26 protein-coding genes and 1 riboswitch are annotated in these 42,147 nt (G+C 46.8%); of the genes, 11 read left to right on the plus strand and 15 right to left on the minus strand.

Annotated elements, in window-relative coordinates; translation table 11 throughout:
• The first annotated feature begins 515 nt into the window (after window positions 1-515).
• Genes HMPREF3027_RS01565 through HMPREF3027_RS01580 form a run of 4 tightly spaced genes read left to right on the plus strand, consistent with a single transcriptional unit; the run spans window position 516 to window position 6,570 of the window.
• The gene (locus HMPREF3027_RS01565; RefSeq protein ID WP_021903629.1) at window positions 516-3,359 is read left to right on the plus strand and encodes a carboxypeptidase regulatory-like domain-containing protein; all 2,844 of its coding nucleotides are present in this window, start codon (window positions 516-518) and stop codon (window positions 3,357-3,359) included.
• 7 nt (window positions 3,360-3,366) lie between these two features.
• Window positions 3,367-3,774 (plus strand): hypothetical protein, encoded by a 408-nt coding sequence (locus tag HMPREF3027_RS01570; protein WP_018028099.1) that lies wholly within the window; start codon window positions 3,367-3,369, stop codon window positions 3,772-3,774.
• A gap of 12 nt (window positions 3,775-3,786) precedes the next feature.
• Window positions 3,787-5,391 carry a DUF6850 family outer membrane beta-barrel protein gene (locus tag HMPREF3027_RS01575; protein ID WP_021903630.1) on the plus strand — a complete coding sequence of 535 codons (1,605 nt, stop codon included), beginning with the start codon at window positions 3,787-3,789 and terminating at the stop codon, window positions 5,389-5,391.
• A 21-nt stretch (window positions 5,392-5,412) separates the two neighbouring features.
• A complete protein-coding gene (locus tag HMPREF3027_RS01580; protein ID WP_018028101.1) occupies window positions 5,413-6,570 on the plus strand; it encodes a DUF4876 domain-containing protein in 1,158 nt (385 codons plus the stop codon).
• Between the two features lie 180 nt (window positions 6,571-6,750).
• Here HMPREF3027_RS01580 and HMPREF3027_RS01585 read toward each other — a convergent pair whose 3' ends face one another.
• The gene (locus tag HMPREF3027_RS01585; RefSeq protein WP_070706471.1) at window positions 6,751-7,677 is read right to left on the minus strand and encodes a YitT family protein; all 927 of its coding nucleotides are present in this window, start codon (window positions 7,675-7,677) and stop codon (window positions 6,751-6,753) included.
• Between the two features lie 315 nt (window positions 7,678-7,992).
• Here HMPREF3027_RS01585 and HMPREF3027_RS01595 point away from each other — a divergent pair, with 315 nt between their 5' ends.
• The 6 genes from HMPREF3027_RS01595 (at window position 7,993) to HMPREF3027_RS01620 (ending at window position 17,367) form a co-directional block, all read left to right on the plus strand.
• Window positions 7,993-10,038 (plus strand): glycogen debranching enzyme N-terminal domain-containing protein, encoded by a 2,046-nt coding sequence (locus tag HMPREF3027_RS01595; protein WP_070706473.1) that lies wholly within the window; start codon window positions 7,993-7,995, stop codon window positions 10,036-10,038.
• A gap of 10 nt (window positions 10,039-10,048) precedes the next feature.
• Window positions 10,049-11,308: a glycosyltransferase family 4 protein gene (locus tag HMPREF3027_RS01600; RefSeq protein ID WP_070706474.1), complete on the plus strand. Its 1,260-nt coding sequence runs from the start codon at window positions 10,049-10,051 to the stop codon at window positions 11,306-11,308.
• Between the two features lie 34 nt (window positions 11,309-11,342).
• The gene (locus HMPREF3027_RS01605) at window positions 11,343-12,641 is read left to right on the plus strand and encodes a glycoside hydrolase family 57 protein (RefSeq protein WP_070706475.1); all 1,299 of its coding nucleotides are present in this window, start codon (window positions 11,343-11,345) and stop codon (window positions 12,639-12,641) included.
• Window positions 12,642-12,720: 79 nt separating this feature from the next.
• The gene (locus HMPREF3027_RS01610) at window positions 12,721-13,740 is read left to right on the plus strand and encodes a branched-chain amino acid aminotransferase (protein ID WP_026161687.1); all 1,020 of its coding nucleotides are present in this window, start codon (window positions 12,721-12,723) and stop codon (window positions 13,738-13,740) included.
• A 132-nt stretch (window positions 13,741-13,872) separates the two neighbouring features.
• Window positions 13,873-16,113, plus strand: a complete 2,241-nt coding sequence (locus tag HMPREF3027_RS01615; RefSeq protein WP_070706509.1) for a GH92 family glycosyl hydrolase — start codon at window positions 13,873-13,875, stop codon at window positions 16,111-16,113.
• Between the two features lie 12 nt (window positions 16,114-16,125).
• Window positions 16,126-17,367, plus strand: a complete 1,242-nt coding sequence (locus HMPREF3027_RS01620; RefSeq protein ID WP_070706476.1) for an ABC transporter permease — start codon at window positions 16,126-16,128, stop codon at window positions 17,365-17,367.
• Here HMPREF3027_RS01620 and HMPREF3027_RS01625 read toward each other — a convergent pair.
• Window positions 17,364-19,667, minus strand: a complete 2,304-nt coding sequence (locus tag HMPREF3027_RS01625) for a translocation and assembly module lipoprotein TamL (RefSeq protein ID WP_070706477.1) — start codon at window positions 19,665-19,667, stop codon at window positions 17,364-17,366. The genes HMPREF3027_RS01620 and HMPREF3027_RS01625 overlap by 4 nt on opposite strands.
• Entirely contained in the window at window positions 19,651-24,576 is a 4,926-nt protein-coding gene (locus HMPREF3027_RS01630; protein ID WP_070706478.1) for a translocation/assembly module TamB domain-containing protein, read from the minus strand. Before HMPREF3027_RS01630 ends, HMPREF3027_RS01625 begins: the two co-directional genes overlap by 17 nt.
• Before the next feature lie 435 nt (window positions 24,577-25,011).
• On the opposite strand from HMPREF3027_RS01630, the gene HMPREF3027_RS01640 reads away from it, so the two are divergent.
• Complete coding sequence (locus HMPREF3027_RS01640; protein ID WP_070706483.1) at window positions 25,012-25,482, plus strand: PaaI family thioesterase; 471 nt, start codon at window positions 25,012-25,014, stop codon at window positions 25,480-25,482.
• Window position 25,483: 1 nt separating this feature from the next.
• Here HMPREF3027_RS01640 and HMPREF3027_RS01645 read toward each other — a convergent pair whose 3' ends face one another.
• The 12 genes from HMPREF3027_RS01645 to HMPREF3027_RS01700 all read right to left on the minus strand — a co-directional run bounded on the left by HMPREF3027_RS01645 (window position 25,484) and on the right by HMPREF3027_RS01700 (window position 41,693).
• Window positions 25,484-26,782, minus strand: coding sequence for a cobyrinic acid a,c-diamide synthase CobB (locus tag HMPREF3027_RS01645; RefSeq protein WP_070706485.1), 1,299 nt, complete (start codon window positions 26,780-26,782; stop codon window positions 25,484-25,486).
• Window positions 26,779-28,566: a cobalt-precorrin-5B (C(1))-methyltransferase CbiD gene (gene cbiD, locus HMPREF3027_RS01650; RefSeq protein ID WP_070706487.1), complete on the minus strand. Its 1,788-nt coding sequence runs from the start codon at window positions 28,564-28,566 to the stop codon at window positions 26,779-26,781. Before cbiD ends, HMPREF3027_RS01645 begins: the two co-directional genes overlap by 4 nt.
• Window positions 28,563-29,549: an ABC transporter ATP-binding protein gene (locus HMPREF3027_RS01655; RefSeq protein WP_141756206.1), complete on the minus strand. Its 987-nt coding sequence runs from the start codon at window positions 29,547-29,549 to the stop codon at window positions 28,563-28,565. The genes cbiD and HMPREF3027_RS01655 overlap by 4 nt, the downstream gene beginning before the upstream one ends.
• A complete protein-coding gene (locus HMPREF3027_RS01660; RefSeq protein ID WP_070706491.1) occupies window positions 29,549-30,589 on the minus strand; it encodes an iron ABC transporter permease in 1,041 nt (346 codons plus the stop codon). The genes HMPREF3027_RS01655 and HMPREF3027_RS01660 overlap by 1 nt, the downstream gene beginning before the upstream one ends.
• An 11-nt stretch (window positions 30,590-30,600) precedes the next feature.
• On the minus strand, window positions 30,601-31,719 hold the full coding sequence (locus HMPREF3027_RS01665) for an ABC transporter substrate-binding protein (RefSeq protein WP_070706493.1): 1,119 nt from the start codon (window positions 31,717-31,719) through the stop codon (window positions 30,601-30,603).
• A complete protein-coding gene (locus HMPREF3027_RS01670; protein WP_070706495.1) occupies window positions 31,716-32,402 on the minus strand; it encodes a precorrin-2 C(20)-methyltransferase in 687 nt (228 codons plus the stop codon). Before HMPREF3027_RS01670 ends, HMPREF3027_RS01665 begins: the two co-directional genes overlap by 4 nt.
• The gene (cobM, locus tag HMPREF3027_RS01675; protein WP_070706511.1) at window positions 32,399-34,207 is read right to left on the minus strand and encodes a precorrin-4 C(11)-methyltransferase; all 1,809 of its coding nucleotides are present in this window, start codon (window positions 34,205-34,207) and stop codon (window positions 32,399-32,401) included. Before cobM ends, HMPREF3027_RS01670 begins: the two co-directional genes overlap by 4 nt.
• Entirely contained in the window at window positions 34,207-35,391 is a 1,185-nt protein-coding gene (gene cbiE, locus HMPREF3027_RS01680) for a precorrin-6y C5,15-methyltransferase (decarboxylating) subunit CbiE (protein WP_070706497.1), read from the minus strand. The genes cobM and cbiE overlap by 1 nt, the downstream gene beginning before the upstream one ends.
• A 12-nt stretch (window positions 35,392-35,403) precedes the next feature.
• A complete protein-coding gene (cobJ, locus tag HMPREF3027_RS01685; protein ID WP_070706499.1) occupies window positions 35,404-36,804 on the minus strand; it encodes a precorrin-3B C(17)-methyltransferase in 1,401 nt (466 codons plus the stop codon).
• Between the two features lie 216 nt (window positions 36,805-37,020).
• Window positions 37,021-38,385, minus strand: a complete 1,365-nt coding sequence (locus HMPREF3027_RS01690; protein WP_070706501.1) for a hypothetical protein — start codon at window positions 38,383-38,385, stop codon at window positions 37,021-37,023.
• Window positions 38,386-38,398: 13 nt separating this feature from the next.
• Window positions 38,399-40,753, minus strand: coding sequence for a TonB-dependent receptor (locus HMPREF3027_RS01695; protein WP_070706503.1), 2,355 nt, complete (start codon window positions 40,751-40,753; stop codon window positions 38,399-38,401).
• Entirely contained in the window at window positions 40,746-41,693 is a 948-nt protein-coding gene (locus HMPREF3027_RS01700; RefSeq protein ID WP_070706505.1) for a sirohydrochlorin cobaltochelatase, read from the minus strand. The genes HMPREF3027_RS01695 and HMPREF3027_RS01700 overlap by 8 nt, the downstream gene beginning before the upstream one ends.
• A 56-nt stretch (window positions 41,694-41,749) precedes the next feature.
• Window positions 41,750-41,953, minus strand: a riboswitch (cobalamin riboswitch).
• Between the last annotated feature and the right edge of the window lie 194 nt (window positions 41,954-42,147).

Raw genomic sequence — 42,147 nt, forward strand, 5'->3', positions numbered from 1 at the left:
TCCAAATATGAGCTTTTACAGAGGATTTCTAGTACTTATCTCATAACAAATGCTCCTCTTATAGAGGCTTCTTCATTTTCTAATAATCTATTAACCGAGTCAACCTTTTTCAGGAAACCACATTGTGTAATTAAGCGTTTAGTGAATAATTCGCTCAATTATAATGGATTTCCAGTTCTCTTTCAAATTTTCAAAGAGGAAAAAGACTCCGTCGCCCATATCTTGCGGATTTCATCCCGCAAGATGATTGGTGTATACAGGCTGACGCAGTAGTCTCAAGGTGTCACAGTCGACTCTATCAAGCAGAATATCGGATGAGGCATTTTTAGCAAATGTGCGAGAATAACACTTCGTGCAACATACTCATTGAAGAGGTTTATTAAATTTAATCCCTATTTTTAGGTATGAAAATATATTTATTTTAATCAAAAATAGGTATTGAGGTGCAATATATACTTTCATAACTTTGCAAACAGAGTTACACATGAAGCAATACGTATATGAAAAGGTGAGAAATGAAGAACTTTATTACTAAAAAGTTGTACTTAACGATATCGGCAATACTCAGTGGTCTACTACTGACCGTGAGTGCGGTACAAGCACAATCTGTCGTTAAGTTATTTACAATTACTGTCACGGACAGAAGTACGCAGTCTCCTCTGCAAGGAGCACTGGCTACGCTGACCCTTGAGAATGGTAAAATATACCGCAATGTGGCAGACTCTCAGGGGAATATTTACTTCGGAAAATTGCCTGAAGGTGTCTATAGGATGCGAGTGACCTTTATTGGCTATACCCCCTTTGAGCAAAACCGTGTGAAGCTACCAGCTAAGAGCAATGGGCTGGTGGTTGGTTTGGCACCTTCGGATGAGCAACTGAGTGAGTTGGTTGTTGTGACCGCTAAGGAGACGAAGGGTATGACGAGTGGCTCGAAGATTGATCAGGAGGCAATGAAGCACATTCAGGCTTCTAGCTTTGCAGATGTTTTGGAACTGCTCCCTGGAGGTGTAGCTGTGGATCCGTATGTGATGACGCCGCAGCCTATACGCTTGAGAGAGGCTCACTTCCCATTCGACACCGGAGGGCGTATGATGCCTCGGGTGAACCAGCTCAACTATGCTACGGCCTCGCTTGGTACTGCATTTATTGTCGATGGTATGCCAATTGCTAATAATGCCAATATGATGACCCTCTCCGGTCTTGGCTCTAGTAATAATGGTGCTGTCAATAGTATCTTTAATACAGAAGGGGTTGACCTGCGTACCATAGGTACAGATGAGATTGAGAGTGTGGAAATCATCAGAGGCATTCCCTCTGTGGAGCATGCTAACCTAAGTACGGGGCTTATCAATATCAAGCGCAAGCGTACGCTGAATGACTTGGAGGCGAGATTTAAGGGTGATATGAGGAGCTACCTTACCTATATCGGTAAAGGCACCAATGATATTGGCAAGGATTATAATCTGAGTATGGGCCTCAGCATTCTTGCTTCTAGTGCTGATCCAAGGTTCCGTCAGACCTCCTATCAGAGGATCACAGGATCTATACGCTCTACGAAGCTTTGGCACTTTGATTCCGGAAGCCTTAGTTGGCTTGCAAACTTGGACTATACCGGTTCATTAGATGGCGAGAAGGTGGATCCGGATCAATCCTACAGCCAGCAGGACTCCTATCGCGTGAATTATCATCGTCTCTCTACGAATCACTCCTTAAGGTTTACGCCGAATAAGAAGGGATTATTTGCAGGGATGAGCTTAGATATGGCAGTCAGCTATGTCAATGATGTCATGAAGATAGTGCGAGGGGTGCAACATGATAATAAGCCTTTTGTCTACTCCATGAAAGAGGGTGAGTACAACTGGGGATTTTACCCCGGTGGGTTCTTTATCGCTAAGCACCGTGTAGATGATCAGCCTTTTTATGCCTACACTAAGCTGAAGGGAGAAAGCCTATTCTGGTTAGGAAAGGTACATAATCGGGCTATTTGGGGCTCGGAATGGAACTACAGTAAGAACTTTGGGGAAGGAACGATCTTTGACCCCGAGCGCCCTGTATTTAGAGACCCTTCCCAACGCCCCAGGAGGTTTAGTGACATACCGGCACTGAATAGGCTCACTTTCTTTTTGGAAGACAACATGAGCATTAACGTCAACGACCATGTGCTTTCCTTGCAGGCCGGGGTGACTACATCTACATTACTTGGGCTTGACAAGTCTTTTACAATGAGCGGTCACTTCTACACAGACTTGCGTGTCAATGCAAAGTACGATGTGGCTCCTATACAGATAGGAGATAAAAAGCTGGGGATTCACTTTGTCGGAGGGTATGGAACACTTCGTGTTTTCCCCGTCATGCAACAACTGAATCCGGAGAAACTCTATTGGGACTTTATTCAACTCAATACCGGTGGATTTCCTAATAGAGATAGCTGGATAGTCAATGCTAAGACTTATATCTTCCAACCTAATTCTACACAACTTGAGCCGGCGATAAACAAGAAATGGGAGGTGAGAATGGATCTGGACTATGATCAATATTACTTCACCGCTACCTATTTCCGGGAAGATATGCCTAATGGCTTCAGACGAGTGGGTGAGCTGACAACCCTCTCTTTCAAAAGGTATGATATATACAGTATCGACTGGAGAAACCTAACGGCACCACCTGATCTCTCCAAGATGAAGTATAAGGAGTATAAGGACTTTGCACTAATCCCATATACTAGGAATGGTAGCCAGACCAAAAAGGAGGGAGTAGAATGGGTGTTCAGTACTCCAAGGTACGACAAGATCCATACTCGTCTGACATTCTCTGGAGCATGGTTTAAGACTATATATAGAAATAGTGCACCGCTGTATGTCCAGCCCGATGTGCAGTTGGGTAAGCAATTGGTATTCCCGTACTATGGTCTATATAAGGACGAGGAGGGCTTGACAAGTGAGATGCTCAATACCGATTTCCGCTTTGATACGTATCTGAGGAAGTATAAGTTTAACCTTTCTCTCTCGATACAAACTAACTGGTATGCCTCCTCTGAATTTCTCCCTAAGTCTGATCGGCCTGACTACTATGTAGACCTCGACTTGGTAGAGCACCCCTATACCGAAGAGTCAAAGAAAGATACTTATTTGCAACACCTCTTCCGTGGAGAGTTGAAGCCTTTATTTGAAAAGTATACGGTGCCGATATGCACACACTTTAATGTGAAAGCAACCAAGTACTTTTTTGATGAAAAGCTAAGGGTGGCACTCTTTGTGAATCGTCTCTTTGACTATAGTCCGGACTACTATCATGAAGGGTATCTCCACCGGAGAAATAGGTATCCCTATTTTGGAATGGAGTTGAACATTAAGTTTTGATCAGTTTATGAAAAATAAAAGAGCAATTTTTGCGTTATTGTTGTTTCCATTATACACAGTCCTATTGAGTGGTTGTGAACTAAAGACCGATGACGTTAACATTATGTGTGAGTTAACGATAGAGGCCAGCCTACCTAATCCGGATTGTAAACTGGTAGATCTCAAGGACCTGGTCTTAGAAACTACTAACCTTAACACTAAAGAAGTGATTAAGCAAAAGGTTACGGAATTTCCTTTCACAATAACGCTACAAAAAGGTTATTACCAAAGAATATACATGGATAGCCAAAGTGTGACAGAAGAGAATACCGTTACCGGTGAAAAGCGAGTGCGGTGGATTCGTGGTTCCAAAAACGATCTATACTTGCTACAAGATAAGCAGAAGGTACAACTTACTTTCTTCTACATGAGATAAAGAGATACACTTATGAATACAAAAAAATATATATCAAGGATAGTTGGATATGCCTTTGTTATAGTTGCTTTTCTAATGAGCCCATACTCAGTTAGTGCACAGAATCATTCTGCCCACAAAGTGATTGACCATTACGAAGAGCGGCAGATGCTCCCATTCCGTTTTATCTCTCCTTTTGACCTCAACCCTTCATTAGCCGTCAAGCGTTGCGACAGTTCATTATCATCCATTGTGGTCTCTTACAATGCCCACAATAATGATGACTCAGGCCTGTATCAATATGGAAGAGGATATAACCATGTACGTATAGATGCAACCAGCTTTCAAAGGAATTCCTCTCAACAGCTGTGGGGTCGTGCCTACTATCAAAAAGGAGTTAATAAAAGTATCAAGTGGATGTCCAGTTCGGACTTACCGGAGATTTATCCTTACTTTACTGCTGATACAGTAGGAGGAAATGTGAAGTCTGAAGTCTACTTTTTTTCCGGAGGTCTTAACCAAAATACCTGGAGGGGTGGGTCTATAGGTGTGCAAGCCTCTTACAGAGCTCTACATGAGTTTAGAGACACTGACCCCCGTCCCCGTAATGTCGTTTCAGACTTTCGGAGTACGGTGGGCTTATCTCAGCTTATTTCAGATGAGTATTTTGTCTCTGTAAGTGGGCGGTATGATGTCTATAAGCAACGCAGCTATAAAGTTGAGTTCGCCAACGAATTGGGCGGTGTGCATGAGATGAGTATGAAAGGGCTTGGTGAAATTACGAAACGCTTTAGTGGGGCTAATGGCTCTTTGTATTATCGCAAGAGTGGCTATGGTGCTACCATCGAGTTTGTTCCCAAAGGCAGGTCAGGTATTTATGGCTCACTTGGGTATATGAAGCATCAGCTAGAGCGGGTAATCACTGAGAATAACCATGCTCCAACGAATAGCTATATTCAAAAAACAATTACCGCTTCCATCGGATACCTTCAGGAGCGTAGCCGGCAATTCTCATGGGGAGTGGCCAACCACTACGCTTACTCACATAAGAAGGGATTTGATAATATCATTGGCGATGATGGCTCCGGAGAGCTCTTAGTCCTCGAGACACAGCCCATTTTTTATCAACAGAAGTGGGAGGATAAGGTGACGGTGAGCCAAGAGCAGTATTGGAACCATGGCATTAAGTTTCAGACCGACCTATCCGCCTATGCTTCAGAGGAGTATATTGCTAATATTTACCCGGATGATAAGGTCCACTTGGCACGCATTGGTGGCATTGTATCCGGCACTATCAGTAAGCGTTGGGACAAGTCTCTACTGACCATTAATGTGGGTGCTGACTATAATGCCAATATTGACGGTTCATTTGACTACGATAGAGATCGGTACACCAAACGAAAAGATTTGCAAAAACCAAATCCTGATGAATACATTAGTGAGTATCTTGATCATACCTTTGCATTCCTCCAATCCAATAAACTTAAATTGAACGTAACGCCAACCTATGCTGTTGAGTTTGGGCAGGATGATACTTCCCCACTTGTCTTTACCATTAGCGCCAACTATCTTTATACGACGAATCAAGTAAGGTATAAAGCCCATACGGCAGTTGTGTCTTTTGGGTTGTCTTTTTGAACGCTATAATTATTTAATGCCATGAAGTTAAAACAAGATTATAAAGCGATGCTTCTTCCTTTTTTCATCATGCTTCTCTGCCTTGCATCCGGTTGCAAGAAGGAGTTGGGAGTGAAGGAAATCAAGGAGACATCTGTAGAGGTCAGCTTGAAATTACCTGCAAAATATGAGGTTGAAGAAGCTGAATTTATGCCGGTTGCTGTTACTGTAAAGCTGCAGCATGTAATGCTTCCGCACCTTTCATATGAGGTTACTGTAGAGCAGTATGACGGGTCAGAGCCTATAGTTGTACCCAATGTGCAAGAGGGAATTTATGATATTTCGTGCAAAGCCTCATTTTCATTTAAGGATAAGGGAGAGCAAGGGCTTAGACGCATTTCCACCAGACTGTATGAGCAGCGTGGGGTGGCAGTTAGATACTACAAAGAGAGTAAGTTTAAGAATCAATGCTCTCTAAGTTATGAACCGAGCATCAAGAATACCCGCAGTACCTCCTCTTTTGTGATTGCAGAGATTGGATTTAAGGCCACTGAAAATAATGGGGTGGGACAATACTTGATCGTTGCCAACAATTCACATGAAACTCTCTATGCCGATAGTTTGCTTGTGGTAGAGGGAGCTTACCAAACGCTCAAAGGCTATGCCCCTTCTTTTTCTAGCGTTGTAAGGTCTTCGCTCCCTATTCATAGAGCATACTTACTTCCGGGTAGTGGAAAGCAATACCCAATCGAGCCAGGGAGTGTTATGGTTTTGAATACGGACAAGCTGGTAAAGTTTGTGGATAGTGAGGAGGTTGCTAATGAGCGTGGTTTTTTCTCAGATAATGGTACGAGAGTATTGGCTCTAGCACGCACCAAATTGACTAAAGAGGCATTTGGTAAGAAGTTTACCCACACCAATCCATCTCCGACAGATAAGACACCTAAGACTTTCTTTACGTTGCCCAATAACTGCATTTTTGATGCTGTTGTATTAAGTCTTCCTCAGGATGGTGACGGCGATGTTAAGAATGCTATTAGTTCTGACCTTGACAAGGGTTATACAGGTTGGTCTTCTGCTATAGATGAGATGCCTAAGGCGGGAACTATCCTAAAACGAAAGATGCGACAGGGCGTAAAAGATGAAAAAGTTTATCAGGATTCCAATAATTCAACTCTGGATTTTGAGCTTGCAAAGTAACAACATTTGAAATACTTTTGGAAGAGATAAAATAGTTTCGGATATGGTTTTGCCTGGATCCGAAACTATTTTTATTTAGTCTGCTCGCGGTGTGTCCCGCCGATGATTACTATTCCGTTGCTGTCTCTTTTCCGCTAGATAGCTCACGTGCTTTTCGGGCTTTCTCAAATGGTCTGTTGATTAAGGTTTGGAGGGAGCGTTGACAGTGTCGTGACTGGCATCCATTGTGGAGATGAAGGCTGAGATATCAAAGCCCTTCACGCTATCTTTGAGCTTAGGTAGCTTTTTGCGCTCCACAATTGTAAATATCATTTCTCGAGCCTCTCCTTTGTACATGCCTTTGCCCTGAATGATAGTCCCTCTAATCTCTAGATCGTTGAGTAGTAGATCTCTAATCTCTTCGGTTTTAGAGGAGACGATAAAGACTGCTTTCTTGGGGTTTTCGGGCTGAAGGAAGTTGACGATCTGGCCGTATATGATAATGGTTAGCCATGAGTAGAGAGGTACCGTGAGGTCGCCAAATACGATAAGTCCAAATATCACCACAATCGAATCTATTACGATAATGGTATCACTGAGCTTGTAATTACTCCCTTTCGCAATCACTCTACTCAGAACATCTGTTCCGGCGCTGGTGCTTTCGGCTTTGAATATCAGAAAAACCCCCACACCTAGAATGGCACCGCCATAAAAGGCAGAGAGTATTCGATCATTACCTATCAATCCAACATTTTTGACCATTTGACCAATTAGGTCGGTGAAGAAAGATATAAGAAGAAAGGTGGCAACTGTTTTGCCAGCAGAAGAGAGCCCGAGCTTTTTTAGGGCAAGGAGAAGTAACGGCACATTGAAGAAAAGTGCTGTGGTACCAATGGGAAGTCCATCAGGGGCAAATGAAAATAGTCCCTTGGTAAGGTGATTGAGGGCGATGGTGATACCATAGACTCCGCCTGGAATAATATTGGCAGGGGCAATAAATACGGAGTAAGCAATTGCTTGGAGTAGCGAGCCAATTAAGATGTAAAGTGCATCAGTGAGTGGCTTACTCTTTTGCAATTTTGCGTGCCATCGTTGCTGGACGTACGGTTTTGGAGGTAGCTCTTGCATTTCTAATTATATCTTATAGGTAATAGCTTCCGCAAAAATACCCAATTTGACTGAGTTCACATAATTCTAAATGGCGCCAACTAGTCATTCTCTATCATATCTATTCATTTGTTTTCTAACTAAACTTTATCTTTATCCAGCCAAGGAGTTCTCTGTCTTTGTCTCCTAAGGCAGCTTTCGACCTGTCGGATTGATGCCTGTGAAATAAATTAGGAGCATATATCCAAAGAAGTCTTGTATTTATCAAAATAAAAGCGTAAATTTGGAAGTAGTTCAGAAGCTTAAGAATAACCATATAGAAGCGAAGTTATAATAATGAGTTACCTAAAGTTTGACCGGTCTAGCCTTACCAATCTTGACGAGTCTTTGCAGCGGGAAATCTTGTGTGCCAATAAAGGTGGAGCCTACTATTGCTCAACGATTTTAGGCTGTAATACACGTAAGTATCACGGTATGCTGGTGGTGCCTTCTCAAAATGACTCTGTGGCCAATCGGTGGGTCTTATTATCATCCCTAGATGAGACCGTAATTCAGCATGGTGCAGAGTTTAATCTTGCCGTCCATAAATATGCTGGAGGAGTCTTTAGTCCCAATGGTCATAAGTATATCCGAGAGTATGATGTGGAGAAGGCTGTGACCACCATTTTTAGGGTAGGGGGTGTGATACTCTCCAAGTCTTTTCTGCTCTCAGAAGACAGAAACCAATTGATTGTGAGGTATCGACTACTAGACGCCCACTCAAAAACGACCCTTCGCTTTAAGCCGTTATTGGCATTTCGCAAAGTGAAAGAGCTAACATACGAGAATAATCATATTAATTGGGATTATAATGAGGAGCCCAACGGCGTTTCTCTCTCCCTCTATGAGGGGTGTCCAAGGCTTTATCTCCAATTTTCAAAGCCTACCCATTATACTCATGCTCCGCATTGGAATAAGCATCACTATTATGATAAGGAGGCGGAGCGAGCACACAATTGTATAGAGGATTTGCCAGTGCCAGGTCTCTTTGAGTGTGAAATCAAAAAAGGAGAGGAGATTTATCTTTCCATTTCTGATGAGGTATGTGATCCGAATAATCTTAAGGAGGAGTTTGATCAATCTGAAGGTACCGTTATTCCTAGAGATGGCTTCCTTAATTGTCTCAAAAGGACTGTTGATCAATACTACTATGAGCCAGAACCGGGCAAGAGCTATTTACTTGCTGGCCTACCTTGGTTCGATGTTCGCCATAGAGACCAGATGATAGGCCTTACTGCAGCGAGCTTTGGAATCGGAAAGCCTGAGCGATATAAAGCGGTGATGGACAATACATTGGCAACTCTTGATGGCTTTTATCAGAAGGGGGAGCAGGACCAAGTGATCAAAGGACTTGATCAGCCAGATGCCTTATTATGGCTTATAAATTGCGTGCAAGACTACTCTCGCTGGGTGGGCATGGAGAAGACGCGTGAAGAGTACGGAGCTGTGGTGAAGAAAGCACTTGGCTTTATTCGGGCGAATAAGCATCCACTTATTAAGGTGATGGATAATGGTCTACTCTATGCAATGCCTGAGAGTGCCGATAAACCAATCACTTGGATGGATGCTACCATTGATGGTTATCCAGTGGTGGATCGGCAGGGATATATTGTGGAGTTTAATGCCCTTTGGTACAATGCTCTATGTTTTAATAGAGCTCTATTTGGCATTGACGATTATAAGGAGGACGATTATATAGATAGGGTGGCAGAGAGCTTTATCCGCGTCTTTGTCAATGAGCATGACTATCTATTTGACTATGTTGTAGAAGGTCGTGAAAAAGATTGGAGTGTGCGGCCTAATCAAATCTTAGCGGTAGGTCTTAGCTATTCGCCTTTATCGCGTAAGCTGCAGAGGAATATCTTAGATATTGTCACTAAGGAGCTTCTCACCTCCAAGGGACTTCGTACGCTATCACCGATAAGTGGCTTTTACCGAGGCTACTGTGCCGGTAATCTTGCGGAGCGCGCCTATTCTTACCTTCAGGGAGGTGTGTGGAGTTGGTTGATCTACTATTATTTAAGTGGATACTTGAAGTTATTCAGGCGGGTTGGTGTGTCGTTTGTAGATCGGCTCTTGATCCCATTTGAGGATGAGATGAAACTACACGGGATAGGCAGTATCTCTGAGGTTTATGACGGTACACCACCATATACCGCTAGAAGTGGTATCTCTTTTATGTTGAGTGCAACGGCGATTCTGAGAATCCAAAATAGGTTGAAAGAGTTTGATGAATACAAGTCGGACGATATTTTTGACCTGCGACTGAGTATGACCTCACACCACAAGGGTTCTCCAGAAGAGGGCAATGAGCCAATTGAGAATAATCACGACCAAAATTGATGTGGATATTATGAAAGCATTGATGTTTGGGTGGGAATTTCCACCTCATATCTTAGGAGGGCTTGGTACAGCGAGCTATGGTCTTACCAAGGGACTTTGTAAGCAACAGGATATGGAGGTTACCTTTGTTATCCCAAAGCCTTGGGGTGATGAGGATAAGTCGTTTATGAAGATTATAGGGGCGTCTCAAGTACCTATTGTCTATCGTGATGTGAACTATGACTACGTGAAGGATCGCATTGGAAATGTAATGGATCCTGAGGAGTATTATCGGCTGAGAGACCACATTTACGCCGACTTCTCCTATATGCTAACTAATGATTTGGGCTGTATTGAGTTTTCGGGAAAGTATCCCGATAATCTCTTTGAGGAGATCAATAACTACTCGATTGTTGCAGGGGTGATTGCTCGGACTGAAAACTTCGATATCATCCACGCCCATGATTGGCTAACTTACTCTGCTGGTATTCATGCCAAGCAGGTATCTGGAAAGCCACTGGTGGTACATGTGCATGCGACGGACTTTGATAGGAGTAGGGGGAATGTCAATCCTCAGGTTTATAGTACGGAGAAAAATGGCTTTGACCATGCTGATCATATTATGTGTGTGAGTGAAGCGACTCGACGCACAGTGATTGAGAAATACCATCAGGACCCTAGCAAGGTGACTGCGGTGCATAATGCGGTTACTCCTCTTGACCCCGAGATATTGGCAATCCCTGATAAACGTGGAGTAAAGGATAAGGTAATTACCTTCCTCGGTCGTATCACTATGCAGAAGGGACCAGAGTTTTTTGTGGAGGCTGCTTGTAAGGTACTTCAGCACACGAAGAATGTACGCTTTATAATGGCTGGAAGTGGAGATATGATGGATCAGATGATACGTTTGGTGGCCAAGCGTGGTATCAGTGACCGTTTTCATTTCACTGGATTTATGAAGGGTAAGGAGGTATATGAAATCTATAAGGCGAGTGATGTCTATGTGATGCCTTCTGTATCGGAGCCCTTTGGAATCTCTCCACTGGAGGCGATGCAGTGTGGTGTGCCAAGTATCATTAGCAAGCAGTCGGGGTGTGCTGAAATCCTCGACTATGCTGTAAAGGTAGATTACTGGGATGTGGATGCTTTGGCAGATGCTATGTATGCCTTAGTATCGTACCCCGCAATGCATCACTTCCTATCCGAGGAGGGGCTGAAGGAGGTGAATAGTATCAAGTGGGAAGATGTAGGAATAAAGATTCGTGCGATCTATGATCAGCTATTGTCATAGAGGATTGACGAAGGAATAAGGAAAAAGACTCATTATGAAGAAAAAGGTTTGTTTTGTCTTTCAATTGCATCAGCCATTTAGGCTAAAGCGCTATCGTTTCTTTGACATTGGTAATGATCATTACTACTTTGATGATTTCCAAAACGAGGAGATCTTTACGAAGTGTGCTAGGGAGTCCTATCTCCCAGCTTTGAAGTTGTTCCTTGACTTAGTGAGGGAAACGAAAGGGGAGTACCGCTTTGCTTTAGCTATCTCAGGCGTGGTATTAGAGCAGATTGAGCTCTATGCACCAGAGCTGATCGATGTGCTTGTGGAGTTGGTAGGTACGGGAAGTGTGGAACTTCTTGGCGAGACTTATGCCCATAGTATTGCGTCACTTTATGAGGAGAAGGCGGAGTTTAAGACACAGGTGAAAGCTCATGCCAATAAGCTCAATAGTATGTTTGGAGTGAAGCCGAAGGTATTTAGAAATAGTGACCTCATATTTGATGATAGCATCGCTATTTCTCTCAAGGAGTTAGGCTTCAAAGGGGTGATTACTGAGGGTGCAAAGCATGTATTAGGTTGGAAGAGTCCCAATCATCTCTATGCTAGTAGCCTTGAGCCACATCTTAAGCTACAGCTTCGCAATGCTCGTTTTACCGATGATATCGCTAAAAACTTCAACCGTTATGATTGGAGTGAGTTCCCACTAACGGCAGATAAGTATGCTAAGTGGCTTTCTGAAACTCCTGAGGATGACCAGCTAATCACTATTGATATGAGTTTGGATGTCCTTGGTGTAGGGCAGCCTGCACAGACGGGTATCTTTGACTTCTTCAGAGCACTTCCTAAGTATATTGTTAAGGCTGGAATGGAGTTTACTACTCCATCGGTAGCTATGGAGCAGCTCAATTCTAAGGATCTTCTTGATATACCAGAGCCAATTTCCTGGTCGGAAGAGGAGAAGAATACGCTTAGCTGGTTGGGCAATGACCTACAAAAGGAGGCATTTAGCAAACTAGAGAAGTGGGCTGAGCGAACTCGCTTGTCACGCGATCGCCGACTGATACAAGATTGGCACTACCTCCAAAGCTCTGACCACTTCCTTTATATGTCTACTCAAAATGAAGATGCTTGGAGGTATACTCCCTATGAGAGTGCCTACAGTGCATTTAGTAACTATATGAATGTCCTTAGTGACTTCTTGCTACGTGTGGAGGCTGAGTATCCTAGCAGTATTGAAAATGAGGAGCTCAATGCCTTGCTGACGACGATTCAAAATCAGGGAGACGAAATCCAGAAGTTACAAGAGGAGATTAAGGAATTAAAGGAGCAAAAGAAGAGAAAATAGTATAGAGGTAATTCATGTCCTTCTGAATATTGGTTACCTATATCAAATACAGTAAATAACCATACAAAACACTATCAACATGAAACAAATTGACTGGTCAAATCTAGGGTTTGGATATTTTCCAACCGACTACAACGTTCGTTGCTACTACAGAGACGGTAAGTGGGGTGAGCTAGAGGTTTCGTCTGAAACTACTATTAATATTCACATGGCTGCTACTTGTCTGCATTATGGACAAGAGGCTTTTGAGGGGATGAAGGCCTTCAGAGGCAAAGACGGTAAGGTGCGCCTATTCCGTGCTGAGGAAAATGCCAAGCGTATGCGTCGCTCTTGTGAGGGAATTATGATGGCACCTATGCCAGAGGAGCTTTTCCTACAAGCTATTGACCTTGTTGTGAAGAAGAATATCGACTATGTACCTCCTTACGAGAGTGGTGCTAGCCTTTATATTCGTCCGATTATCATCGGTCTTGGTGAGCAGGTGGGTGTGAAGCCAGCTAATGAGTATCTATTCCTAGTATTTGTATCTCCAGTAGGTCCCTATTTCAAAGAAGGTTTCAAGCCTACAGCTATGGCCATTATGCGTGGTTATGACCGTGCTGCACCTCTTGGTACAGGTACCTTCAAGGTGGGTGGTAACTATGCAGCAAGTCTTAAGAGCGGTATGATCGCTCACGAGAAGGGCTACTCTGCAGTGATTTATCTAGATGCGAAGGAGAAGAAATATATTGATGAGTGCGGTCCTGCCAACTTCTTTGGCATCAAGGGCAACAGCTATATCACCCCAGAGAGCACCTCAATCCTACCTTCTATCACCAATATGAGTTTGACTCAGATCGCTAAAGACCTTGGTATGACGGTTGAGCGTCGTCATGTACCTGAGGAGGAGCTAGCTGAGTTTGAGGAGGCAGGTGCTTGCGGTACTGCAGCGGTAATCTCTCCAATCTCTCATATTGACGACCTTGATACTGGTAAGGTCTATACCTATTCTACCAATGGCGAGGCTGGGCCTAAGAGTACCAAGCTCTATAATACCCTAAGAGCTATCCAGTATGGCGACATTGAGGATAAGCACGGTTGGGTTACTTTCGTAGAGTAAGCCCTCTACATATATAAGATATGGCGGCTACCCAATCCGGTAGTCGCCATATCTTTTGCCCTTAGCCCAATATTCCAACTCAAGTGGAATAATTTAGGTAGTTTTGCGTAAGGAAATATATAAATGATGAGTATGCGAAGATTATCTTGGTATGTAGTTGGTGTGGTACTCCTATTTACTGTGGGAGCGAGTGCACAGGAGCGATTAATTGATTATGTACGTCCATTTGTGGGGACGACCAACTTTGGGACGACCAATCCGGGTGCTGTGGTGCCTCATGGTATGATGAGTGTGGTGCCTTTTAACGTGATGGGAAGTGATCAAAATAGATACGATAAAGACTCTAGATGGTGGAGTACTCCTTACGAATATACCAATTCTTATTTCACAGGTTTCAGCCATGTTAATCTCAGCGGGGTAGGGTGTCCAGAGCTTGGTTCGCTACTGGTGATGCCTACCACGGGGAAGCTCTCTGTGGATTATAGAGAATATGGAAGTGCCTACAAAGATGAAGTGGCCTCTCCAGGATATTATAGCAATCACCTTACCAAGTACGATATCAAAACTGAAGCAACGGCTACGGTAAGAGGTGGCGTGACCCGCTTTACCTTTCCTAAAGGGCAAAGCCACATCCTCCTCAATCTAGGCGAGGGGCTTACTAATGAGTCTGGAGCGATGCTTAGGCGCGTGAGTGATGTAGAGGTTGAAGGGGTAAAGCTACTAGGTACTTTCTGCTACAATCCTCAGGCAGTCTTTCCGATTTACTTTGTGATGAAATTAAGCAAAACCCCTAGCCAACAAGGGTATTGGAAGTTGCAACGCCCAATGAAAGGTGTAGAGGCAGAATGGGATCCAGATCAAGGTAAATATAAGCTCTATACCAAGTATACTAAGGAGTTGGCTGGTGATGATGTGGGTGCATACTTTACCTTTGATACCGAAGCTGATGAAACGATAGAAGTCCAGATGGGCGTATCATTTGTAAGCATTGAGAATGCTAGGGAAAATCTACGGCAAGAGGTGTCTGGAAAGAACTTTGATGAGGTACGTAGAGAGGCAGAGAATCTTTGGGAAAAAGACCTTAGCCGCATTAGAGTAGAAGGGGGAACCTTAGAGCAGAAACAGATATTCTACACCGCACTCTACCATATACTTCTTCATCCTAATATCCTACAGGATGTCAATGGAGACTACCCGCAGATGGAGGGCGGAGAGATTCTCAATACTGGAGGAGGAAACAGATATACCGTATTCTCATTATGGGACACTTATCGCAATGTGCACCAATTCCTCACATTGGTATATCCCGAGCGGCAGATGGATATGCTGAAGAGCATGCTGGGAATGTATCAAGAGCACGGTTGGTTCCCTAAGTGGGAGCTTTATGGACGCGAGACACTTACAATGGAGGGCGATCCTGCTATTCCTGTATTTGTAGATAGTTACCTCAAAGGGCTTCGGGATTTTGATATTCAAACAGTCTACAAAGCGATGTATAAGTCCGCGACTACCAACGGTAGTGAGAACTTACTCAGACCAGATAACGACGACTATTTATCGCTAGGATATGTGCCATTAAGAGGGGAGTTTGATAATTCCGTATCTCATGCCTTGGAGTATTACGTCGCAGATAATGCCCTCTCTATTTTGGCTCAGGAACTAGGTTACAAGGCAGATGCTCGTAGATTTAGACAGCAAAGCCTTGGCTATAAGCATTATTACAGCCCTGAATTCAAGACCTTCCGCCCTAAACTACCTGATGGTACCTTCCTCACTCCTTTCAATCCAAAACTTGGCGAAAACTTTGAGCCCAACCCAGGATTCCATGAAGGAAGTGCCTACAATTATACTTTCTTTGTTCCTCATGATATCAAAGGCCTAACTAGGTTAATGGGTGGAAAGCGTGCCTTTATCAATAACTTACAGGCGATATTTGATGAAGGTCACTACGACCCAACCAATGAGCCAAACATTGCGTCTCCTTACCTCTTTAGCTACTTTAGAGGCGAGGAGTGGCGGACTCAAAAGCTGGTGACAGAGCTACTTGAAAAGCACTTCACTACTCAGCCAGATGGTCTTCCTGGAAATGATGATACCGGTACGATGAGTTGTTGGGCTCTGATGAGTATGATGGGATTGTACCCCGATTGCCCTGGCGTGCCAGAGTACACCCTCACTGCCCCAGTATTTGATAAGGTGGTGATTACCCTAGACCCCAAGTACTTTGGAAAAAGCGAACTGGTGATTGAGGGTGCTCCTTCCCACAAAGGGCAGTACATCAAGTCTATTAAGTTGGGTGGGCGGAAGCTCAAGTCGCACCGCATTACACACCAAGCACTGATAGAGGGCGGACATATCAAGTTTGAGTATTAAGTATTTCTACCTATGGAGCTAGAGCGTACTCTTGCCGAGAAGTTTCTATTTTCGGAGAGCGGGAAATACCGGCCTGCAGTGCGAATATCGTCCATAGGTATCTCATTGGGTGTCTCATTGATACTGCTGTCTCTTTTCGTAGTACGAGGTTTCAAACAAGAGATAGAAAAGAAGCTCAATAACTTTGTCGGCACTATTCGGATCTCCAATCCCGATAATAATTATGATGCCTACGCCCTGCCCCTCACTATTAGTGAGGACCTACTTACCGAGATAGAGAGAACTAGTCAGAGCACCTTTCCTGAGGCTAGGGTAGAGGCCTTTATTGACCAGATGGCCTTGGTAAAAGTAGACTCCTCATTCCGTGCTGTGATGATGCACGGAATGAGCGAAGGGTACGACCAAGCGTTTTACGAAGAGTACCTTGTGGCGGGAAGGCTCCCAGACTTGCACAAGCAAGGGGAGTTGCTACTTTCCAATAAAGTAGCACAGTTTTTAGGCCTTAATGTGGGCGATGATTTCCTTGCATACTACAGCAATGGCGACCGCACCAAAGTGCGAAAGTATCATATTGTAGGGCTGATTGAGACCGGTTTCGATACCTTTGATTATTCCCTGGCACTCACCTCCCTTTCCGACCTTCAGAGTGTCAATGATTGGAGCGAGCATCAGGTGGGGGGGCTTACCGTTACTCTAAAATCAAGGAGTGGGGCAAGCCAACTCTACGACCTTCTTTTTGACTTACTTGCCGACCGTAGTGAGAAATATGGAGAGCGGTATGCTATGTTTACCGTAGAGGAGCTGAACTACAACTATTTTGGCTGGCTCAACCTTTTGGATGCCAATGTGCTACTCATCCTTATCCTAATGATTGCGGTGGCTGCCATGACCATTGTTACAGGAGTTGTGGTACTGATCCTTGAAAGAGTCAGAGCTATTGCCACCCTCAAAGCATTGGGTCAACGTAACCGATCACTGCAGAAGATATTTTGGATTATGGCGAGCCATATCCTCCTGAGGGGAATATTGTACGCCAATGCGATTGCCTTGGCACTCGCCTTCCTACAGAAGCACTTTAGAGTGATTTCCCTTGATTCTAGCCAGTACTACATGAGCTACGTCCCCATCAGTATTGATTGGTGGGTACTTCTCGTAACCAATTTGGCGGTATTTATCGTTGTCTTTCTTTTCGTGCTTCTTCCCACCCGCATCATCGGTGGCATCAACCCTTCCCGCACCCTCCGCTTCGATTAGAAAGGGTAGCCGATAGCTAGGTGAAATACCGTTGGGAAGCCATTTTCGAAGGTATTGAAATACTTCTCCACCCTTCTTGTGGGCTTATGAAGACCTATTCCGATATCCAGACGCAATACCAAGAAATCAAGGTCATACCTCACTCCTAGTCCCGTTCCCAGTGCGATATCGTTTAGGAAATACTCTTTGGTCAGCTGTCCATTAGGTCTATTTGCATCCTCCCTCATCAGCCAAATATTACCGGCATCAATAAAAGTCGCCAGTTCAATCGCCCCAAATACCTTGTACCGTATCTCTAGGTTCGTCTCAAAACGAATATCCCCCGTGCGATCCATAAAACTCAGCGGATCCTCCATCGCTGGATTATATCCTCCTGGTCCTAGCGTACGCACATTAAATCCTCTGATACTATTAGCTCCACCCGCATAAAACTGCTCAGAGTAGGGCGCCACCGTCATATTTCCATAGCTGTAGACCGCACCAGCATAAGCTCGACTGGCCAATTGGAGTTTTGGGCTAAACTTGTAGTTGTATCGCAGCTCCAGCGTACCCTTCACAAATTGCGCAAAAGGGGCACCCAGAAACTTATAAGGTTCCGTGCCCTCTCGCTTCTTCCCCTTATAGAAAAGCGAAAGCACATTTCCCGCCTCAGCAATATAAGTCTGGATGCTAAATCCATGCCTTCCCTTCAATTCATAACCAAAGAGATAATTAGCCTGCGGAATAAATTGATTCCTAAAAGAGAGCCCAATGATCGGATTCTTTGCGATCACCTCTTCAAAACGCTCCGTCTTAGAGAGAAGGTGATTGTAACTCAGGCTTAGGGGCGTGATAGAATGCCGCATATTGGCATTCGGTTCGAGCCGATATGTGAGGTCAGCTCCAAATTGTGCCTGTTTGTAGAAGCGGGCACGGTTCAGAAACGTACCATTCAGTGAAATCAGCGTAGAAGCCGGAAACGAAAGCGGTTCGTGATTCAACACCGGCAGCAATAGCCTTGGAAAAGTGAGCGACGTCGTGACCCCTAGTTCATAGCTATTAATGTCCCAGCTTCTCCCCTTCGTATTGTGCTTCGTCTCCCATTCATAGCTCCCTCTCGCCGTCACCGTGAGCATTTCACCGCCCCTAAATATATTCTTCCTATTGACCGAAAAGTTGAGCCCCGGCCCCACCTGATTATTACTCTTAAACCTAAAAACCCCCTCCAGCTCCGTGCTATAGGGCTTATCCAGTTGCGAAGTAATAATAATATCAAGCGCATTATTAATGCTATCATTTGAAGAACGGTTAAAAGCCACATCGGTATAGGCAAAAGCATTCAGATCCGCCATAGAGCGGAGCGTCTTGATCTGGCTCTCCTGATTATAGAGAGTCCCCGACTCAAATCCTATGCGTGGCAAGAGCGATGAAAACTTCACCGGCGACCTTTTATGGTACTTAAATAGCACCCCCTCCACCATCAAACTATCCGTGAGGGCACTATTCTGCCCATCCCGCACCTCATAGGTAATAGAGCCGATATGCCACGGACGGTACGCCTCGGGGAGCATCTTTTCCGAAAGCAACACCCTCAGCTGCACCTTTCTAGGCACCTGTACCGTATCCGCCTCATAGACGATATGATTGGGTTGAAAAAAGTAATACCCCCGATCCCTTAGGAAGTTGCTGATCCTAGTCCGCTCATTCTCCAAAGCCAGCACTCCAAAAGGTTCCCCACGGTGTAGAAATCCCCGTTTTGAATGTACCAGCGAATCCAGTTCTTGCAGAGGCAGAGCTTCCAATTGATAGTTGATACTATCCAGCACGTGCGGTGCTCCCATCGCAATGTGGTAGCTTGGCCTGGCACTAATTGAGTCCTTGCCCACGATCGTAACCTCAGGTGTTACTGAGCTGTGGAAATAGCCATACTCCCTCAGCACCTGCTCCGCCACAGACGCCCTCAGCTCAGGGTTCACCTCCGAGAGGAGAATCGGCTTCTCCCCAAAAGTCTTATAGAGCCACCTCCCAAAGAAATTATTGGAGTGAGCATAGTACTTATCAAAGAAAAAAGGATATGAAAAGGGCAATCGATGCTTTGCCGACCCTAGCAAACTATTATTTGGCTTATAGTTAAGCACACTCTCCAGCTCATTGCGTGCTAATTTACTATTGTCCGAAAAGCCTGTCCCCTTATCGGCATACTCAATTTTCCCCACGCCAGCATAAAACTGCTCCCCTTCGGGGATATACTTAGCTACCGAGCAGCCCCCCAGCAGTAGCAGAGAGAGCCAAAGCCCACACCATTTATTTATTCCCTTCATCCTCTTTATCATTTGTCGTCACCTCCTCCCTTCTTGGCAAAGCTTTTATCTCCCATATAGCTCTAGGCGTAGGGGCATTAGATTTCAGTGGGTTGGAGAACTTAAATAGCTCATTCAGCTTATTCATCTTCCTCCGGATTACATAGCCAATTCCCGTCTCAATCACCTCACCATCCAGGAGATTTTCATAGTTTTTATTGTGGAAAAGCCTCAGATAGTGCGTCCCCGCTTGATCCAGCTGATAGTCCAGCGACATATTATCTATAAACGTCTGCTGCAATCCAGTTGCCGCAGCACCCGTCACCATCTTACCGCCCACCTGCACGCTGATTCGGTTGTTAAAGAGGCGCTTAGTAATGCTGTACGAGTAGTTAGTCCCCACACCATACGCATTTGTACCGTCGGTAATACCTAGATTGATCTCGGCATCAAGCGCCTCCCCAGCGAGCGAATTAATCTGACTAGCCAGGAACGAAGTGAGTGCCCCATTCACATTAAATCCCTTGGTATTCGAAGAACCCCCACCGCCAAAGTAGTGCCCCGAAGCCAAAAGCATTATTGATTGCCTATTCTGCTCCTCAGGACTCAGGCGTGCCAGCATATTTCGGATCGTCAGGTCTTGCGGTGCCTCCATTTCAAATCGCAGTTTCAGGTTGTCCAGCCTATCCTCCGCGATCACATGCACGTCAAAGTCCACCTGTCTATCCGGCTCCCCTGCTAGCGATACATTACTGCGTATCCTAGCCGTCGCCTTCACATCAATGTCTGGCTCCATTAGTAGCCCATTCCACGTTACCTTACTCCCCTGCTGTACCTTAAACTTCCGCTTTAGTGGTGATACGTACAAGTGGATATCCCCCTCATGGATATTGTACGCCCCATTCAGCGTCATCGCCCCATACGGTGGAATAGAGAGATTAAAGTCACCACCCCCTTGGAGCGCCACCTTATTATTACCATCAGTCGTCAGAATAGCATTCACCTTAGCGGCAGGGTCTATGTGGAGAGCCAGTTTGATATCCATACCACCGAGAGAAAGGCTATCCACCGTGCTTTTTTGCTTCACAAAGAGCGTATCCGAAAAGTCGGTAAATGTCACCAACCCCTTGTACCCAGCTCTGCTCTGTAGCTCCCCTGTCTGCGATTGATAAGTGACATCCGTATCCCCCTTAATCGAGAGCGAACCCGAGAGCTTAAAGGCACTCAGTGGCCCCTTGATCCTTAGATCCGCATCAGTATTCACCTTGCCATAGAGGAGCGTCTCACTCGTCGCATCAGAGTCCAGAAGCATCATATCCCTACCCACTATACGGAGGTCACTCTTCAGCCCATTTGCCACCGATACATATCCTTGAGTGGTGAGCCTGCCCGTATTAGCGCTGAGGGCATACTCTTCTAGCAAAATGCGCCCGTCCACCACTCGTATTGGTTTCGAATCCAGGTGATAAGTTTCATTGGCAAAAGGGGTATAGAGACTAGCCTCCTCAAAGGTGATCTGTCCACTCAGTGGCACCACCTTAGCACGCTCAATATTCTCTCCTAGAGCATAGTTGCTCACACTTCCGCTCATCCGCCCCTTCAGCTTAGCATACTTTGCGGGGAGAAAAGGATTACTCCTCTCCAGCGGTAGCTCCTTCACCGTTAGGTGGTACCTCAGAGCCTCCTTAGCCTCCTTTGATGAGCTCTTCGGCGCAAAGGCCTCAGCCCATAGCACCGACTTCCCCCCTAGAGCCACCTCACCAGATAGATGGCTCCCCGACGTACCGTCCTCCATATTACCCGAAGCCTCCACTTGCCCGATCTCCCTCTTTTGGTAAAATAGATTCTCCGCCTTCAGCACCCCCTTCATCTCACTGCCCCCCTTCGGTAGCTGTAGCCAATCCACCGTCGCATTCAGTCGGCCCGAGAGGTCAGGCACCCAAGGCACCGCACCTAGGTCGGCAAGGCGAAGGTCGCTGATCGTTGCTCTCAGCAAGTGACCCCGCTCATCGGGCAGGTCATGTATCTTGATCCAAGTCCCCTCCGCCGTCGCCAGCTCCAGCTGTGCAAGGATCTTGTTGCGATCCTCTTTAGGCAGCGTCACGAAGTCCTCACCCACCACCTCAAATCTATTGTAGGCGAGCACCACCGGATCGGGGGTGAATCCAAGCGTCAGGTCACCATTCGGTCTATTCATTAGCTCCAGACCCATCTGGACAAATGGTTCCTGTTTCGAATCCAGCCAATTGATATACGCCTCACTGCGGTGTACATTAGATGAGAGCGAGAGAATCATATCAAACGCCGGTTGATTGAGGAATGGCTCCTTGTGTACCGTCCCCATCGCCGTAAAGAAAGCCGAGTCCTGCCGCAGCACCAAGTCGATATTATCGATCCTAAATGTATCCGACTGAAAATGGCTCACCACTCCCAGTCCCGAGAGTCCCTCCCCTGCTACTGTCTGCAGGTCCAGCGACACCGATGTAGCCCCTATGCGGTGCTCATCAAGGTAGGCCCTCAAGAGGTTGTCACGGCCCATCTCAAATCGCAGCTCCATATCTGGGTAATAGTGTATCCACGGTGCCATATTTACCTGCCCCACTGAGTCGGCGAGCGACTTCTGTGCTTCCTCCATCACCTTTTGTAGGCGAGTAGTAAAGTCATTCAAACCATTCTTAGCTGCAAAGTGGAGCGAGAGATCACCCGAAGCCACCTCAGCCCCTAGATCTCTCTCCGATGTGTGGAGTGTGAGATAAGTATTCTTAGGGTAGATTGTTCCCTTATCCGTCACCAGCACAAAGTTTTCGATTTCTCCCTCCAGTTGGTACCGTTGCTTCAGATCACTCATCACATTACTCCTTAGCTCCAGCTTACCCGATTGCAAGATCGGTAGATCCACCCCGATCGCCGAGGGAATCACCGTATCCACCAATATATTAATACTCCCCGAGAGACTATCTCTCCGCATCATGATATCTGACTGTGCCGCCAGCCGAAGTCCCTCACTATCCGTACTGAGTGCCGCAAAGAGCTGATGATCCTTGAGCTGTGAGAGGAGCGTCATTTGTTGTAGGCGATAGCCACGGTAGCTTACACTATCCACATCCACGTAGAGGATCCCTCTCGCATGCTGGTCAAAGGGGTCTGTACCACGCCCCTCTAGATTAATCGTTGCCGAAAGGGGGCCGATCGTATCATTCGGCAAAAAAGGCTGTAGTGCTAGATCTCGTACCCTAAGGTCGGCAAAATATTCCTCCCGCCGTGGGTGGTAAAAGGCATGGAGAGTGAGGTCGCCTCCTCCCATATCCGCTGCCTGTCGTAGCTGTAGATCTGCCCCCATCTCCTCTGCTGAGTAGCGTGCTGATCCTCGTAGCTGCACCCCCTCTGGAATATCCCAGCTAGGCACCTTTTTCCCTTCTTTACCTTCCATTAGCGTGAGCAACCACTCCCGTAGATCACGTCCCGTCTGTAGCTCCAGCGTGGCATCCACCTTTCGACCCTCTGCAAGCGGTTGCTTTGCCACCCCCTTCAGCGAGAGCTCCGCTACCTCTTCCCCTTTCATACGAAGGGCATAGGTGAGCTGATCTTCCATTGTCCCATTCGCCTCTAGTGACACCTCCAGTGGCTTAGAGACCCTTGCCAGGCGTTCCCCCACAAAGCGACCAACATCCTTTGGGGAAAGCACCCCCTCCAGTCGGAGATCTGCCACCCCCACACTATCTGGTAGCCAGCCCCTAAACGGTAATGAAGCCGAACCCTTTAAGTGGGTCTCCCCCACCGATAGCTCCAGCCCCTTGGCTACTAGTCGCTCCCCCTCCTTTCGTAGCGAGAGCCGCCCCTCCTGCAGCACCACTCCATCGCCTACCGCATAGTGTAGATGCTCCAGCTCACCCCGTAGCTCCTCTACACCGCCATACCATACCTCATGCCCCTTTAGCTCGGCATACCATGGTAGGGGCAAAGGCGAAGGCTGTGCAAAGGCACTGCTGTCGCCCAAAGCAGTCAAACCTGCCGCTAGATCTACCGTCGCCGCACCATATCGACCGCTCCCAAGATCTACCTGCACACCCCGCAGATCGCCCCTCGTGATGTAGCTATTAATCCGCATCGGAGTGAGCGAATCAAGGGGAAGGGGGAAGGGGGTGGGGAGGGTGTCTGAGATGGTAGGTGGGGAGAGAAGGGTGATATAGGCCGCCACATTGCGTAGCTCCCCACGAGAGAGCTCTACCAGTAAGTGGGAAGGATCTTTCTCCGGTTCCTTGACCGAATCCCCAGCCGTGATGATTGTAAGGTAAAGGTCGGTATCGTAAAGCCCCAGATTTCCCGCCTCTATTCGTTCCATTGAGAGGTCTAGATCAATGTGATCCAAAGCGAGCCGACCAATGGCCCCTGCTACTTGGATCGAATCATTACTGAGAGAAAAGCGAGCCCGTCCTCGTTCCAGTACCACCCCACCAATCGGCAGGCGCCCACCACGCAATAGAGGGAGCAATCGTACATCCGCGGTGAGCAAACCTACCGACCCCAGTTCATCCCCACTTGCGATCTCTGTAGCCCGAACCTCTTCCAGTCGCAGCTTCAGTGGAAAGGCTACCCCCACACGCTCCCACTCCAGCGCAATGCCAGCGCGCTCTGCTACCTCGGTCCGAACCAAACCCAAGAGCCACCCCTGCACCACAGGTAGGTAGAGGAGTGCCGTACCTAGTATGAGTATTGCAAACACCGTAGCTATACCGATGCCAAGCCACCGTAGCCCTCGCCGCCACCAGCTTCTATAGGCCTTAGGCGAAGGTTCCTCCCCGTCCGCTCCCTGTGGTTCATCACCGCCCTCGTTATTGGACAGAGTGGTCTCTGCCGAAGAGGCTTCGGTGCTGGTCGCTACAGTGGACAGCTGGGTGGATTGTGACTCCCTTTCCTCGGTTCGCTTCATCGTAGGTACGCTATCTATATAATGTGTATGTCTCGTATAAATTGAACTAATGGACACTCTCCTCTCCTCCCTATCGCCCATCGCTCACTCTGCAAATTTACTCATTATTATCCATACCTACCTACCACTCAAACCGATACTTATGGGGTTTGACATCAGAAAGGTCCGTCATCTCATCCTCGACTTATACTCGTCAAAAGAACTGATAGATCGAAAGGACCTGTGCGAGGAGGTAATTACCCATTGATACTCTTATGGATGTCTAGCGATAAGACCTTTCTAATGCGTAACCCCATCAACATTCTACAATAAGGTGGCTAGGTACTCAAACTGTAAGTATCTTTGCTATAAGAGAACAGTCGTAAATAGGGGGCCTTTGGTAATACCACGCCCCTTGGAGTAGAGATACAAATATCGTTCACCTGTAAAGAGAGAATGGATATGAAAGCGTTTCAAGATTATTATACAGAGGAGTTTAGCCATTGTTATGGCTGTGGAAGGCTTAATGAGCATGGACTTCATCTGAAGAGTTACTGGCTGGATAACGATCCTGCTAGTGACACTGCTATAGCCCATTATACGCCACCTAAGTATGCTACTGGTGGCTATCCGCAGAATGTTTATGGTGGACTGATTGCCGCCCTCCTCGATTGCCACGGTAATGGAACTGCCGCAGCTGCTGGGTGCCGATACTTTGGTAGAGATATGGCGTCACAACCTAGTTTGAGGTATGTAACGGCCCACCTTGGGCTCGATTTTCTTGCCCCAACACCAATGGGGTCTCCTCTTGAGCTTCGTGCTACTATTCAAGAGGTCACCGACCGTAAGGTGGTGATGCATCTTGAGCTCTGGGCAGAGCATCAGCTTAGAGTGGAGGGCAGAATGGTCTCTGTCCTACTCCGATGAGCTATTGCTCTAGGAGGCGACTGAGGAAGGGGGCTGTGAAGGTGAGGTGGGTATAGGTGGCGATCACTTTTCCGTGCTGGAAAAGTAGCGTATTGACTGGTTCACCTGTAGCATTGAGTTGGTTGGCGACCCCTTCGTCGGTAGCGGTGAGATGAGAGTAATGAAATTCGTGTCCTTTGAGCGGTACGCCAAAGAGCTCCAGCTGTCGGTAGCCGATGGTGAGTCGGGCTCCTTCCATCGTAGCACTATGATTAAAGAGACCTACCATTGGGTACTCCTTTTCCTCTGCGGTGATGAGGCTCCGGGAGAGGTAGAGCATCCCCCCACACTCAGCGATGAGCGGGGCTTGGCGCTCGGCATAGGCTTTGATTTGTTGAATCATCGCACTATTCTGAGAGAGTTGCTCGGCGTAGAGCTCGGGGTACCCTCCTGGCAGGTAGAGCAGGTCGCACTCGGGGAGTTGGCTATCGTGGATAGGACTAAAATAAGTGATCGTACCGAACTGCTCCAGCATCCGAATATTTTCGGTATAGATGAAGTTGAAAGCTTCGTCGCGAGCCACCGCTATTTTCTTGGTGCCTTTAGGTGCATTACTCCCTATAGTTGATATTGTTGAGATAGACTGATATTGAGAATCAGCAAGCAATTGAGTGAGGTCGATATGTGCTTCTACAAGGTTGGCGGCCTGATTGGCGTGTGCCTCTAGTGCCTCTGGGTCGTCGGTAATCAATCCTAAGTGACGGCTGGGGAGGGTGAGCGTTTTATCCGTAGGGATAGAGCCAAGTACCTTTACCCCTACATCATCAGCTGCGTCACGTAGATAGGCTAGGTGCTTTGGGGAATTGACCTTATTGAAGATCACGCCTAGTATATTGAGCTCTGGCCGGAAGTGCTTGATGCCATATAGGAGGGGGGCGACGCTGTAGGCCATCGACTTGGGTGTGAGGACGAGCACGATCGGCAGACCCAGTACCTCTGCCAGGTGTGCGGTGGAGCCCCGGTCCCGATCATAGCCATCGAAAAGCCCCATCACCCCCTCCACAACAGCTACGTCGCTAGGGGCTTGATAGCTTCGGAAAAGAGTTTGGACACTCTCTTCGCTCTGCATAAAGAGGTCAAGGTTCACGGAATCGACTCCCGATGCATTCTTATGTAGCTTGGGATCGATATAGTCGGGCCCACACTTGAAGGGCTGGACACGGTATCCTTGTCGACTAAGTGCTCTAAGGAGACCGATGGTGATGGTACTCTTGCCACTATCCGAGGTGGGGGCTGCAATAATAAAGGCGGATGGTTTCATAGTTTTTGAGAGATAAAGTTGCCAGTGTCATCAATCAGTAGTATCTCTAAGGAGGCGTGTGGCACAATGGGCTGGCACACCTCATAACAATGCTGGATGATGAACTGGTAGAATTTGGATGCTTTGTTGGGTATTAATTGCCATATTTCTCGTGCTAAAGTGATCCCGCTGATATCAACTTCCTCTCTAGATTCTGTTAGTACCTGCTTGAGAAACTCCTTATCCATCGTTACTTTATGACTGTGGGTATCGAGTTCGCCTGCAGCTAGCTTGACCGCTTTCCCCAGCATGATGCCGAGGGTAATGGTGGGGAAGGAGAGCTGATGAGCAAAAGTAAGGGTCTCGCCAATGAAATTGCCATACTGTATAAAGGCGTTGGGGGGTAGGTGGGGAAACCTTGCTTTGAGGTACTTCTCGGACCTACCACCAGAATTGAGCACCAGGTGCTCGACACCTACCGCTTTGGAGACCTCCATCTCTCGCCGTATGGAGGCGATCCAGGTATCGTTGGAGTAGGGACGAACCACTCCTGTAGTGCCGATAATGGAGATACCATCGACAATCCCGAGGCGTGGGTTGAAGGTGTTCTTGGCAATCGACTCGCCTTGGGGTACGAAGATGGTCACCTCTACGCCTACTTGGGTGAGGTCGAGCATCTCCTCGCAAAGGGAGGTGATCATTCTCCGTGGCGTCTGATTGATAGCGGGACCACCGATCTCTAGTCCTAGCCCAGGAAGGGTCACTCTGCCTACGCCGATGCCTTGCTTAAACTCCACCCCCTCTTTCCCTTTGTGGAGAGCTACCGTGGCACAGATTTCAGCACCATTGGTGACGTCGGGGTCATCGCCTGAGTACTTTATCGCTACTGCGGTGGCTTCGTTGCCCTTGACGGTGACCGATTGAATGGGGAAGGGGATGATTTCTCCATCGGGAAGGGTGACCTCGACCGTGGAGAGCTCAATCTCCTCTAGGAGGGCTACAAGGGCTGCTTTGGTGGCAGCGGTGGCGGTGGTGCCTGTGGTGAAGCCAATCTTTTGGGAAAAGAACTCTGGGAGCAACTGCTCTATCCCTCGCCTGAGCCCTATCTTTCCGGTGACGGTGAGATTGGGGGTATAACCAAGGGAAGGGCGAGTAATAGCGATTACAGATATGCCTAAGGAGAGCGCAGTAGAGACTTTTTCGGTAAAGCCACTAGTGGTACCACTCTCCTTCACAATGATCAGGTTGGGCTGTAAGGTGCGGAATAACGCTTCATCGCTCAGCTCTTGATCGTAGTAAATGATCTTGGAACGAGGAATACCTGTCCGCTCAATGGTCTTCTCGGTTTCGGCAATCGGCATCACCCTGAAATAGGTCTCGTGCTCTTGCCAGTAGCTCTGTAGCTTTGCGATGCTATTCACACCGGTGAGTGCGAGTACCTTGGTAGGCTTTGCTTGGAGAAGTCGGGCGATGGCTTCCTCAAAAGTGGAAACCTGCTGCACCTCCTCTGGAATGGTAGGAAACTCCCTTTCGTATCTAATCACAGGTAGGTGCAAGGCACCCACATTGCTGTGTAGATTGGTGGCAAAAGGGTGGGCGGCATCGATGATGAGCCCTACGCTATGCTCTTGGCAAAAGGCCTGAAGCTCCTCCTTGTCTTTGCCTCCAGTAATATGGATCCCATTGTGTAGTGTGATCTCTTGGGAGTTGCCAAAAGTAGAGTAGTAAAATGGTACTCCTGCCTCTTCGCACACCTCTACACACCTACGACCTTCGGTGGTTCCGCCTAAGATTAATAGTTTCATAGTAGTCTTTGGAGGAGCTCTTCGATGGAATCAATGGCTATCGGAGGTGTATCGGGGCGGTGCAGTACTATCTTCCTTCCGCTGGTATCGATGTAGGTGGGGGTCTCTGTCTCGCGATCTGCTAAGATGCGGTTGCGGAGTAGTGCTTTGCGAACCATGGAGAAGAGGTGGCCGTGACCGATTACTTTAATGCGTCTATCGTAATCATTTTCGATCCGAAATAGTCCAGTAGTTTGGTCGAAAATGATCTCTTTTTGTTCGAAGAAACGACTGAGCACTCCGGAGAGGGCTAGATCCTCAGGGGTGCCGATATGGAGGTGACGCTCGTCGTCCATCAGCCATATTTTATCTGCAATTTGGAGGGCGAGCTCCAGGTCGTGAGTGGAGAGGAATATGGTTTTATTCAACTCTCGAGAGAGACGGTGCAGCAGTTGCATCATATCTACTTTGGAAGGGAAGTCGAGGAAGGCGGTAGGTTCGTCTAAGATGATGATGGGGGTCTCTTGAGCCAATGCTTTGGCGATCATGGTCTTTTGGCGCTCTCCATCGCTAAGACTGTGTACCATGCGGTCTCGCAGTTTCTCAATACGCACCTGCTGAATGGCTAGATCTACAGCTTGGCGGTCTTGAGAGGCAAGGCGACCCCAGAAGCCTGTATAAGGGCTTCTCCCGAGGGCTACGAGCTCACGGACGGTCATGTTATTGGCATCTACCTTTTCAGTGAGTACTACGCCGACTACTTTGGATAGTTCGCTCTCTTTGTACTGGTTGATATCTTTATCTTGCACCAATACCTCTCCCGCTAGCTTGGGCTGGAAGCGGGCAATGGTGCGGAGTAGGGTAGATTTTCCCACTCCGTTGGAACCGAGGAGGCAGGTTAATTCACCTGCATTGACTGAGGCGGTGAGGTGCTTGGCAACAACCTTCTCCCCATTTTTCTGCTTGTACCCAATGGACAAGTCCCTAAGTGCAATGGTCTTCATCATATTATCTCAGTTCTTCTGCGATCAAATAAGACGGATATCACTATTGGGGCACCGATCAAGGCGGTGACGGAGTTGATGGGGAGTGCCCCTTCGAAGCCTGGCATGCGAGCGATGAGGTTGCACAGTAGTGAAAGCGAAGCCCCTACCACGGTCACCGCGGGCACCAAAATGATGTGATTGGAGGTGGAGAATAGGGTGCGACAAAGGTGAGGCACTGCCATGCCTAGAAAGACGATCGGACCGCAATAGGCGGTGACAATGGCGGTAAGGACGCAGGAGCAGAAGATGATCACGTTGCGGGCCTTGGTGTAGTTGAGACCTAAGTTGCGGGCGTAGTTTTCGCCTAGGAGGAGTAGGTTGAGTGGCTTAATGAGCAGGAATGAGAGGGGAATCAAGATGAGCATGATGATGACGAAGGTGTAGACTTGATCTCCACTCAGCTTGGAGAAGCTACCAAGACCCCAGATGACGTAGCTACGGACATCTTCATCGTTGCTGAAGAACTTGAGTACTCCGATGATGGCATTGGCAATATAGCCGATCATGACGCCCATAATCAGTAGAATGGCATTGCCTCGTACCTTTTTGGAGATGAGAATGATCAGCACCATCACTGCCATTGCCCCTATGATCGCTGCAATGGATACGGCCATTTCTCCTATAAAGCCCATGCGAGTAAGGGCTTTTTGGCTGATACTTCCCGAGAGGAGTATCAAGGTAGCTACTCCTAGGCTCGCTCCGGAACTAATACCTAACTCTGAAGGACCTGCAAGAGGATTGCGGAATACGGTTTGCATCTGCAGTCCACTGATAGAGAGTGCAGCACCAGCAATGAAGGCAGTGATAGTTTGCGGGAACCGACTTTTCCATATAATATTATTCCAGATCTCACCCCCAGTAGTCTCTTTCCCAATCAGTATGCGGAAGACATCTAGCGTGGGTATCGGAATGGTACCTAGGGCTAGATTGAGTAGGAAAAAGAGGAGTATGGTGAAGATGCCCAGTACAAAGAGAATGACATTGCGTTTGGTAGCCATACGGATAGGGATTACTTCAATACGTCATAGAAAACAGGCTGGTGATCTGGAAGCAATTGTGGGTGAAAGGCCTTGATAAGGTCGGCCAATACCACATCTGGCTCTACGGGCGATAGCTCGTAGAAGGGACGCTCGGAGAGATTGCAGTAGACCACTTTCTTATCCTTAAATGCCTTGAAGTCTCGGTAGCGGCTATCTGTCTTATCAAGTACCTCGTAGCTATATTTGTCTGGATAGCTATTGAGAATTCTCCAAAAGTCGGCATTGGCGCCTTGTGCGTAAACGGTTTCGAAGTCCACGTAGAAGCCACCCGACTCTTCATTGTCCATCATGAAGTATTCTGCCCCGGCATCGGTGAACTGATGGGCAAGATAACTTTCTCCACCCACTACGTACCAGTTGCCACCGTGGAGCTCTCCACTCAGTACCTTTGGTCGTTCAATAACCTCTGGAATTAAAGCTTTTAGGGCGTTGTATCGCTCCTCTATGCCACTGAATATCGTCTCCGCACGCTCTTCATCGTCAAGGAGTAGGGCAATAAACTTGATCCATTCAGCTTGCCCAAGAGGGGTTAGCTCCTTATATCCAAGAAAAGTCACTAATGGAGTGCCGAGCGTTTGTAGCACATCATAGCCCCCTCGCTTAAAGGGGGAAACTAGGATGATATCAGGCTGGATCGCCATAATGAGTTCGGTATCAAAGTTCCCTTCAATGCCAATGCGTTTGCTACGACCATCTGCCAATTGTGCTTTCATCTGTTCGTTGAAAAGAAAGCGGGTGCTCGGCATTCCCACCACTTTGTCGATTGCATCGAGCTTGATAAAGTTGGAGAGTTGGAGAGTAGTCATAACAATTGCACGCCTCACTGGCGTCTCAATCACTACATAATCATTGGGGATTCCTTTGGGTTGCGTGCCTCTTGGAACTAAGGCATACTTCCAAATCTGTTCGTTTTCATTGGCAGGATCAGTCATATCTACCAAGGTGTAGCCCTCCCCTTTTTGGATGTTCAATCCTTTGGCATACTTGATATAATCTACTGATTCGAGCTGTTCGCTCTGGTTGCTTTGATCCTCTTTGCAAGACCAAAGAGCTATCATAGCGAATAATAAGATGAGAATACGCTTCATACGCTTTGAGGTTTTATGACAATGATTGAAAAATAGGGGCAAGTGCGAGAGAGAAAGCTTTCCAGATCCGAGGTGAGGAATTGCTTCTCATCTCCAAGCCACTCCATATAGGTAAATGGGTAGTTCCCTTGGCGGAGCAACTCTTTGATGCTCTCTTGGTAAAGGGATAACTTCATGATGGCAACAACCGAACCATTGGCAAGAGGAGTGAGCACATCGGAGGGAGTGTTGATTTGGGAGAGGAGTGTGAGGTTTTGCCCTTGCTCTACAAGAGGTACCATAGCTTGTGCCATACCAGCGACGAATGATGGGACGCCTGGTATCACCTCCACTTTTGCACCACGTTTGGTAAGCTCTGCGACGATCTTAAAGGCAGATGAGTAAATGCCGGCATCACCAATAGTGACGAGAGAAACCTGTTGCTCCTCCTTATAAAGATCATAAAGCCTTTGAGTGACTTTGTCGTACACCCCTGTAGCCAAACTTGGATCTTTTTTCATCGGGATATCAAACTGCTCTACTTTTAGGAGAAGATCCTCAAGCGGCTTCAGACGCTCTAGCACTCTCACAGCTTCCCCACTAGGAGCAAAGATAATATCACTCTCTTTTAACGCAGTAAAGGCTCTTAGTGTGATATTATCAGGGGCTCCACTCCCTAGAGATATGATTTTAATCGAACTCATTTTCGGAATAGATGTTTGAATGAATCATTGTAGAGTTTGGACAGGCCTTGGCGATTATCAATCGCCTCACCCACTACTATTAGCGTGGTGAGTGTCAACTTATTGTCCCGAATGATTTGTGCCAGGTGTTGTAGCTCTCCTCTAATGATCTTTTGCTCTTTCCACGTGAGTTTGTGGCAAACTGCTACGGGCGTCTCAGGTGGGTAGTGTACCAGCAATTCGCTTTGCACCTTTTCTGCCAAAGTGGCACTGAGGTAGATGCACATAGTGCTTTGAGAGGCAGCCAACTTGTGGAGTTGCTCCTTCTCTGGCATAGGAGTTCGCCCTTCTCCACGGGTGAGGATGATGCTTTGCACCTTCTCCGGAATGGTGAATTGAGACCTCAATTCTGCTGCCGCTGCGAGGAATGATGAGATACCAGGGGTGATGTGATAGCTCATACCTGCTTCGTCGAAGAGTGCCATCTGCTCCTGAATGGCACCATAGATGCAAGGGTCACCCGTATGCAGACGTACAATCAGGCAGTGGCGGTCGTAAAACTCCTTCATAAGGGCAAATTGCTCCTCCAAATTCATGTCGGCAGAGCTCCGAACTGTAGCACCTGGTTTAGCGTAATAGGTGAGTTCAATTGGCACCAGACTACCTGCATAGAGGATTAAATCGGCTTGCTGTAGGAAGTGCTTTCCTCGCACTGAAATAAGCTCTGGATCGCCAGGACCTGCCCCCACAATCTCTATATGGCCGTGGGGTAGGGCATTGGCATCAATGGCTAGGGCAAAAGTGAAGTCGTTTCCCTCCGATAGTTTTCCTTTTTGTTTCTCAATAACCAATACTCCGCCATTTGATGCAAGAAGAGCCGCTGCTTCAGATACACTGGGCGAGGAGGTTACCTCATTGACTTTATTGGAAGGGTTGGGCACCTCTATCTCCTCGAGTTGATCAGCTGAGTAGTATTGTGGCACTATCCCCAGTTTCTCCCCAAGTCCCTCAATAATTGGTTCGCCTCTTTTTAGCTCAATGCTATTGATGCTCGCTATGGAGAGCTCCGAGAAACCTGCCGTATGGAGTTGTTGGAGGATGTAATCGCTGACCCCCTCAGGATTGGCTTTGTGACGGCACCCAATACCTAGATGTAGTACCTGAGGTCGGTATAAAACTTGAGGAATATTGAGGTCAGAGAGCACGCTTGGCGTCACCGCAATTAGCAGTTGATACTTAGAGATATCCAAGTCTTCTAGATGGTAGTAGACATCTACATAGCTGGGCTTCGTACGCTCTAGGTAGTCGCATCGCATATCTAGCAAAAGAGCGGTTGGAACGCCGTCTACAAACTTGGTGATTGCCTCATTGAGGGTCGCTCCTACCGTTTCCAATTTCCAGCCAAACTGTCTAGGAAGCGTATCAAGTGCCCAAAGCCCTTGTCGGTCACTTTGGGTAGTGATGATGGGTTCCGCCCCTAGTATTGAGGCAATTCGGCTAGCCCATTCATTTGCTCCACCAATGTGCCCCGATGCCACTGAAATGACATATTTGCCAGTGGTGTCAATACATATAATGGCTGGGTCGGTATGTTTATCCTTGAGATAAGGAGCGATGCTCCGGACGCAAATTCCCATTGCAGAGAAGAAGACGACTAGGTCGTGCTCCGCCATTACCCGCCCCGTTTCTTCCTGAAGGTCCACAATCTTCTCAAAGCCCTCAAGCTCCCTAGTGCTATAGAGCTTTCCTCCCAATTCTGAATGTAGTTGGAGCGCTTTCTCCTTCGCTACCTCAGAGAGGATAATAATGCCTATATTTTGATTCATCATTTTATTGCTTTCATCACCCTTATCGGGTTGTTATTATCGATAGCGATCTCCACCTCTTTTATGATGGTGCCAGATACCTTCTCAATGGCTACTCTGAATAGATCTTGACTCTCCTGCGAAACTGAGTTAAAGACCAAGAGACCCTTCTCTGGCAATAACGGCCAAACCTTACCTACGATCTCCACCAGTTTTCCACCATGACCTCCGATAAAGGCACAATCTGGCTTAGGTAAATCATCCGTCTCAACCTCGCAAAAGTCCCCTCCTCTAAAGTCGATGCCTGGAGTGCCAAACTTCTTGCTATTGGAGGAAAGTAGCTCCTCCCCTTCAGGTCGGATCTCAAAAGCTACCATTCTAAGGTGTGGAAATTGCAGCTTCGCTTCAATGGAGACCGAACCGGTACAACTACCGATATCCCAAAAGACGTGGCGATTATTCAGCTCAAGCATAGAAAGAGAGAGTAATCTAATGGGGCTCTTAGTCAACATCTTAGCCCGACCATTGAGGAGGTGAAATGCCTCATCCGGTATCCCAAAGTACTTCTGCCTAGGACTTGTCTCCACCAATATCATATTGTAGGGATAGCTAAACTCCCTCTCCGCCACCTCTGAGAGCGACAGTTCACTCACCCGTTCCTCCTCCTGATTACCTAGCAGTTCGCCTACGTATGCCTTGTAATTGTCGTACCCATAGTCGAGCATCCGCTGAGCCACCGTAGCAGGAGTATGCTCTTTGCGATCCAATAGCAATCCGATCATCGATTCTCTTTGGATAAGAGCTCTATCAAACTCATGCCAAGGACGCCCCGTAAGGGTTACTTCGTGCATACTCTGGTAAGGCAATAGGGCACGGTGAGCCAGCATTTGTAGGGAGTGAAAACTAGGGTAAACCTTTACCGTCGCCTCAGGAATATGCCTCATAATGGTCTCCCCAATTCCATTGAATAGTGGGTCGCATGAGGCAATGACCACCAAATCATCAAATTGGCGATACTGCTCCATCAACGCTCCCATAGGAGGTACCACCTCTATCCATTCGTGTTTGCTCGGAAGGTAAGGTTTGATAATCTCGTAGTGTCGCTTTCCGCCTGAGAAGTGGTATCCCTCCTGAAGCACCTTGAGCACTTCAGGGCGGAAAAACTGCTCTCGATTGTCGTCTATGCCTATTATCGTAATCTTCATAGGAGGAAGAGGTTATACGTCGCGACCTGGTCTTAGTGCCTCTGCATCATCAAAGGTGAGAATCGCATTGCACAGTGTTGCAGCAAGATTGCTACCTCCTTTACGGCCGTCAATAATCAACTTAGGAATATTACGGAAAGGTTTCACCGCATGCTTCGACTCGCAAACGTGTACGAACCCAACTGGAGCCGCAATGATACCCATAGGCTTTGCCTCTCCTTTTCGGATTAAGCTGGCCAATTCTAGTAGGGCTGTTGGTGCATTACCAAAGGCAAAGAGGGCATCGGGGTGCTCTGCCACTGCCAGACGAATACCTGCCTGAGTACGGGTGATACCTAGACGATCCGACATCTCCTTGGTACGAGGGTCTGAGAGGTAGCACTTAGCCTCAATGCCCAATCTTTGAAGAGCCCCTTTGCGAATACCAGAGGTGACCATCGTAACATCAGTAATAATGGTCTTGATTTTCCCTGAAACACACGCCTCATGCAGTCTCTTCACAGCATCGGGATCGGAGTAGAATATCTGCTCCATTTCAAAGTCGGCAGTGGTATGAATCGCGTGGAGTAGAGCCCACTTATGATCCAGCGGAATCTCAGGGTTCTTGAGCTGAGACTCTATCGTTCGGAAGCTCTCGATCATAATTTGCTGACCTAGCTTGGTATCTTTATCCGCTTTTTCACGATAGTATCCACGAGGCGTAATCATGCGATTGCGGGTCGTAAATGTCTGGCTATTTCCAATGATCACCATGGTAAACATATCAATCTGCTCTGCATCAAATTCTGCAAGAGTAGTGTAGGTCACCTCTTGATCCTCACGGCCAGCTTGGCGAACAATGCCCACAGGAGTATTAGCGTCCCGCTCTTTCAAGAATAGTTCGCGTAGTCGCTCAATCTGCCAGTACCGCTTGACACTCTTAGGATTATAAATCGCTGTGATAAAGTCCGCCTCGGCAGCAGCGATGATTCTTCGCTCAATCTTTGCCCACGGCGTCATAAGATCGGAAAGCGAGATGATACAGAAGTCGTGACCAATGGGAGCCCCCAATATAGAGGCCGCCGTCTGAAAGGCTGAAATGCCTGGGAGTACCTCAATCTCAATAGCACTCTTCAGCTCCTCCGCCATCTCATAGATAAGGGGAGCCATACCGTAAATGCCAGCATCTCCAGAACTAATCACAGCCACCTCCTTACCTTCATCGGCAAACCTAAACGCCTCTCTAGCTCTTGCCGTCTCCTGACGCATTCCTGTATCTACACACTCTGTATCAGGTCGGAGGTAGTGCGAGACAAACTGGAAGTAGTACTTGTAGCCAACCACTACATCCACCTTGCCTAAAATATCCCTTGCCCCAATGGTCAGGTCGCGCTCACTACCCGGACCTATTCCAATCACATATATCTTTCCCATCACATTTATTTATCAATTAAACTCTATCAATTAAACAACTATCTATACTTTTGCCCTCACTTAACAAAGCTAAGGGTTTCTCGTATCAAAGCAAAATGTTTTAGGTATCAAACAAAAATGTTTTAGGTACCAAACAAAACTCTTTCCTATATCAACAAAACCCCACCACTACCTAATTGGTTCGGTAGGTGGTGGGGTGAGGTCATTGATATCTAATTATCTATCTAGTTTTATGATACGATCTGCAAAGAAACCGGGCTTCAGTTTGGCTGCCTCAGTCACCTTTTCTGTCGCAAATTCATACTTATAGAATTTAGTCTGAGTGTCATCGCTGATACCAAGAAGGGCGTAGTCTTCTTCTACAACGATAAGTTCTGAGTAAGTACCACCTTGGCTTGTTGGAATCTCCTTGATACGGTACTGATCACCTCCTGGGGTTAAGTCTATCACCGCCCAAATAAATCTTCTAGGTACTTTCCAACTATTTTTGTCAGCTTTATTTTTAGGACTCTCCAAGTAAGCAAGCACTTTGGTTCCTCTCATGTGGTGAATAGTCAGAATCTTATTCTCATCAAAGATGTCAAGTTTATAGTTGGGGTCAATTCTAAACTCCCCGGCTTTAATACGCAAGATGTGTCCATGCTGCTTCGTAGATGAAGTGGCATCATCTCTTACCGTATTACATAGCATATAGTAGTCTCCATTTGGCATAAAGAAGCCATTCTGCTGTCTGAGTGACCCAAAAGATACTGATCCTGGACGATCTACACGCTTCTCCTTGTAGATATGCTCCACTGCCATATTGTCGGGATTAATCGTAGCGGTAAAGAATGCTTTGTGGCTATCCAGACCCATTTTAGGCTTTTTCTTATCCTCATGCCTGAAGTTGAAAAGCAACTTGTTATCAGCCTTTCGGTATGCCAATAGCCCACAGGAAGAGAATATTTCGTCCTCTGCTATCTTGCCTAATTCTGGGAAGTCAAGTGTACCTTTAGCTATGACTTCCATACTCTCAGTATTGATCTTAACCCAATTCATTTTATGCTTTTTAGGTGCTCTTTTATCTTTGCTGTCGGGTGCACCTATAAGCACAAGTGTATTGTCATCTAGCCATTCATGTGCAAACCGTCGGTCTGAGAGTTCTGGCATTGGGAATACTTTGATAATTTCTACTCCAGCATCAGTAATCTTATACTTACCAAAGTTGTTCCCATCTGCAGGACGGCTAATACTATAGTAATAGCCCTTGTGATAGATGACAAAAGGAGTGATACCAGATTTAAGCGTTTCTGCACCTTTCCCTATGATATCATATTCCCCTTCAAGCAAGGTGGGTATTTTCTTAACTACGTGTGCATCTTGTTTCTCAGTAGAGGAGGTACCTTCTCCAGTCGCCAACCACAAATCATAGAGGTTTTCAGCTGGCTTTTCTGGATTCTCAGGATCCTTTGGATGCTCTGGTAGCTCTGGCACATCAGGCTTCTTCGGATCTTTACCTTTAGGGGTATCGTTGCTGCCACAGCTTGTGGTTAAAGCGATCACTAAGATGGCTAATAGTTGGATAATTGACTTGCGTTTCATTTAAGTTATCTGTTTAATTAAAGAATGTGGTAAGTTTACAGAAGAGAGAGCGTCCTGGCTTCTGAAGCATATAGTTATCGTAATTGATCTGATCAAAGAGATTATTGCAGTTAATGGATAATTTCTGCTTGCCCTTATTCCAAGACCAGGTAGCACCAATGTCGGTGGTTGATTGGGTGGGGATAATAGCCTTAGAGCTTTTAGAGCCAAGAGCCGCCCATGAAAGATAGAACCAGTGGACATATCCATACGAGGCATTAATCCTTAGGTCACTTTCCTTCAGACCAAAAGGCTCCTGAAAATTAATCCCTAGCGAGCTATTGGTGTAGAAAAAGGGTTTGTTGGGTATCCGGTTATTATAGGTAATATCTATTCGGCCATCGGGAAGCTTCTCGCTTCTATTCCTTTCATCAACATAGGTTGCATTCACCCCCAAGTCAATCAGATTTTTATATCGATACTTGAGATCAATCTCACCTCCAAACACTCGTGCTGCCCCTACATTTTTATAGGTACCTAATCCTTCACCTATAATATCTCTTCGGATATAATCTTTTACATCACGCATGAAAAAGGTCCCCTCGTAGTTGATAGAGTGGTTACTATTAATTCTCCAAGCCCCATAGAGGGCAAGGTTGAGGTTGTGTGCTCTTTCAGGGTTGAGCTTGAAATTGGGGTAGATACTAGCCCCATTACCGAATAACTCTCGTGCCGTAGGGAGCCGAGTTGCATTTTCGTAGGAGAGTTTTAGCGAAATCTCTTTGGCAAAGGTGACACGTGCCCCCAAACCATACCCTATATTATTGCGAACCACTTTACGCTCCACATCACGAACTCCAGTAATCCAATACATATCCTCTTGCTCAATAGAAGATTGGAGGATATAATCCTTCAAAAAGAGAGTGGAATTGATCCTATCGCCCCACCAGTAACTACTGTACGAAAGTCCAATAATATGGCGTGCTAAGAAGTCACTTGTTGGGATAAAATCCTCATCATAGCTATCACTCCTATTATTATGATTGGCGGTTAGGGTATAATTTAGGTTGAGGGTACTCGCATTAGTTAGCCGATAGGCCAGATTACCCCTTACCACAGTGGTTGGTCGTTTAATATGCCGGAGCATTTTGCCGCGTTGAGTGATCTCACTCCTATTGGACTCCAAGAACGAACCATCCCAAAAGTACTTTCTAAAGGTGGTATCAGCAAAAAGGACATGGTCCAAAGTATGAGAGGCAAATAGTTTTGCCGTCAACCCCTTCACCAATAAATTCCTCTTGCTATAGTTGAGAGAAACTCTAAGGGCATCTCGGTACCTCTCAGCATCACCAATCACCAGTTTTTGGCTCAAACCAGTTTGAATCTCACTCTTGCTATTGGCATAGTAGACACCGATGAGTGCTTCATCCGCCCATTTAGTTTGAGTGAATCCAGCTTGTATTTCTCCGTTGATAGAACGGTAGCCATCGTGAAATCTTCGGTAATCCCCCGTTTGGTATTCATTGGCCTCTGGATTCCACACATCCACTCCACGCATCATATAGTTATTACGAGTAGAGGTGAGACTACCATTACCACGGACGGTAAAGCCATTGCTTTTCACCCTGTATTCTCCACTAAGGTTAGCACCATAAGTGTGGAAAGAACCCCCGTTGATGGAGGCCTCAAGATAGTTCTTATTCTCCTTGCGGGTGATGATGTTGACAGCACCGCCAAGGGCATCTAGCCCTAGTTCGGGAGGGACCACTCCTTTGTAGATCTCCACCCTATCCACAATGTTGATGGGTAGATTGGCTATGTTGGTACCACTGCCTAGTGAGGTGAGTGGTACCCCATCAATGAAGTATCTAATCGCATTGCCACTTAGTCCCGTCAAGGTGAGGTCGAAATTAGAGCCGATGCCTCCTTCCTCTCTAATCCTTACCCCGCTGGTCTGTCCCAATAGGTTATTTAAGCTGTTGTTGGAGGCGGCGTATGGGCGGACATTGAGGCTTTTGGCAGCGTAGACCCCCTCTTGCATCTGCTTGCTGTAGTCGGGACCTACCACTAATACCTCTCCTAGTTGCTTATAATCCTCCTTTAATTGAATGGTTACGGAACTATTCTTGGAGAGGTTCACCCTTTTGTGAGTGGTTTTATAGCCAAGTAGCGAGGCACGGAGTAGGTAGCTGCCCGACTTCAAGTTGAGCGAGAAGCTACCAGTCTGATCGGCTGCTGCCACATTGCCTTTACCCTCTATGGCAATCACTGCGTAAGGTAGTGGATGATTTTTTTCATCCACTACCTTTCCATTTATCTGGTAAGTCTGAGCGGTTGCTATGGTAGCAGTCAGAACTAGGATAAGCGAAAGAAATAGTCTATTAATCATCAGCGTGCATCTTTTCACCCGTTACCTCATAGACTTTTTTCTTCTCACCAATGAGCAATCTTCTATATTGAGAGTAGAAGTCTATTTTGTCGTTGAGGATCTGTTGTAGCTCAGGTAGTTCGCCTAGTCCTTCGAGCCTTAGTTCTACCTCAAATCCCGCCTTGGTTAAGTTTTCCTTCCAATCCTCGGCGATATCCTCCTTGGCATGCTCCCCAGCCACAATCATAAGAGGACGAAGTACCACCTTCTTTAATCCTGTAGCTTTAAGTCTTTGAAGTGCTTGCTCGTAGTAAGGGTAGCCCTCTACGCAGCCGATGATCACATTAGGGTGCCCACTTAACATCAGCATGTGGTCCAGCATCGCGTATTGTGCAGTAGCCACATCGTAGGTGCCGTGACCTACCCAAATAGTTGCCATATCTGGTTGGCTATCAGCCGTGATAAGCTTGATTAGCTTTTCGTAGTCTGCTTCGTGGAATAGTAGCGGAGTTGCCACTCTTATCTTCTTAAAGTTAAAGGGTAGGTGGGCTACTTCACGGATTACCGAGGTGACCTCTACACCATTGGTAATAGAAGTGGAGATCACTAGTACATGGGTATAACCTTCATTGTGTAGTTGTTGTAGGGCCTCAGTAGGATTGAGTTTGATGATCCCCTTATTATCCTTTAGTCGTTTGATGATGATACGAGAGGTATAGGCTTCACGTACCTCAAGATTGGGGTGACGCTCCTTAACTGCCTTGTTAATGGCATCAAGTGTCACAGCTCTGGTATCATCGTGTGTGGTACCGAAGTGGGTGATTAAGATGGCCCCTTTATCGCCCTCCTGTAAATTTTCAAATAGAGGGTCCTCAATAAACACCTTGTTTTGAGCACTCACCTGCTGATGGCATAGCATAGAGATAAGAACTGCCATAGTCCCTAGCAATAATTTCCTCATAAGTCTGAAATGGTTTCCGACATCAATATAACAGCACTCTGCACCCCGGAGCACCACAATACACACTATGATATGGCAGGTTTCCTGACTTGCTTTACTTTGGAATACCTTCCCACCTGATAAGGCAGTGGTAAATACGAATATCCAAAGCTTATTTCAAAGCTCACAGTAGCGGGCACTGCTCCAGACTTTCACTGGATTCCCTTTTATAGGCTATCTAAAGAGTCGAATAGTCTATCACCATATCTGTCTATCTACCTACAAAGGTAGTAATATTTAGGGTGCTTAACAAATATTGGGAAAGGTTTATGTGCGCCTGTGGCGGAGGGGTACCTCATCGGACAAGTCGGACAGGTCGGACGAGTCGGACAAGTCGGACGGGTAAGGACCCCGGCCGAGGGGGTCAGACCTAGATGGGGTTTGTGGTTTCCTGAAAAAGGTTGACTCCGTTAAT

Origin of the sequence: Porphyromonas sp. HMSC077F02 (assembly GCF_001815465.1) — a bacterium.
GTDB classification, from domain to species: Bacteria; Bacteroidota; Bacteroidia; order Bacteroidales; family Porphyromonadaceae; genus Porphyromonas_A; species Porphyromonas_A somerae.

What these genes read in the sequence shown, in the direction of transcription:
- cbiE (WP_070706497.1), bottom strand. Translation starts at nt 35,391, where the DNA reads ATGAAGATTACGATAATAGGCATAGACGACAATCGAGAGCAGTTTTTC.
- HMPREF3027_RS01700 (WP_070706505.1), bottom strand. Translation starts at nt 41,693, where the DNA reads ATGAGGAAATTATTGCTAGGGACTATGGCAGTTCTTATCTCTATGCTA.
- HMPREF3027_RS01575 (WP_021903630.1), top strand. Translation starts at nt 3,787, where the DNA reads ATGAATACAAAAAAATATATATCAAGGATAGTTGGATATGCCTTTGTT.
- HMPREF3027_RS01610 (WP_026161687.1), top strand. Translation starts at nt 12,721, where the DNA reads ATGAAACAAATTGACTGGTCAAATCTAGGGTTTGGATATTTTCCAACC.
- HMPREF3027_RS01695 (WP_070706503.1), bottom strand. Translation starts at nt 40,753, where the DNA reads ATGATTAATAGACTATTTCTTTCGCTTATCCTAGTTCTGACTGCTACC.
- cbiD (WP_070706487.1), bottom strand. Translation starts at nt 28,566, where the DNA reads ATGAAACTATTAATCTTAGGCGGAACCACCGAAGGTCGTAGGTGTGTA.
- HMPREF3027_RS01585 (WP_070706471.1), bottom strand. Translation starts at nt 7,677, where the DNA reads ATGCAAGAGCTACCTCCAAAACCGTACGTCCAGCAACGATGGCACGCA.
- HMPREF3027_RS01620 (WP_070706476.1), top strand. Translation starts at nt 16,126, where the DNA reads ATGGAGCTAGAGCGTACTCTTGCCGAGAAGTTTCTATTTTCGGAGAGC.
- HMPREF3027_RS01690 (WP_070706501.1), bottom strand. Translation starts at nt 38,385, where the DNA reads ATGAAACGCAAGTCAATTATCCAACTATTAGCCATCTTAGTGATCGCT.
- HMPREF3027_RS01625 (WP_070706477.1), bottom strand. Translation starts at nt 19,667, where the DNA reads ATGAAGGGAATAAATAAATGGTGTGGGCTTTGGCTCTCTCTGCTACTG.
- HMPREF3027_RS01580 (WP_018028101.1), top strand. Translation starts at nt 5,413, where the DNA reads ATGAAGTTAAAACAAGATTATAAAGCGATGCTTCTTCCTTTTTTCATC.
- cobM (WP_070706511.1), bottom strand. Translation starts at nt 34,207, where the DNA reads ATGAATCAAAATATAGGCATTATTATCCTCTCTGAGGTAGCGAAGGAG.
- HMPREF3027_RS01640 (WP_070706483.1), top strand. Translation starts at nt 25,012, where the DNA reads ATGGATATGAAAGCGTTTCAAGATTATTATACAGAGGAGTTTAGCCAT.
- HMPREF3027_RS01615 (WP_070706509.1), top strand. Translation starts at nt 13,873, where the DNA reads ATGCGAAGATTATCTTGGTATGTAGTTGGTGTGGTACTCCTATTTACT.
- HMPREF3027_RS01600 (WP_070706474.1), top strand. Translation starts at nt 10,049, where the DNA reads ATGAAAGCATTGATGTTTGGGTGGGAATTTCCACCTCATATCTTAGGA.
- HMPREF3027_RS01670 (WP_070706495.1), bottom strand. Translation starts at nt 32,402, where the DNA reads ATGAGTTCGATTAAAATCATATCTCTAGGGAGTGGAGCCCCTGATAAT.
- HMPREF3027_RS01660 (WP_070706491.1), bottom strand. Translation starts at nt 30,589, where the DNA reads ATGGCTACCAAACGCAATGTCATTCTCTTTGTACTGGGCATCTTCACC.
- HMPREF3027_RS01665 (WP_070706493.1), bottom strand. Translation starts at nt 31,719, where the DNA reads ATGAAGCGTATTCTCATCTTATTATTCGCTATGATAGCTCTTTGGTCT.
- HMPREF3027_RS01655 (WP_141756206.1), bottom strand. Translation starts at nt 29,549, where the DNA reads ATGAAGACCATTGCACTTAGGGACTTGTCCATTGGGTACAAGCAGAAA.
- HMPREF3027_RS01570 (WP_018028099.1), top strand. Translation starts at nt 3,367, where the DNA reads ATGAAAAATAAAAGAGCAATTTTTGCGTTATTGTTGTTTCCATTATAC.
- HMPREF3027_RS01565 (WP_021903629.1), top strand. Translation starts at nt 516, where the DNA reads ATGAAGAACTTTATTACTAAAAAGTTGTACTTAACGATATCGGCAATA.
- HMPREF3027_RS01645 (WP_070706485.1), bottom strand. Translation starts at nt 26,782, where the DNA reads ATGAAACCATCCGCCTTTATTATTGCAGCCCCCACCTCGGATAGTGGC.
- HMPREF3027_RS01630 (WP_070706478.1), bottom strand. Translation starts at nt 24,576, where the DNA reads ATGAAGCGAACCGAGGAAAGGGAGTCACAATCCACCCAGCTGTCCACT.
- cobJ (WP_070706499.1), bottom strand. Translation starts at nt 36,804, where the DNA reads ATGGGAAAGATATATGTGATTGGAATAGGTCCGGGTAGTGAGCGCGAC.
- HMPREF3027_RS01605 (WP_070706475.1), top strand. Translation starts at nt 11,343, where the DNA reads ATGAAGAAAAAGGTTTGTTTTGTCTTTCAATTGCATCAGCCATTTAGG.
- HMPREF3027_RS01595 (WP_070706473.1), top strand. Translation starts at nt 7,993, where the DNA reads ATGAGTTACCTAAAGTTTGACCGGTCTAGCCTTACCAATCTTGACGAG.